This window comes from Cupriavidus sp. 96C5-1 (assembly GCF_057798855.1).
The window spans coordinates 53266-102625 of the sequence record NZ_JBYOJU010000037.1 but is presented as its reverse complement, the minus strand read 5'-3'; the positions used below and the strand labels follow the sequence as shown (position 1 = coordinate 102625).

38 protein-coding genes (1 of these 38 cut by a window edge) are annotated in these 49360 nt (G+C 68.4%); 26 read left to right on the top strand and 12 right to left on the bottom strand.

Features of this window, described 5'->3' with window-relative positions; translation table 11 throughout:
• A partial coding sequence (locus AC3FOF_RS31995) for an amino acid adenylation domain-containing protein (RefSeq protein WP_488728865.1) occupies positions 1-10769 on the bottom strand: 10769 nt, incomplete at its 3' end.
• 132 nt (positions 10770-10901) lie between these two features.
• Here AC3FOF_RS31995 and AC3FOF_RS31990 point away from each other — a divergent pair.
• Both AC3FOF_RS31990 and AC3FOF_RS31985 read left to right on the top strand, forming a co-directional pair.
• A complete protein-coding gene (locus AC3FOF_RS31990) occupies positions 10902-11783 on the top strand; it encodes an AraC family transcriptional regulator (protein WP_488728864.1) in 882 nt (293 codons plus the stop codon).
• A 3-nt stretch (positions 11784-11786) separates the two neighbouring features.
• Positions 11787-12500, top strand: coding sequence for a 4'-phosphopantetheinyl transferase family protein (locus AC3FOF_RS31985; RefSeq protein WP_488728863.1), 714 nt, complete (start codon positions 11787-11789; stop codon positions 12498-12500).
• Here the strand turns inward: AC3FOF_RS31985 and AC3FOF_RS31980 are convergent.
• Genes AC3FOF_RS31980 through AC3FOF_RS31965 form a run of 4 tightly spaced genes read right to left on the bottom strand, consistent with a single transcriptional unit; the run spans position 12485 to position 19194 of the window.
• A complete protein-coding gene (locus AC3FOF_RS31980) occupies positions 12485-13681 on the bottom strand; it encodes an MFS transporter (protein WP_276268965.1) in 1197 nt (398 codons plus the stop codon). The two genes, AC3FOF_RS31985 and AC3FOF_RS31980, sit on opposite strands and share 16 nt — an antisense overlap.
• Positions 13681-15402 carry an ABC transporter ATP-binding protein gene (locus AC3FOF_RS31975; RefSeq protein WP_488728862.1) on the bottom strand — a complete coding sequence of 574 codons (1722 nt, stop codon included), beginning with the start codon at positions 15400-15402 and terminating at the stop codon, positions 13681-13683. Before AC3FOF_RS31975 ends, AC3FOF_RS31980 begins: the two co-directional genes overlap by 1 nt.
• Positions 15399-17192, bottom strand: a complete 1794-nt coding sequence (locus AC3FOF_RS31970) for an ABC transporter ATP-binding protein (RefSeq protein WP_488728861.1) — start codon at positions 17190-17192, stop codon at positions 15399-15401. Before AC3FOF_RS31970 ends, AC3FOF_RS31975 begins: the two co-directional genes overlap by 4 nt.
• On the bottom strand, positions 17182-19194 hold the full coding sequence (locus tag AC3FOF_RS31965) for a TonB-dependent receptor (RefSeq protein WP_488728860.1): 2013 nt from the start codon (positions 19192-19194) through the stop codon (positions 17182-17184). Before AC3FOF_RS31965 ends, AC3FOF_RS31970 begins: the two co-directional genes overlap by 11 nt.
• A gap of 308 nt (positions 19195-19502) precedes the next feature.
• Here AC3FOF_RS31965 and AC3FOF_RS31960 point away from each other — a divergent pair, with 308 nt between their 5' ends.
• The 19 genes from AC3FOF_RS31960 to AC3FOF_RS31870 all read left to right on the top strand — a co-directional run bounded on the left by AC3FOF_RS31960 (position 19503) and on the right by AC3FOF_RS31870 (position 39748).
• The gene (locus AC3FOF_RS31960) at positions 19503-19847 is read left to right on the top strand and encodes a DUF1173 family protein (protein WP_488728859.1); all 345 of its coding nucleotides are present in this window, start codon (positions 19503-19505) and stop codon (positions 19845-19847) included.
• A gap of 189 nt (positions 19848-20036) precedes the next feature.
• Entirely contained in the window at positions 20037-20933 is an 897-nt protein-coding gene (locus AC3FOF_RS31955; RefSeq protein ID WP_488728858.1) for a VOC family protein, read from the top strand.
• Positions 20934-20937: 4 nt separating this feature from the next.
• Positions 20938-21828 (top strand): CoA transferase subunit A, encoded by an 891-nt coding sequence (locus AC3FOF_RS31950; RefSeq protein ID WP_488728857.1) that lies wholly within the window; start codon positions 20938-20940, stop codon positions 21826-21828.
• A 26-nt stretch (positions 21829-21854) separates the two neighbouring features.
• A complete protein-coding gene (locus AC3FOF_RS31945; RefSeq protein WP_488728856.1) occupies positions 21855-22658 on the top strand; it encodes a CoA-transferase subunit beta in 804 nt (267 codons plus the stop codon).
• An 8-nt stretch (positions 22659-22666) separates the two neighbouring features.
• Entirely contained in the window at positions 22667-23557 is an 891-nt protein-coding gene (locus AC3FOF_RS31940) for an enoyl-CoA hydratase (protein ID WP_488728855.1), read from the top strand.
• Positions 23554-24690: an NAD(P)H-dependent flavin oxidoreductase gene (locus AC3FOF_RS31935; RefSeq protein ID WP_488728854.1), complete on the top strand. Its 1137-nt coding sequence runs from the start codon at positions 23554-23556 to the stop codon at positions 24688-24690. The genes AC3FOF_RS31940 and AC3FOF_RS31935 overlap by 4 nt, the downstream gene beginning before the upstream one ends.
• Before the next feature lie 12 nt (positions 24691-24702).
• A complete protein-coding gene (locus AC3FOF_RS31930; RefSeq protein ID WP_276269291.1) occupies positions 24703-25521 on the top strand; it encodes an enoyl-CoA hydratase family protein in 819 nt (272 codons plus the stop codon).
• Positions 25522-25530: 9 nt separating this feature from the next.
• A complete protein-coding gene (locus AC3FOF_RS31925) occupies positions 25531-26700 on the top strand; it encodes an acyl-CoA dehydrogenase family protein (RefSeq protein ID WP_488728853.1) in 1170 nt (389 codons plus the stop codon).
• Positions 26701-26752: 52 nt separating this feature from the next.
• Complete coding sequence (locus tag AC3FOF_RS31920; protein ID WP_488728852.1) at positions 26753-27853, top strand: acyl-CoA dehydrogenase family protein; 1101 nt, start codon at positions 26753-26755, stop codon at positions 27851-27853.
• Positions 27854-27867: 14 nt separating this feature from the next.
• Positions 27868-29019, top strand: coding sequence for an acetyl-CoA C-acetyltransferase (locus tag AC3FOF_RS31915; RefSeq protein WP_488728851.1), 1152 nt, complete (start codon positions 27868-27870; stop codon positions 29017-29019).
• A gap of 50 nt (positions 29020-29069) precedes the next feature.
• Entirely contained in the window at positions 29070-29945 is an 876-nt protein-coding gene (locus AC3FOF_RS31910; RefSeq protein WP_488728850.1) for an SDR family oxidoreductase, read from the top strand.
• A 14-nt stretch (positions 29946-29959) separates the two neighbouring features.
• Positions 29960-31156: an acyl-CoA dehydrogenase family protein gene (locus AC3FOF_RS31905; RefSeq protein ID WP_488728849.1), complete on the top strand. Its 1197-nt coding sequence runs from the start codon at positions 29960-29962 to the stop codon at positions 31154-31156.
• Between the two features lie 26 nt (positions 31157-31182).
• Entirely contained in the window at positions 31183-32409 is a 1227-nt protein-coding gene (locus AC3FOF_RS31900) for an acyl-CoA dehydrogenase family protein (protein ID WP_488728848.1), read from the top strand.
• A gap of 5 nt (positions 32410-32414) precedes the next feature.
• Positions 32415-33230: an SDR family oxidoreductase gene (locus tag AC3FOF_RS31895; protein WP_488728868.1), complete on the top strand. Its 816-nt coding sequence runs from the start codon at positions 32415-32417 to the stop codon at positions 33228-33230.
• 40 nt (positions 33231-33270) lie between these two features.
• Positions 33271-33726, top strand: coding sequence for a MaoC family dehydratase (locus AC3FOF_RS31890; RefSeq protein WP_276264264.1), 456 nt, complete (start codon positions 33271-33273; stop codon positions 33724-33726).
• 19 nt (positions 33727-33745) lie between these two features.
• The gene (locus AC3FOF_RS31885; RefSeq protein WP_488728847.1) at positions 33746-34948 is read left to right on the top strand and encodes an acetyl-CoA C-acyltransferase; all 1203 of its coding nucleotides are present in this window, start codon (positions 33746-33748) and stop codon (positions 34946-34948) included.
• 71 nt (positions 34949-35019) lie between these two features.
• Entirely contained in the window at positions 35020-36000 is a 981-nt protein-coding gene (locus tag AC3FOF_RS31880; protein ID WP_488728846.1) for a WD40/YVTN/BNR-like repeat-containing protein, read from the top strand.
• 55 nt (positions 36001-36055) lie between these two features.
• Positions 36056-38527, top strand: a complete 2472-nt coding sequence (locus AC3FOF_RS31875) for an efflux RND transporter permease subunit (protein ID WP_488728845.1) — start codon at positions 36056-36058, stop codon at positions 38525-38527.
• A gap of 144 nt (positions 38528-38671) precedes the next feature.
• Positions 38672-39748 carry a 3-ketosteroid-9-alpha-monooxygenase, oxygenase component gene (locus tag AC3FOF_RS31870; RefSeq protein ID WP_488728844.1) on the top strand — a complete coding sequence of 359 codons (1077 nt, stop codon included), beginning with the start codon at positions 38672-38674 and terminating at the stop codon, positions 39746-39748.
• Between the two features lie 93 nt (positions 39749-39841).
• Here AC3FOF_RS31870 and AC3FOF_RS31865 read toward each other — a convergent pair whose 3' ends face one another.
• The 6 genes from AC3FOF_RS31865 to AC3FOF_RS31840 all read right to left on the bottom strand — a co-directional run bounded on the left by AC3FOF_RS31865 (position 39842) and on the right by AC3FOF_RS31840 (position 44621).
• Positions 39842-40237 (bottom strand): type II toxin-antitoxin system VapC family toxin, encoded by a 396-nt coding sequence (locus AC3FOF_RS31865; protein ID WP_488728843.1) that lies wholly within the window; start codon positions 40235-40237, stop codon positions 39842-39844.
• Positions 40234-40467, bottom strand: a complete 234-nt coding sequence (locus AC3FOF_RS31860; RefSeq protein WP_276266389.1) for a type II toxin-antitoxin system Phd/YefM family antitoxin — start codon at positions 40465-40467, stop codon at positions 40234-40236. Before AC3FOF_RS31860 ends, AC3FOF_RS31865 begins: the two co-directional genes overlap by 4 nt.
• Positions 40468-40617: 150 nt before the next feature.
• On the bottom strand, positions 40618-40764 hold the full coding sequence (locus AC3FOF_RS31855; protein WP_488728869.1) for a hypothetical protein: 147 nt from the start codon (positions 40762-40764) through the stop codon (positions 40618-40620).
• The gene (gene dmpE / locus AC3FOF_RS31850; protein ID WP_488728842.1) at positions 40743-41525 is read right to left on the bottom strand and encodes a 2-oxopent-4-enoate hydratase; all 783 of its coding nucleotides are present in this window, start codon (positions 41523-41525) and stop codon (positions 40743-40745) included. The genes AC3FOF_RS31855 and dmpE overlap by 22 nt, the downstream gene beginning before the upstream one ends.
• Positions 41526-41609: 84 nt before the next feature.
• Complete coding sequence (locus AC3FOF_RS31845; protein ID WP_488728841.1) at positions 41610-42989, bottom strand: DUF1329 domain-containing protein; 1380 nt, start codon at positions 42987-42989, stop codon at positions 41610-41612.
• A 54-nt stretch (positions 42990-43043) separates the two neighbouring features.
• A complete protein-coding gene (locus tag AC3FOF_RS31840) occupies positions 43044-44621 on the bottom strand; it encodes a DUF1302 domain-containing protein (protein WP_488728840.1) in 1578 nt (525 codons plus the stop codon).
• 272 nt (positions 44622-44893) lie between these two features.
• Between AC3FOF_RS31840 and AC3FOF_RS31835 the strand changes: the two genes are divergently transcribed.
• The gene (locus tag AC3FOF_RS31835) at positions 44894-45760 is read left to right on the top strand and encodes an SDR family NAD(P)-dependent oxidoreductase (RefSeq protein WP_488728839.1); all 867 of its coding nucleotides are present in this window, start codon (positions 44894-44896) and stop codon (positions 45758-45760) included.
• 14 nt (positions 45761-45774) lie between these two features.
• Here the strand turns inward: AC3FOF_RS31835 and AC3FOF_RS31830 are convergent, their stop codons facing one another.
• Positions 45775-46551 (bottom strand): SDR family oxidoreductase, encoded by a 777-nt coding sequence (locus tag AC3FOF_RS31830; RefSeq protein WP_488728838.1) that lies wholly within the window; start codon positions 46549-46551, stop codon positions 45775-45777.
• 150 nt (positions 46552-46701) lie between these two features.
• Between AC3FOF_RS31830 and AC3FOF_RS31825 the strand changes: the two genes are divergently transcribed.
• The 4 genes in view from AC3FOF_RS31825 to AC3FOF_RS31810 are tightly spaced (at most 57 nt apart) and all read left to right on the top strand, a layout consistent with a single transcriptional unit that may run on beyond the window.
• Complete coding sequence (locus AC3FOF_RS31825) at positions 46702-47550, top strand: alpha/beta fold hydrolase (protein ID WP_276263880.1); 849 nt, start codon at positions 46702-46704, stop codon at positions 47548-47550.
• Positions 47551-47607: 57 nt separating this feature from the next.
• Positions 47608-48393 carry an SDR family NAD(P)-dependent oxidoreductase gene (locus AC3FOF_RS31820; RefSeq protein ID WP_276263881.1) on the top strand — a complete coding sequence of 262 codons (786 nt, stop codon included), beginning with the start codon at positions 47608-47610 and terminating at the stop codon, positions 48391-48393.
• Positions 48394-48420: 27 nt separating this feature from the next.
• Entirely contained in the window at positions 48421-48822 is a 402-nt protein-coding gene (locus AC3FOF_RS31815; protein WP_276263882.1) for a nuclear transport factor 2 family protein, read from the top strand.
• Positions 48823-48852: 30 nt separating this feature from the next.
• A protein-coding gene (locus tag AC3FOF_RS31810) for a TetR/AcrR family transcriptional regulator (RefSeq protein WP_488728837.1) crosses the window boundary here: on the top strand, positions 48853-49360 show its 5' portion. Its footprint extends 56 nt past the window's final position; 508 of the gene's 564 nt are visible here — the first part of the coding sequence; the start codon lies at positions 48853-48855; the stop codon falls past the right edge of the window.

Below are 49360 nucleotides of genomic sequence, written 5' to 3'. Positions count from 1 at the left end.
CGCTTGAGCGCGGCGTCGATCTCACCCAACTCGATGCGGTGGCCGCCGATCTTGACCTGCAGGTCGTCGCGGCCGAGGAATTCAAGCGTGCCGTCTGGCCAGTAGCGACCCAGGTCGCCGGTGCGGTACCAGCGCTGGCCTTCGGCGTCGAGCGGGAAGCGCAGGGCGGAGCGCTCGGGTTCGTTGCGGTAGCCGCGCGCGACGCCGGCGCCGCCGATCCACAGTTCGCCGGCGACAAAGTCGGGGCAGTCGTGGCCCCAGGCGTCGACTACCCGGAAGCGCTGGTTGGCCAGCGGCCGGCCGTAGGGGATCGACTTCCAGTGCGCCGGCACTTCGGTGACGACATGGGTATTGGACCAGATCGCCGCTTCGGTGGCGCCGCCCAGGGAGATGAGCTGGGCGGCGCCGCAGACGGCAGCCAGCCGTGCTGGCAGGTCCAGGCCGATCCAGTCGCCGGACAGCAGCACCAGGCGCAAGGCGGGGGCTTCGACGGCGCAGGCCTCGAGATGGGTGAGCAGCATGTCGAGCAGGGCCGGCACGCTGTTCCACAGCGTGACCTGATGGGTCATCGCGGCCTGCAGCCACTGCTGCGGTTCGCGGGTGTGGCCCTCGTCGATCAGCACCAGCGAGCCGCCGGCGGCGAGCAGGCCGAAGATGTCGTAGACGGACAGGTCGAAGTGCAGCGCCGACAGCGCCAGGCCACGGTCATTGGGGGTGACCGCAAAGCGCGCATTGATGTCGAGCACGGTGTTGAGGGCGGCGCGGTGGCTGATCTCGACGCCCTTGGGCTCGCCGGTGGAGCCGGAGGTGAAGATGAGGTAGGCGAGGTCGTCGGGCTGGCGCGATGCGAGGGTCTCCAGCGGCGGCGCTGCGGCGAGCGCTTCGGGCGTGAGCCGGCCTATCGATGCCGGCCAATCGTCCAGCGTGGAGACTATCCGTTGAATGCCGGCGTTGCGCGCGATGGCGTGACGGCGCGGCGGCGGGTGGTCGCAGGCGATGGGCACGTAGACGGCGCCAGCGGCCAGGCAGGCCAGCACGGCGGTGATCTGGGCGAAGCCGCGCGGCAGGCAGACGCCGACCGGGTCGCCGGCCTGCACGCCAGTGGCCAGCAGGGCCTGGGCGCCCCGGCGCGCGTGCAGCGCCAGCGCGCCGTAGCTGAGCTGGCCGTCGGGGCCGAGCAGGGCGATGGCGTCGGGTTGCCGGTGCGCCTGCGCAAAGAACGGCGCATGCAGCAGGCCGTCGGGCAGCGGCTTGGCGGTGGCGTTGACGCGTTCGCGCACGGCGCGCTGCGTGTCCGGCAGCAGCGGCGGCAGCGGCGCGTGCCAGGCCGCGTCGTCGCGGGCCAGGCGCAGCAGCAGCGCATGGTAGGCGGCGAACATGGCGTCGAGCACGCCGGGCGGGAACAGCGCCTCGACCGCGTCCCAGTTCCAGACCAGCGCGCCGTCTTGCTCGTGCACCTGATGGTCCAGCCACACCTGCGGCGTCTGCGACAAGCCCCATATCGGTTGGCCCAAGACGTCCAGATCGGCCTGTTGCAGTTCGGCATCCACGCCGAGCGCGCCGGTGAAGACCACCGGCATGGCGACGGTTTCGCCGTGCTGGGTTGCCAGCTCGCGCAGCATCGAGATGGCTGATACGGCGCGATGATCCAGGTCTTCCCACAGCCGTTGCTGCAGTGCCTGAGTATTGGCAAGCCAGGATAAGCCGGGTTCGGGGCAGCAAGCGACCAGCAGCAGCGAAGTGAAGTCGCCTAGCACGCGATGGATGTGCGGATGCACGGCGGCGCGATCGAATAAGGTCAGATGCAAGGTCAGCGCGCGCTGCCGGCTCCAGGCGCCGAGCACGGCGCCATAGGCGGACAGCAGCACGGTCGATGGCGTCAGGTTGTGGCTGCGAGCCTTCTCTTGCAAGTCGTGCCAAGCACTGGCGTCAAGACGCTCGCTGCGTCGGGCAAAGCGCGGTGCGACGGTATGCGGATCGGCGGCCAATGGCAATTGCGGCGCCGGCGGCAACGCCTGCAGGCGCGCACGCCAGTGCTGGCGAGCGCGCTCCAGCACGGCTGCATCAGGTACCCTCGCGGCGAGCAGATAGTCACGGAAGCTGATGCCGATCTCCGGCAGCTTGGTGTCGGGGTCGCGATACAACTGCGCCAATTCGGCGACGAAGATCTGCATCGACAAGCCGTCCAGCGTCAGGTTGTCCAGACTGACGCCAAGGCGGCTGCGGCCATGCTCACGGGCAAGGCGCAGGTCGAACAAGGGCCAGCGATCGGCCGGGCGCACCTGCTGCGCCATGCCGGCGCGCAGCCGGGCAAAGGCGCCCGGCGCCGCATCGCAAGGGATAGCCAGCCGCGGCACCTCGGGCAGCACGCGCTGGGTCTCGCCATCAAATACCGCGCGCAGCATGTCGTGGCGCGATATCAGTCGAGTGAGCGCGGCTTCCAGCCGAGGGCCGTCAATCGTCTCGCACTCGAATTCGGTGTAGTAGTGCGTGGCGACGCCGCCCAGCGCGAAATCCTGGTGTCGACCAAGCAGGTAGGCTTGTTGTACTTCTGTCAACGGAAAGGCGTCGTGGCGGCTGCGCGTGTCTGAGATCAGCGGGACCAGCGCTTCGATTCGGTTGGCTTGCGCGCCGCGCTGCGGCAACGCCGCGACGAATCCGGCCAACGTTGGTTGCGCGAACAAGGTCGCCAAGGCTAGCTCGGCATAGCCTTCGCCGCGTAGCCGAGCGATCAGGCGCGTTGCCAGCAGACTGTCGCCGCCCAACTGGAAGAAGTTGGCCTGGCGGCCTATCGACGATGACTTCAGCAAGCTGGCCCAGTGCGCCGCCATCTCGGCTTCCGCGCCGGGATGTGGCATTTGGAAGGCGGTGTCGTCTGCCTGATAGCCCTGCTCGAGCAGGGCCTGGATGGCATTGCGGTCGACCTTGCCATTGGGCGACAACGGGATGCGCGTTACGGCCGGCAACAGCGTCGGCACCATATAGGCGGGCAACTGCCCGGGTAGCCGGGCACGGCAGGCATGCGCGTCCCAGGATGCCAAGGCGCCCGGTTGGCAGGCGGTGAGCAGGAGTGTGTCCCCATCATGCTGATGACGGACGCGAGACAGGCCGACGGCAGTTAGCCGGTGCGACCAGTCCGCGGCTGCCAGTAGCGGTGCGTCGCGGCCATCGGCCGGCGCGGCGACGGCATTCAAGATCGCTACCGTCAGCCATCCCAGCGGGGAATAGCGTTCCGTTTCAAGCGCCCACAGCGCGCCGCCGGGGGCCAGCAGCCAGCGCACCTGGGCCAACCCGTCGTCGACCCATGCTTCGCGGTGCAGGCTGTTGTTGGCGATCACCAGGTCGGTCTGATGCGGCGCCAGATCGGCGAGCAGCGGGTGGCGGATGGGGTGAGTGGCGATGTGGTGGCCGAGCGCCGCGGCGCGGTGCCGCGCCTGTTCGAGCAGGGCGGGCGAGGTGTCGAGCAGGGTGTAGTGCACGTCGCCGGGCGACAGCAGGGTCAGCAGGCGCTGCGCGCTGAGTCCGCTGCGGCCGCCGAAGTCGACGATGCGCAAGGGGCGCTCCAGCGTTTGGCGCAGCGTCGCGAGTTCGGCTGCCATCGCGGCCAGGGCCGTATTGACCGTGGGCTTGGCGTCGACGAGTTGTTCCGGCGCCAGCATTGGGTCGTCCAGCCAGGCCAGCGGCGATTCGCGCCCGGCAAGGATGTCCAGCCATTCGGGTTGGCGCGCAAGGAGATCGCGGGCCAGAGGCAGATACACCGAGTCTTCCTGCACCCCTTCGTTCAGCGCGGCGGCGATAGCCTGTTGCCAGCGCAGACCGGGACGGCCGTCGGCATCGACTACCTTGCGGGCGGCAAGCCAGCGCAACCACTGTTGCAGCAGGGCGCCATAGCGCGCATCGACGCCTTGCCTGCCTGACGCATCCAGGGCCTGCCACAGGCGGCTTAGCAAGCGTTCGGCCAGCACGGCTTCGTCGTCGCTGCGCTGCGCGCTGGCATCGCGATCCTGGTTTGCCAGGCGCTCGCATGCCGCGCTGATGGCAGTGGCGCGCTTGTGGTCGGCTGGCGCGGTTGCGACGGCTAGCTGAGGCTTAGGCACAACCAAGGCCGCCAACTGGCGCCGTTGTCGGTCACCGATGGCGACGGTGATCGCATCGGCGACGGTGGCATCACGCTTGAGCGCGGCGTCGATCTCACCCAACTCGATGCGGTGGCCGCCGATCTTGACCTGCAGGTCGTCGCGGCCGAGGAATTCAAGCGTGCCGTCTGGCCAGTAGCGACCCAGGTCGCCGGTGCGGTACCAGCGCTGGCCTTCGGCGTCGAGCGGGAAGCGCAGGGCGGAGCGCTCGGGTTCGTTGCGGTAGCCGCGCGCGACGCCGGCGCCGCCGATCCACAGTTCGCCGGCGACAAAGTCGGGGCAGTCGTGGCCCCAGGCGTCGACTACCCGGAAGCGCTGGTTGGCCAGCGGCCGGCCGTAGGGGATCGACTTCCAGTGCGCCGGCACTTCGGTGACGACATGGGTATTGGACCAGATCGCCGCTTCGGTGGCGCCGCCCAGGGAGATGAGCTGGGCGGCGCCGCAGACGGCAGCCAGCCGTGCTGGCAGGTCCAGGCCGATCCAGTCGCCGGACAGCAGCACCAGGCGCAAGGCGGGGGCTTCGACGGCGCAGGCCTCGAGATGGGTGAGCAGCATGTCGAGCAGGGCCGGCACGCTGTTCCACAGCGTGACCTGATGGGTCATCGCGGCCTGCAGCCACTGCTGCGGTTCGCGGGTGTGGCCCTCGTCGATCAGCACCAGCGAGCCGCCGGCGGCGAGCAGGCCGAAGATGTCGTAGACGGACAGGTCGAAGTGCAGCGCCGACAGCGCCAGGCCACGGTCATTGGGGGTGACCGCAAAGCGCGCATTGATGTCGAGCACGGTGTTGAGGGCGGCGCGGTGGCTGATCTCGACGCCCTTGGGCTCGCCGGTGGAGCCGGAGGTGAAGATGAGGTAGGCGAGGTCGTCGGGCTGGCGCGATGCGAGGGTCTCCAGCGGCGGCGCTGCGGCGAGCGCTTCGGGCGTGAGCCGGCCTATCGATGCCGGCCAATCGTCCAGCGTGGAGACTATCCGTTGAATGCCGGCGTTGCGCGCGATGGCGTGACGGCGCGGCGGCGGGTGGTCGCAGGCGATGGGCACGTAGACGGCGCCAGCGGCCAGGCAGGCCAGCACGGCGGTGATCTGGGCGAAGCCGCGCGGCAGGCAGACGCCGACCGGGTCGCCGGCCTGCACGCCAGTGGCCAGCAGGGCCTGGGCGCCCCGGCGCGCGTGCAGCGCCAGCGCGCCGTAGCTGAGCTGGCCGTCGGGGCCGAGCAGGGCGATGGCGTCGGGTTGCCGGTGCGCCTGCGCAAAGAACGGCGCATGCAGCAGGCCGTCGGGCAGCGGCTTGGCGGTGGCGTTGACGCGTTCGCGCACGGCGCGCTGCGTGTCCGGCAGCAGCGGCGGCAGCGGCGCGTGCCAGGCCGCGTCGTCGCGTGCCAGGCGCAGCAGCAGCGCATGGTAGGCGGCGAACATGGCGTCGAGCACGCCGGGCGGGAACAGCGCCTCGACCGCGTCCCAGTTCCAGACCAGTTCGCCGTCTTGCTCGTGCACCTGATGGTCCAGCCACACCTGCGGCGTTTGCGACAAGCCCCAGTCATGCTGGCCGAGCGTGGTGCGCACCTCGCTGCCGAGGAAGTCGCGCCCCAAGTTGCCGGTAAAGACCACCGGCGCCAGGAAGCCGGGCTCGCGCCGGGCCTTCTCACGGATAACTTCGATGCCGGAGAAGGCGCGGTGTTCGCTATCCTCCAGAAAGCGTTGCTGGACGGCGCGGATCTGCTCGCCGTGATTACGCCCGGGAGACAGTTCGACGGCCAGCGCCAGCAGCGTGGTGAAGTCCGCGATCAGGCCAGGCGTGTCGGCGTGGCCGCGTTGGCGGTTGAAAAGCGGCACATTGACCAATAACCTGGGCTGGTTGGACCATGCCGCCAGTATGCTGGCAAAGCTGGTCAGCAGCGTCATGGTTGGCGTGACGCCGGCGCGCCGCGCCGCCTCGCGTAGAGCCGCCCAATCGGCTTGCTTCAGACGCGCCGTGCGGCGCGTGAAGCGCGGCTGGGAGAGACTGGCGGGGTCGGCCGCCAACGGCAGGCTGGGCGGGGCGGGCAAGTCGTCGAGACATGCCATCCAGTAGTCGCGCGCGGTGGACCTGGCGGCCAGTGCGATCGGGAGCTGGTCGGCCAGGTAGCGGCGGAAGCTGTAGCGCGGCGCCGGTGCGAGTGCGTGGGGATCGCGGTAGGCGAGAGCCAGCTCGCGCAGCAGTATCTCGATGCTGAGCGCGTCGGCGATCAACATGTCGATGTTGACGAACAGGCGGTGGCCGCCACTGGCCAATTGGGCCAACTGGAAGTCGAAGCCCGGTTCCCGCGCCAGATCGAACAGGCGATGCGATAGCGCCGCGCGCAAGGTGTGCAGGGCCTCGCTCTGGGCCTGGTCGTCATGTTGACGCCAGTCGTGCACGGTGAGTCCCGGCCAGCGGTCGTAGTGGTCGATCCGCTGCGTGCCGTCGTCGCCGAAGCGCGCGCGCAGCATGCCGTGGCGCGCGATCAGCAAGCGCACGGCGGTTTCCAGGCGCTGCGGGTCCAGTCCGTCACCGGCAATTTCGGCATAGACGTGGCAGGACACGCCTGACAACGGCAGCGTCGAAGCGCGCCCTACCAGATAGGCGTGCTGCACCGCGGTGAGCGGGAAGGCGGCGGTCTCATCCTGATTGTCTCCGGCCGCCACGTGCGCTATCGGCGCGGCGGGCTGCAGCGTCTCGGCGGTGCTGGCAGCCGCCTGCAGCAAGGCATGCCAGCCGGCGAGTGTGGCATTGTGCATCAGGTCGGGCAGGCTGACGTGACGTCCTTGACTGCGCCACAGATCGACCCAGTCCATCAGTTGCAGCGATTCGAGGCCAAGCGAGAACAGATCGACGTTGTCATCGATGGCGTCGGCCGCCACGCCCAAGCAACGGGCCACGGTTTGGCGCAGGCCATTGAGCGAGAAGTCGCTCGTGCCGCCGCCGACCGCCACCGATTCCGCTTGGGCTTGGACGGGATACCAATGCCGTCGACGCTGGAATGGATGCGCGGGGAGATCGCGGTGCGGCGCGGGAAGCGCATCTGCTGCAGCCCAATCGACGGCCTCGCCGGCGAGGAAGCGGCGTATGCGGTCCGATTCGCCTTCGGCGGCGCTTCCGGCGGATGGGCGAGGCGGACAACGCTGGGCAACGATGGCGCGCAGTGCCTGCGCCATCGCCTGCGGTGTATCGGCGGTGGCCACGGCACGCCACGGCCAATGGTGATTGCCGCGGCTGCGCCAGGCGTTCAGCAAGGCCGCTGCATCCGCGTAGTTCGCCTCCAACCGCTCGGTCAGTTGCCGGGCGATGGCCTGCAGGGCATCGGCGCTGGCCGCAGCCAGTGGCAGGTTGCCGTGCCATCGCGTTGCTGACGGCGTCGGCTGCTCAGGGGCGGAGGCGAGTACCAGATGGGCGATGGTGCCATTGAAGCCGAAGGAGCTGACGCCGATGACATGCGGGCGCTGCGCCGAGGGCAAAGCGTGTGAGGCCCGGTCGAAGATGTAGGGCAGTCGTCCATCCGCCAACGCTGCAGGCTGTTCGCTCAAAGTCGGACTACCGGGCCAGCGGCCGCTGCGCAGCGCCACCAGGGCGCGCAGCACGCCAGCGGCGCCGGCCGCCGCTTCCAGATGACCCACCTGGCTCTTGATTGAGCCGAGCAAGAGCGGCGCGGCGCGTGGCGCCGGGCAGGCATCGGCTAAGGCATGGTATTCGAGCAGGTCGCCAATCGGCGTGCCGGTGCCATGTAATTCGATCGCATCCAGCGCGCTGCCATCGGCGGGCAGGCCGGCCGCGTGCCAGGCGCGGCGCAACAGCGCGCCTTGCGCGGCCGGATTCGGTACGGTCAGACCGCTGCTGGCGCCATCCTGCATCACCGCGCTGCTGCGGATCAATGCCAATATCCGGTCGCCATCGCGCTGCGCGGCAGACTGCGGCTTGAGCAGCAGCATGATGGCGCCCTCTCCACGGACATAACCGTCGGCGTCGGCGCTGAAGGTGGCGCAGCGGCCATGCGGTGACAGCATGCCGGCCGCCTGCAATGAGGCTTGGACCAGTGGCGACAAGGCCAGGTTGACGCCACCCGCCAGCGCCATTTCGCAACTGCCGTCGCGCAGGTGGCGGCAGGCGGCATCGATGGCCACCAGCGACGATGAGCAGGCCGTATCGATGACCATCGCCGGGCCCTGGGTGCCGAGGAACCACGCAGCGCGCCCGGCGCTGGAACTCATGCTGTTGCCCAGGGCGTACCAGGCGCGCGCCCAGTCCGGCCTGCCGCAGCGCAGTGGCAGGGTGCTGTAGTCGTTGCTCCCCTGGCCGACGAAGATGCCGACGGCGCGTCCGCCGATGCGGGACAGGGGAATGCCGCCATGCTCCAGCGCTCGCCATGCGGTTTCCAGGACTAGCCGCTGCTGCGGATCGGTCGCCTCGGCCTCGGCCACGCGCATCGCGAAGAATTCAGCGTCGAAGCCGTCGACATCGTCCAGATAAGCCGCCACCGCATCGAGTCCGACACCGTCCACGTGGCGCTGCGGCGGGGCGGCGCGAACTGCGCTGCGCGACTGCAACAGCCAGTCGGCAAAGCCATCGAAGTCCTGGTGGTCGGGTGGCATGCGCAGACCGACGCCGATGATCGCGATCGGTTCGGCGTGCATTGGCAGGCTGACTGCGGTGGTGGCCTCCGGGGGCGTGTCGTTGCTGGCGGCGGTCAGCGCCTGGCTGAGGCGCATCAGCGAACTGTGACGATAGAGCAGCGCCAGCGGCACTGGCCGGTCTAACGTGGCCTGCAGGATTTGCTGCCATTGCACTGCCCGTAGCGAATCGAGGCCGAGGGCGGCAAAGCCGCTGTCGGCCGGAAGCGGGCCGCGGCCGAGCAACGCCGCCAGACTGTCGTGCAGTTTGGAAAACAGCGTGTGCATGCCATCGTCAGTCAGGGCTGCGGCGTGAGCGGGGGTGGCGTGTGGCGGATCAAGGCTGCGCATTTCGCCGCGCTCAAGGGCCTGGCCGCACGCCTGGCGCCGCAGCTTGCCGCTGCTGGTGCGCAGCAGCGCGCCACGCGGCACCAGGGCGACATCGGCCAGCGCCAGTCCCGTCTGCTCGAACACGGTGTCAGCTACTGCGGCGGCGAGTGCGCGTCGCCTTGCGCTCGCGAGGCGCCGTTCGACCTCGATGATGGCGACCACGTCGCCTGACGCCAGCTGAGTAGCGCATGCGCTGCCGATGGCAACGTCGCTGAGCTCGCGCTCGAGCAGGTGTTCGATATCGTTGGGCGCGTGGTTGGCGCCGTGCACGATGATCAGATCTTTCAGGCGACCGACGACGTACAGTTGCCCCTCGTGCAGGAAGCCCAGGTCGCCGGTGCGCAGATAGGCCATTTCCGAAGCGGCGCCGGGCGTGGCAAGTCGCGCATTGAAGCTGGCCCCGCTTTCCTCGGGGCGATGCCAGTAGCCGGCGGCGGCGCTGGGGCCATGCACCCAGATTTCGCCGACCCGATTCGGCGCCAGCGCTTCGCAGCGCTCGGGATCGACGATGACAAGTTGCCAACTGGCAAGCTGATCGCCGCTGGATACCAGAGTCGTGCCACCGGCGGTCGGGTTCGGGAGCGCCACGCCGCTCGCCAGGGCCGCGCTGTCGAAGCGCCGGCTGACCCAGCCTTGCCGGCTGCTGGTAATGCACAGGCCGGCCTCGGCCATGCCATAGGCGGGCGTCAGGGCTTGGGCATCGAAGCCGGCCGCTGCGAAGTGGGCGGCAAAGCGCTCCATGGTGGCGGCGCGAATGGGCTCGGCGCCGTTGACGGCGCGCCGCAGGCAGGACAGATCGAGCGCTGCGGGGTTGGCAAAGGCATCGATCGAGCGGACAAAAGCGAAGTCGGGACCGGAGATCCAGTTGGCACGGTAGTCCGAGACCGCCTGCAACCAACAGGCCGGATCGGCGGCGAAGGTTTGCGGCAGCATATAGGTGCAGCACCCGCCTGTGCTTAGCGGCAGCAGGGTGGCGGCGACCATGCCCATATCGTGATAGAGGGGCAGCCAACTGGCGTAGTGGATGGCGCTGTCGTCGGCGCGCATGGCGCGCAGAATCTCGAACTGCGCCGCCAGGCTGGCGAAGGTGTTGATCACGCCTTTGGGCTGCCCCGTCGAACCGGAGGAATATTGCAGATAGCAGATGTCGCCGCTGGCGCCGACGGGCGCGATCTCCCTGTGCGTATCCGTGGGCGCGCTCGCATCGGCGACCAGCGTTGGCACGGCGATGCCGCCGTGGGCGGCAATGACGGCGGCGACGGCGTTGCTCACCAGCGCCAGCGCGGGCTGGCAGTCGGCGACCAGCGGCGTCAGGCGGTCGCGCACTCGATTGAACTGGGCGGCTGCAGGCAGATTGACCGGCACGGGGATCGCGCCCAGCCATAGTGTGGCGAAAAAACCGATGATGAAGGCCGGCTCGCCGGGCATCAGCAGCAAGACCCGGTCGCCGGGCTGCAAGCGCTCGGTCATGCGCGCTGCCAGCGCCCGGATCTCATGATCGAGTTCGCCATAGCGCCAGATCCTGGGTTCGGCGGCGCGACCCAGATAGCGCAACGCAATGCGGTCTGGGGCGTGCTGGGCCATGGCGGCAAGGGCCAGGTGTGGTGGAGCCGATGGATTCATGGCGTTTCCTTTTGGCGCTACGTTTGGATTAGAATGCGAATCATTCGTATTTATAAAGTGGCTCGTGCGTGAGGAATGCCCGAATCGGTACGGCGCGTACTCGGATCGGGATTTTTTTCGGGAGGAAATGGCATGCGCAATATGAAAGCGTCGGAATTGTTCGACCGCGGCGCGAATCCGCCCGGCGATGACTGCGGGCCGCGTGCCCAATACGCGGACGGGGGCGGCGGCATTGCCCTGTACCTGGTGCAAGGAGGCGCTCAGGCTTGCCGTACTGCGGTCGATAACGATAGCGATCGGGTGCACTTCAGCTATTGGCTGCGCGGCACCGCGACAGGAACGGCCGCCGGACGTCGGTTCGATGTCGGCAGCGGGCAAGCGGTGGTGGCCTACGCACCTGGCCAGCATTTCGAGATGCAGTTGTCGGCGGGGTTCTGCAATGTCGAGATCATGGTGACGCCCGAGCGTCTGGCCAGCCTGGCGGGCGATGTGCGTCTCAACGACGAGATCTGCCACGGCGGTTGCCTGCACGCGGCGCCGGCTTGCCTGGCCGCGCGCGAAGCGGCTGCGCGACTGGCGCGGCTGATGGCGACAGGTCGGCGTGGCGGCTTGCTGTTAGAGGCGGTTGCCCTGGAAGCCTTGGCCTGGCAACTGGATGCAGGTTGCTGCGACAGCACGGCTTGCCCCTTGCCACGGCGTGAACGCGAAGCACTGCTGTGCGCACGCGAATGCTTGTTGGCCGATCTGGCGCAAGCGCCGACCATCGCCGAACTGGCGCGCACGGTCGGCCTCAATGCCATGAAGCTGAAGCGGGGCTTTCGCCTGCTGTTCGGCACCAGCGTCTACGCGCTGTATCAGCAGGCCCGCATGGCCGAGGCGCGCAAGCTGCTCAATTGCAGCAATGTCTCGGATACCGCGGCGGCGTTGGGTTACAGCAATGTCAGCCATTTCAGCGCGGCGTTCCGCAAGGCGTTTGGCGTGCTGCCCAGCGAAGTCCGGCGGCGCACCGATTGATCCATGCAGACTTGTCTGGTGCGATTGCTCGGCTGCGATGTCGCTTACGGGTTCTGGCGTTTGCGGCCCGACGATGCCAGCCACGATGCGGCGGACTGGCTGCTGCTCGATGCCCGCGAGCGCGAGCGGCAACGCGGCTTCCTGCATCCCGCGGATCGGCGTCGCTTCCTGCAGAGCCATGCTGGCTTGCGCCGGCGCTTGGCCGCCGCGCTGGACGCGGATGCCGCGAGCCTGCTGATCCGTTCCGGTCAGGAGGGCAAGCCGTATCTGCCAGCGCACGACGCGGTCGATTTTAGTCTCAGCCATAGTGGCGACTGGGCCGCATTCGCCTTGTCAATCTCAGGCGGCCTCGCACTCGGGATTGATATCGAGGTCGCGCGCACGCTGGCCTCGCCGCTCGCGTTTGCCCGCCATCAGTTGCCGTGCGAGGCGGCGCAACTTGCCGCGCTGCCACGAACCCGGCGGCAGCTGGCCTTGTTGCGCTGCTGGACGGGCAAAGAGGCCGTGCTCAAGGCACTGGGTCATGGTTTGCTGGCCCCCTTGGACAGCTTTACCCTGCAGCTTGACGACGGTGGTCATCCCATTGCCGTGCGTCGCACGCCGCAGGGAGCGTCATCCGAACTGCTGAGCGGGCGCGCCGTCGACGTGAAAGCCTTGCTGGCGCCGGAGGGCGTAGCGGCGGCGAGCATCGCCGCCGTGACTCAGCCCGGATCCTGAGCCGCCGGCCCGCTGGCCGCCGCTGGGGCGCGATGACGCGCGCTAGCGAGGCTCAGCCCGACCAGCAGCAGTGCACTACAGACAAAGGGCAGCGCGGGGCCGATGCGGTAGATCAGCGTTGCCACCAACGGCGCGCACACCATGGCCAGGCCTTGCGCGGCTGAGACCGAGCCGGCCGCGATGCCCTGTTCGGCGTGGTCGACCGCATTGGACGCCGCAGCTTGAAAGGCCGGGAACAAGAGGCCCATGCCGGCGCCCGCGAGGGCGCAGGTGAGGATGACGGCGAGCATCGAGGTGGCCGTTGCGGCGGCGGCAAAACCGGCGGCGCCGAGCAAGGCGCCGACGCTCATCCAGCGTTTGGCGCTGACGTGTTTGCGCCAGGAAACCAGGCCTTGCGCGGCGATCAGCGCCAATCCCACCGCCGCCAGCGCCCAGCCGGCGGCGCGCGCGCCCTGCGCCGGATTCAGGTCGAGCCGATCCAGCACGAAGAAGCCGAGCACGAGTTGCGCGCTGACCACGCAATAGGTGCCGAGAAACGCGGCCAGCAAAGGCAGGCGTATGCGCGGGTCCGACAGCGCCAGGGTGCTTGTCTCCCGCGCGGAATGGCCGCGCGCCGGCGGCAGCGCGGGTACGAGCAAGGCGAGCGCCAGCCATGGCAGCAGGGCGGCCGCGTACAGAGGCGCGGACAGCCCCAGCGTGGCGAGGGCGCCGGCGGCGGCCGGGCCAACCACCATGCCGATGGCATTGCCGGCGCCAAGCATCGCCATTTGGCCGACGCGCTGCGCAGGCGCGGCGTGGTCTGCGACCAGCGCGTTCAAGGCCGGGGCGATCGCGGCGAAGAAGGCGCCAAGCAGGCCGCGCAACAGCACCAGCGCCAGGATGCTGACGAGCACGGCGGGCGGCTGCGTCAGCGCATGGTCGACGAAGAGGGCCAGCCCCAGATAGGCCAGGCCGACCCCGATCAGCCCCGCGATCAGCACCGGCTTGCGGCCGCGCCGGTCACTGGCGCGCCCCCAGGCGCGCGCGGCCAGCATCCAGACCAGTCCCGCCGCGGTGACCGTAAGTCCAGCGTGCCATTCTGCCAGGCCGAGCACGCGCACGATGGGACCGATGACGGCGACGAAGGCCATCATCGCGGCCATGCATAACGCGTTGCTGAGTATCATCGGGGTCAGGCGCATCAGTCTTCTCCGGCATTCAATGGATGGGCGTAATCCGTGGGGTTCTGTGCCCGCCACAGACTCGCGTACAGGCCATTGGCGGCAAGCAGTTCGTCATGCCGTCCACGCTCGGCCAGGCGGCCGTTGGCCAGCACCAGTATCTGGTCGGCATGGCGGATGGTATGCAGCCGGTGGGCGACGGCAATCACGGTTTTGCCGGCCGTCAGTTGCGCCACGCCGTGCTGGACCACGCCTTGCGTCAGCGCGTCGACTGCGGCCGTCGCTTCGTCCAGCAGCAGGATGGGCGCGTCCTTGAGCAGCGCCCGGGCCAGCGCCAGGCGCTGGCGCTCGCCGCCGGAGAGCAGTTGCCCGTCCTCGCCGATCGGGGTGGCATAGCCTTGCGGCAGGTGGGCGGCGAAATCGTCGCAGCCGGCCGCGCGGCACGCCGCCATCACTTGGTCATCGTCGGCGTTCGGGCGACCGATGCGGACGTTGTCGAGCAGGTTGCCGTGAATCAGTTGCACCTGCTGGAACATGACGCTGATCTGGCGATAGAGCGCATCGGTGCCGATCTCGCGCAATGGCAGTCCGCCGAGCAGGATGCGTCCGCGATCGGGATCGTGAAAACGTGCCAGCAGTTCCAGTATCGTGGTCTTACCCGCGCCTGAGGGGCCGACGATGGCGGTCAGTTCGCCGGCGCGGGCGGTGAAGCTCAATTCGATCAGTGTGGGGGTGTCGACCTGATGGCTGAAGCTGACCTGTTCGAAGGCGATGTGTGCGGCTCCGGTCGGGACGATGCCGGTGTCGGCGGCAAAGGCCGGTTGATGCAACAGCGCCTGGATGCGCCGCATCCCGCTCGCAAGGTAGCGCAGCTCGGCGACATGGGCGGCGGCGTCGAGCAAGGGGTCGAGGATGCGATAGGCCACCAGCAGGAAGAGCAGGCCCGCCGCGGGATCGTCGTGCACAGGGGCGGCGGCGAACAGGAGCAGGCCGAGCGGCACGCCGAGTTCAAGCAGGATGCGATAGAGCTGGACCGGGCCGCCGGCCCAGGCCTCCAGTCCCAGGCTTTGCCGGCGTAGCTGCAGGAACAGCGCGTCGAGCCGCCTCAGCCAGTCTGCGCTGCGGGCGAACAGGCGCAAGGTCGCCAGCCCGCCCAGGAATTCGAGTATCTGCGAGCTGGCATCGCGCAGGCTGTCTTGCAGGCCGCGGGCGCGGCGCATGAACCAGCGGCTGCTTGCCAGCGGCGCCAGGCAGGCCAGCGGCAACACCGCTAGCAAGGCCAGCGCCGGGGCGGGCAGGATCAGGGCCAGCGCGGCGACGGCGAGCAACGGCAGAATCAGCGCCGCGGCCAGTTCGGCGAACAGATGCACGAAGATGGACTCGGTGCGCTGCATGTCTTCGCCCAGCAGCGCGCCGAGATCGCCGAGGCGACGCTGGCGCAGCAGGCCGAGCGGGAGGGCGCGCAGATGGTCGGTGGCGCGTTCGCGCAAGCGCAACGTCAGGTCATAGCCACCGAGAAATCCTAGCAACTGTCCTTGCCAGGCGCACAGATATTGCAGGCCCAGCAGAGCCAACAGGGCGGCGCACAGGGCCGGCAAGGTCAGTTGACCGTGCAGCAAGGCATAGAGCAGGAATAGCGGGGCGAGTGCGGCGCCGCGTTCGGCCACGCGCAGGACGACGCTGAGAGTCAGGCGTCGGGGAATACCTTGCGCGGCGCGCAGCAAGACAGCGAGGCGTCTCATGCGCGCAGCCTCCGTGCCGCGCCGGCGGCATCCTGCGGGGTGGAGTTCGACAGCCATTGGCGTTCCCAGAGTGCTTGATAGAGCGGCACAGTAGCCAGCAAGGCGTCGTGTGGCCCACTGGCGACGACGCGGCCGCCATCGAGCACCACGATCTGGTTCGCCCACGGCAGCGCGTGCAGGCGATGGGTGATCGCCACGATGGTCCGGTGCGGCGCCTGCGCGCGCAGTGCCGCGAGAAACGCGCGCTCGATCAGCGCGTCGGCGAAGGCGGTCGCCTCGTCCAGGATCAGCAAGGGGGTGTCGGCCAGGATGGCGCGGGCAATGGCGAGACGCTGCGCCTCGCCGCCGGATAGCCGCAGGCCGCCTTCGCCCAGCAGCGTGTCGTAGCGCTCGGGTAGGGCCATGATGAAATCGTCTGCCTGCGCCACGCTGGCGGCGCGCCGCAGGGCGGTGTCGCTGGCGACGGGGCTGGCAAGGCGCAGATTGTCGGCGATACTGCCGCGAAACAGAAAGCTGTGTTGGGTGACAACCGCAATCCGTGCTGCCCTGGTGGCATCGGACAAGCCGGCCAGCGCTTGGCCGCCCACCTGGATGTATCCGCGATCGGGCGCGAGCAGGCCGCCCAGCGCCATGGCCAGCGAAGACTTGCCTGCGCCCGAGCGGCCGACGACGGCGACCATGCTGCCGGCCGCCACGTCGAGGTTGATGTCGTCCAGCACGCGCCGCGCGCCGCGTGTCAGGCTCAGTCCGCGGATGCGCAGTGCGGGTGGCGGCTTGGCGGCCTGCGCATCGTCCGGCAGAGCGGGGGCATCCACATTCGACGCTTCCGTTGCCGGACGCAGCAGTGCCGAGATCTTGTCGACGGTCAGGCGGGTTTCCTGCAGCTTGGACGTCAGCGTCACCGCCCGCTGCAGCGGACGCAGCCCGCCGCTGGCCAAGGCCAGCGCCAGCACCAGGCCCGGGATATCGAGTTCGCCGCGCGCATGCAGCCACCAGGCCAGCGGCAAGGTGAACAGCAGGTTGGCGCTGAGCAGGCTGGAAAAGGCGCTCCAGCCCGGCACGATGCGTCTGGCGAAGTCGCTCACGCTGTGGTGGTAGGTGGCGAGCGCCGCGCGCATTTGCGCGAACGAGCGGCTGTCCAGCAGGAAAACCTTCATTACCGGCACGGCGCGTACGTAATCAATGACGGCCGCATGCAGCGTGGCCGTGGCGTGCTGGTAGCGCGCAATCTGCTGCGAGAGATCGCGAAACAGCCAGGCTTGCGCGCCGGTTGCCGGCAGCAGCGTCAGCAGCGCTGCCAGCGCCAGCCGCCAGTCGAGCCAGGCCAACAGCGCGCCGGCCGCCAGCGGCCCGATCACGGCGGCACTCAGGTCGACGCTGTGGTGGGCGATATAGCCTTCAATCTGCTCAACCTCCTGCAGCACCGTGCGCACCAACTCACCGCTGCGGTAGCCCGCTAGTTTGGGCAAGGGCTGCTGCGCCAGCTTGTGGACGATGGCCTGGCGCAGCGCGCACAGCAAGCGAAACGCGGCCTGGTGCGACAGCGCGCCGGCACCGGTGAGCAAGACGTAGCGCGCTGTGCTGGCGAGGGCCAGCCCACCGGCGAGACGGAACCACGCCGACGGTTCGGCAACGCCGGCGACGATCCACTGCGCCGCCTGGTAAAACAGCAGGTAGGGGGCCAGTTCGGCCAGCACGGCGAGCATGACCAATCCCAGCGCCGGCAACAGATAGCGCCACTGGCCCAGCAGCAGGCGCAGCAAGGGGGCAGCGCCGGCATCAGAACGCATAGCGCGCCTCGACGCCGAAGGTCCTTGGCCGATCGAGTACGCGCACGAATCGTTCTGGCTGCCCGCTCGGATCCGGCCGGTAGGCGCCCAAGGGGGTTTTGCGGTCGGTGAGGTTCAGCACATAGGCGGCCACCTCCCAGGCGCGAGTCCGATAGCCTCCGCGCAGATTCCAGCGCGTGTTGGCGGCCAGTTGGGCATCGCCCTCCGCCGAGGTAGGGCGGGTGCCGAGATAGTGCATCTCGGCGCGGCCGAACCAGGGTCCCCGGTTGGTTTGCAGGCCAAGCAGGGCGGTCGCCGTCGGCGTTTTCTCGACACGGCGGCCACCGAGGTCGATGGCGGTCGTTGCCCCGCTGGGACGGAATAGCGATCCACTGCGGTAGTGCGCGCTGATCAGCCCGATATTGGCGTCCGCCTGCCAGCGGGCGTTGGGTTGCCAAACCAATTCGAATTCGATGCCCTTACTGGCCGCGCCGGCGAGGTTGAGCGCGCGATAGCCGGTGGGCAGCCGTTCCGTGGCTTGGATGTCATCGATGCGAGCATAGAACAGCGTGCTGCTGGCCTGCAGGCCAGGCCAGGGCCGGCCCTTGTAGCCGAGTTCGATCTGGCGCGAGCGTTGTGGCTGATACTCGGCCTGGCGCGGGTCGGAGACCGGGTAGATCACGTTGAATCCGCCTGGCAGATAGCCTTCGCTGTAGCCGGCAAACACGGTCTGCTGCGGCCGAAAGGCCCAGGACAGTCCCAGCTTCGGCAGAAAAACCGTCATCGTTTTTCTTGCTTGCAGCGGCGCGGCGAAAGGACGGAAGCTCGCGTCGAGCGAATGGATGGTAACGTCGACCTTGCGCTCGACACGCTGCCAGCGGCCGCCCACGGTCGCCTGCCAATCGGTCCACAGGGGGATGGTCGCTTGGCCGAAGATGGCGCCGGTGCGTTCGCCCAGCGTGCCCTGGGTCTGCAGCAGATCCAGCGGCGGCGAGATCAGGCTAAAGCTATTGTCTCCCCAGTGCTGGGTTTCGCGATTGGCATAGGCGCCGACGATCCATTTCAGCGGAGTGTGATCGACCACCCAGCGCAATTCGGTGGCGGTATTGCGGGTATTGCGGTCGGCGCCGCAGCGGTAGAGCGGCGCCGGACCATAGTCGCAGTCGAAGACGCCGCGATGGCGATTGTCGGTCAGGCTGGCGAGCCATTCGAGCCGGCCCGGCCCCGCCTCATAGCTGCCTTTGAGCAGATGGCGGGTGTTGTGGTTGCGCTGGGCGCTGGGGAGGTCAAAGTCATTGCGGTTGCTGTTGCTGTTGTCGTTCAAGCCGGCGCGATCGACCACGTCCAGGCGGCCGTAGCCATAGCGGCGATTGTCGTCGCTGAACACGTAGTCGATCAGGCCACGCTCGCCAACGGCGAGCTTCAACGCAGCGTTGACATACTGCTCGTCCTCGCGGTCTTCATTGCCGCCACCCGGAAAAGCGCGGGTCAAGACCCCATCGTAGCGCTGTTTGGCCGCATTCAGCTTGAACGAGCCGATGCCGGCTAGCGGCACTTGCACGCTCGCGCCAAGCTGCGCGGTGCCGTGCGAGCCGACGCGGCTGCGCACACTGCCGGAGACCGCATTGGCCGGGCCTGAGCGGGTGGTGATATAGATGACCCCGCCCATGGCGTTGCTGCCGTGCAGGGTACCGGACGGGCCGCGCAGCACTTCAACCCGCTCGATGTCGTCGATATCCACCGCCAGGCTGAAGCGGTCGCTTTGCGGCACGCCGTCGATATAGACCAGGAGCGGTGACGCTTTCTCGAACAGGGAGACATTCAAGCCCCGGTAGTTCCAGTCCGCGACTGCGCTGCCGTATTCGACGTTGGCCATGGAGGCGTTGGGAATCAAGCGCAGCAGATCATCCAGGCGCCGCACATTGCGCTCTCGCAATTCGTCGCCGGAAAACACCGATACCGTTTGCGGGGTGTCCTGCAGGCTCTCAGAAAGCTTATTGGCCGTGACGGCAATGGCCGGCAAGATGGTAGCCGCCGTCTCGGCTGCTGCGGCTGCCGGCCACGATGCGCTCTTGACAGCGAGGACTAACCCCAGACGAAAGCCGTAATGGCTGCGATAAGAAAAATACGCCATTGGCGCGTCCTTTATATTCAGAGTCAATGCCTTCGATTCTGTTGGGCGGAGTGATAGGGCGCTACCCGAAGCGGTATTGACGCTACCCGAAACGGCATCAAATTATTTTTGAAAACCATGAGAACGAGCTCGAGTGAGCTGGCAGCCAGCGATGTGGGTAGCATCGCCGATGCCGAAGTGTGGCCAGATATCCCAGCATGCTGCGTCGCGCCTTATCGCGATCGCCGCACTGTATGTGCCAGCCTGGCGGCATCGCCATGTATCTGGCGCGCCACGCCCAGCTATTCTTGGTCAAGCGGATGCATGGCACCGGACACCGCCATCATCCGGCTTGTCCGTCTTGCGAACCGGAAGGGCATTCGTCCGGCTTGGGCGAACTGATTGACGAGGCGGTGCTGGAGCCGACGCCCGGGCCGGTGGTCATGACCGAGAAGGAGACGGCGGCGAAGTCCAGTGTCGCTGGCGAGACGGAGCAGGGGAAGTGGCTGTGGGCAACTGATCAGTGCATACCAGCCTTGCTGGCAATGGAGACCCGCCTGTAGGCAGAAGACGGATTTGCTTCCAGCAGCTACAGGCCCCCAAATTACCCCACGAAAGCCCGAAACTCCAAATACCACCTCACTAGTCCCAACAGACGATGCCCACATCCCGCTTCCCCTGAACAATAGCTTCACCAACCTGCCGCAACCAACGCGGCAGCGAATGAAGTCCAGGAACAGCGAGGAGGCAGCATGATGGACATCCGCGCGCTCGGCTATATCGTGGTCGAGTCCACCGACACCGAACGCTGGCGCCACTATGGCGAGCAAGTGCTCGGCATGGCGTGCACCAACGCCCCTCATGGCGCGCTCTACCTCAAGATGGACGAGCGCGACTACCGCTACCTGATCGTGCCCGGCAAGCAGGACCGCTACCTGGCATCGGGCTGGGAGCTGGCCGGCGAGGCGGCCTTCAACCACGCGCTCGCAACGTTGCGGGCAGCAAACGTGGAAGTCACGCATGCCAGCGAGACCGGGCGCATCCAGCGGCGCGCCCAGGCCGTGGCCTGGTTCACCGATCCTTCCGGCAACCGGCACGAGATATTCTGGGGCATGCGCTCGGATTTCCTGCGCTTTGTCTCGCCCATCGGCGTGTCGCGCTTCGTCACCGATCCGATGGGCGCGGGGCACTCGGTGCTGCCCGCGCCGGCCTTCGACGAAACCTACGCCTTCCTGTGCGATGTGATGGGTTTCGGCCTGTCAGATATCTTCCGCGCGCGCTTCACCCCGGATCCGGCCGAGCCGGAGAAGCGCATCCACTTCCTGCATTGCGGCAACGGGCGGCACCACAGCCTGGCCATCTTCGAGGCGCCCGCGCCCAGCGGCTGCGTCCATGTGATGGCCGAGGTGCAGGACATGACGGAGGTGGGCCGCGCGCTGGACCGTGCGCAGCAGCACGGCGTGGCGCTCTCGGCCACGCTCGGCCAGCACTGCAACGACCGCGTCGTTTCCTTCTACATGAAGACGCCAGGCGGCTTCGACCTCGAGTACGGCTACGGCGGGCTGGTGGTCGACTGGAGCCAGCACGCCGCCTACGAGGCCACCCGGGTCAGCCTGTGGGGCCACGATTTCAGCATTGGATACCGCTAAGACTATGCTTAAGACTCTGGACAAGACCATGACCGCGGCCGATGTGGTCGGCCGCCTTGCCGATGGCATGACCATCGGCATCGGTGGCTGGGGCCCGCGCCGCAAGCCGATGTCTTTGGTGCGGGAAATCCTGCGCTCGCCGCTGAAGGACCTCACGGTAGTGGCCTACGGCGGCCCGGAAGTCGGCATGCTGTGCGCTGCCGGCAAGGTGCGCAAGGTGGTGTTCGGCTTCGTCTCGCTCGACGTGATCCCGCTGGAGCCGCATTTCCGCGCGGCTCGCGAGCGTGGGGAAATCGGCGTGTGGGAGCTCGACGAGGGCATGCTGCAGCTCGGGCTGCGCGCCGCCGCGGCGCGCCTGCCGTTCCTGCCGACGCGGGCCGGGCTCGGGACCGATGTACTGGCTCACGGCCCCCAACTCAAGACCGTGCGCTCGCCCTACGCCGATGCCGAGGTGCTGCTGGCGATGCCGGCCATCCCGCTGGACGCTGCGCTGCTGCACGTCAACGAGAGCGATGTGCTTGGCAATACCCGCATCGATGGCCCGGATCCCTTCTTCGACGAATGGTTCGCGCGCGCGGCGGGCCATTGCTATGTGAGCTGCGAGGTCCTGCATGACCGGCTGGAGGACGAAGACCTGGCGCGGGCCCGCAACAACCCCTTCGAGCGTGCGCTGGTCAGCGGCGTGGTGCACGTGCCGGGCGGAGCGCATCCCACTTCCTGCGGGCCTGCCTATGGCTTTGATCTGCCGCAGTTGAAGGCCTACTGCGCCAGCGCCGAGCAAGAGGCAGGCTTCTCCATCTATCGCAAGGACGTGATCGGCGATACCGAAGCCAGCTACCTGGACAAGGTCGGCGGCATGGGCCACGTGCTGGACCTGCCGTTGCCGGTCCTTTGAACCCGTCACAAGGAGAAGGAGCCATCGTGAGCGCCACTCGACAATTCACTCTCGCCGAACTGATGATCGCCGCCGCGGCCCGGGCCTGGCGCGACGACGGCGAGGTCATGGCCACCGGCATCGGCACCGGCCCGCGCATCGCGGCCGGGCTGGCCCGGCTGCTGCACAACCCCGGCCTGATGCTGACCGACGGCGAGGCCTACCTGGTGGAAGAGCCGGTGCCGCTCGGGCGCCGCGAGCCGGGCTTCAAGCTGCGCGCCAGCGGCTGGATGGGTTATGCGCGCGTGTTCGACTGCCTGTGGGGCGGACGCCGGCATGCACTGGTGATGCCCACCCAGGTCGACCGCTTCGGCCAGGCCAATATCTCCATGCTCGGCGGTACCCATGCGCAGCCGAAGAAACAGCTGCTCGGCGCGCGCGGCTTTCCCGGCAACAGCATCAACCACGCCAATTCCTTCTTTGTCCCGGCGCATAGCCCGCGTGCCTTTGTCGCCGGCGAGGTCGACATGGTGTGCAGCGTGGGCTATAACCCGGCACGCCAGATCGAAGGCATGCGCAGCTTTGTCGACCTGCGGGTGATCGTGACCGACCTGTGCGTGATGGACTTCACCGGACCGGACCACGCCATCCGCGTGCGCTCGCTGCATCCGGGCGTGAGCCTGGAACAGGTGCGGGCGGCCACAGGCTTCGCACTGGCCAACGCATCCGGGGAAACACTGCCGGAGACCGCCGCGCCCACCGCGGAGGAACTGGCCGTCATCGTCCGGCTCGATCCGCACAACCTGCGTGCCACCATCGTGCGCGACAACCCGGCCGTCCGCGTCGCGTGAGGAACACCATGTCATCGCAAGCCACCGCACCCCTTGGGCTGGGCCCCAACGCCGAGGTGCTCTTCGAGGCGGCCGACGGCGTGGCCACCGTCACCATGAACCGGCCGCAGTACCACAACGCGCAGAATTCCAGGATGACCTACGCGCTGGACGAGGCGTTCCGGCGCGCGGCGGGGGACGACGCGGTCAAGGTCGTGATCCTGCGCGGCGCCGGCAAGCACTTCTCGGCGGGGCACGATATCGGCACCCCGGGGCGCGATATCGGCGAGTCGTTCGAGCGCGCCTCGCTCTGGTACGACCATGTGGGCAAGCCGGGCGGCGAGATGCTCTACGCCCGCGAGCAGGAGGTCTACCTCGGCATGTGCCGCCGCTGGCGCGACCTGCCCAAGCCGACCATCGCCGCGGTGCATGGGGCCTGCATTGCCGGCGGCCTGATGCTGGCCTGGGTGTGCGACCTGATCGTGGCGTCGGACGATGCGTTTTTCGCCGATCCGGTGGTGCGCATGGGGATTCCGGGCGTCGAGTACTTCGCGCATGCCTATGAACTCAACCCGCGCATCGCCAAGGAATTCCTCTTCATGGGCGAGCGCATGGAGGCCCAGCGCGCGTACCAGATGGGCATGGTCAACCGCGTGGTGCCGCGCGCGGCGCTGGATGCCACTGCGCAGGGCATGGCGGCCAAGATCGCGCAGATGCCGCGGCTGGGCCTGACCCTCACCAAGCAGGCCATCAACCACGTGGAAGAGCTGCAGGGCAAGCGCGCGGCCATGGATGCCGCCTTTGCCTGGCATCACTTCGCCCATGCCCACAACGAGCTGGTCAGCGGCGACAAGCTGGGCGGCTTCGACGCGCGTGCCATGGCGGCGTCGCAACGCACCGGCGAGGAGAAGGCGGCATGAGCGCGGCGTCCCTGCACACCGCGCTGTGCGACTTGCTGGGCTGCCGTTACCCGATCGTGCAGACCGCCATGGGCTGGGTGGCCGATGCCCGGCTGGTGGCCGCCACCGGCAATGCCGGGGCCTTCGGCTTCCTGGCCGGCGCCACCATCGAGCCGGGCGCTGTCGAGCAAGAGATCCTGCGGGTCAAGGCGCTCACCGCCCAGCCGTTCGGCATCAACTTCCATATGTTCCAGCCCAACGCCGACGAGGTGGTCGAGATGGCCATCCGCCACCGGCTGCGCGCGGTCAGCTACGGCCGCGGGCCGGACGCCGCCATGATCGGCCGGCTCAAGGCCGCGGGCGTGGTGTGCATGCCCACCGTGGGCGCGGCCAGGCACGCCGCCAGGGCCGTCGAGCTGGGCGCCGACGTGGTGACCGTGCAGGGCGGGGAGGGCGGTGGGCATACGGGCGGCACGCCCACCACGCTGCTGCTACCGCAGGTGTTGGACCAGGTGGCGGTGCCGGTGGTGGCCGCAGGCGGCTTCTTCGATGGCCGCGGGCTGGCGGCGGCGCTCGCCTACGGCGCGGCGGGGATCGCCATGGGCACGCGCTTCCTGATGTCCAGCGAATCGCCGGTGCCGGCGCAGACGCTGGCGCGCTACCTGGCGGTCAGGGACGCGGCGCAGATCCGCGTCTCGCTCGCCATCGACGGCTTGCCCCAGCGCATGATCGACAACCGCTTGCTGCTGGCGCTGGAGCAGGCCGGGCCACTGCGCCGCACGCTGATGGCGCTGGCCACCGCCCGCCAGTGGCGCCGGCACAGCGGCATGGGCCTCGCGCAGATGCTGGGCATTGCCTGGCAGGCGCTGCGCCGGCACGACTACACCGCGGCGCAGACGCTGATGGCGGCCAACGCGCCCGTGCTGATCCAGCGCGCCATGGTCGAAGGCCATCCCGACGAAGGCGTGCTGCCGAGCGGACAGGCCGCAGCGGCCATTGGCGCCATCGAATCCTGCGAACAGATCGTGGCCCGCATGGTTGCGCAGGCGCAGGCACGCCTGGCCACCCTGGCCGGGCAGGCGCCGGAAGGCAACCTGGCGGGTCCGGCCAGCGCAAGGCCGGACCGCCGTAATCCCATCCAAGCCATCCATTGAAGGCAGACGTTCATGACAACGACGAGATCAAGCGAGCCCGTAGCACAGGACGGTGCCGGGCCCTTCCACATCGAAGTGCGGGACGGCGTGGCGGAGCTGGTTATCACCCACCCCCCGGTCAACGCGCTGGACAGCGCGGGCTGGCATGCGCTGGCAGCGGCCATCGAGCAGCTCGGGCAGGATGACGCCGTGCGCGTGATCGTGCTGCGCGGCGAGGGGCGCGGCTTCTGCGCCGGGGTCGACATCAAGGAGCTGGCGGCTCACCCGCAGCGCATCGTGGAGGTCAACGCCGGCAACCACGCCACCTTCCGCGCGGTCCACCGCAATCCCAAGCCCGTTATCGCGGCGGTGCACGGCTTCGTGCTCGGCGGGGGTATCGGCATCTGCGGCGCGGCCGATATCCTGATCGCCGCCGAGTGCGCGCGCTTCGGGGTGCCGGAGATCGACCGTGGCGCCATGGGCGGCGGTGCCCACCTGCAGCGCATGTTCGGCGTGCAGAAAGTGCGGGCGATGTATTTCACCGGCGACATGATCGACGCCGCCGAAGCCTATCGCCTGGGCGCGGTTGAGCGGGTGGTGCCGCGCGCGGCACTGCGCGATACCGCGCTGGCGATGGCGCAGCGCATCGCGCAGAAAAGCCCGGCCATGGTGCGCTTGGCCAAGGAGGCGCTCAACGGCGTCGAGGACGGCAACCTCGAGGACAAGTACCGCTGGGAGCAGGGCTTCACGCTGCAAGCCTATATGAGCGCGGATTCCGACGAGGCGCGTGCCGCTTTCGTGGAAGGGCGCGAGGCGCGCTTCGCGGCGCAGGCTCCCACCGTCAACGCCTGAGGTTGCCAGATGCATCTCGAATACACCGAACGCCAGCAGGCCTTCCGCGCCGAGATCCGCGCCTGGCTGGCCGAACGCGTGCCGCGCGCGCCGTTGGCCAGCTTCGACACCGCCGCAGGCTTCGCGCAGCATCGCGCCTGGGAGCGCACCCTGTACGAAGGCCGCTGGAGCATGGTCACCTGGCCCAAGGAGCTGGGCGGACGCGGCTGCGACCTGATCGAATGGCTGATCTTCGAGGAGGAGTACTGGCGGGCCGGCGCGCCGATGCGCGTCAACCAGAACGGCATCTTCCTGCTCGGGCCGACCTTGATGGAGTTCGGCACGCCGGAGCAGCAGGCGCGTTTCCTGCCGCGCATGGCCGCCGGCGAGCACGTGTGGGCGCAGGGCTGGTCGGAGCCGAACGCGGGCTCCGACATGGCCGCTATCCGCTGCACCGCCATCCGGCAGGGCGACGAGTACGTGCTCAATGGGCAGAAGACCTGGTCGACCCGCGCGGTCTGGGCCGACTGGCTGTTCGGCCTGTTCCGCACCGATCCCGGCTCGTCGCGCCACCATGGCCTGACCTTCCTGCTGATGCCGCTGGATACGCCCGGCATCACGGTGCGTCCCATCCGCCAGCTGAACGGCCTGACCGGCTTCGCCGAGATCTTTTTCGACGAGGTGCGGGTGCCGGTGGAGAACCGCCTGGCGGCGGAGGGTGCCGGCTGGCAGGTGGCGATGGCCACCGCCGGCTTCGAGCGCGGGCTGATGCTGCGCTCTCCGGCGCGCTTCCAGGAGACCGCGAAGGCGCTGGTCGAGCTCTATCTCGAACTTCGGGAACAGGCCGACCGCGACCCTGCATTGCGCGACGCGGTCACGCGGGCCTGGATGGACGCCGAGGCCTATGCGCTGTCCACCTACGCTACCGCCAGCCGCCTGCTCAAGGGTGGGCATATCGGCGCGGAGTCCAGCACCAACAAGGTGTTCTGGTCGGAGCTGGACATCCGCATGCACGAGACCGCGCTGGCGATTCTCGGCCAGCGGGGCGAGCTGGTGTCCGCGGCGGACGCCACGCAAGGCACGCTCGGTGCCTGGCTGGACGGCTTCCTGTTCGCGCAGGCCGGGCCGATCTATGCGGGCACCAACGAGATCCAGCGCAACATCGTCGCCGAACGCATGCTGGGAATGCCGCGCGCCTGAGCGCGCGGCGGCAGACCGTCCGGCTTCGTCCCCGACCCAACCGTGAACCACCATGGAATTCGCATTTAAGGAAGAGCAGCAACAGTTCGTCGATTCGATCAGGCGCTTCCTGATGACCGAAGCGACGCCGGAGCTGACGCGGGAACAATGGAGCAGCGCCAGCGGCCGCTCCGACGCCCTATGGCAGCGGCTGGCCGGGCAGGGCCTGACCGCCGTGCTGGTGCCGGAGGCTTGCGGCGGCCTGGGCCTGTCCGAAACCGAATGGGCGCCGCTGGCGCAGGAGTGCGGCTACTTCGCCCTGGCCGAGCCGCTGCTGGACACCGCGCTGGTGGCGGCCGGCATGCTGTCGGACTGCCACGCCGCCACGCGGGACGTCACCATCCGCGAACGCTGCGCAGGCTGGCTGAGCCGCATCGCCGACGGCAGCGCGCGCTTGGCCGTGGCGCATCCGGGCCAGGCCCTGGTGGCCGACGCCCATGTCGCCGCCGCCATCCTGTGCGAACACGGCGGCGCGCTGCACCTGGTCTTGCCGGCGCAGGCCACGCTCGCCGCGCACGCCAGCCTCGATCCTTCACGCCGGCTCTTCGCGCTCAGCTGGGAGCCGAACGACGGCAGCCTGCTGCTGCCTGCCACGGCCGCGAAGCCCGTGTGGGAAGCCGCGCTCAACCGCGGGGCGCTCGGCGTCGCCGCGCAGATGCTGGGCCTGACGCAACGCATGCTGGACATCGCCATCGACTACAGCATTCAGCGCAAGCAGTTTGGCAAGGCCATTGGCGCCAACCAGGCGCTCAAGCACCTGCTGGCGGATGTCGCCATCCAGCTCGAGTTCGCCAAGCCGGTGGTGTACCGCGCCGCCTGCGCGCTGGCGCACGGCCATCAAACCGCCGGGCTGCATGTGTCGCACGCGCTGTTGGCCGCCACGCGCGCCGCGCTGCTGACGGCACGCCACACCATGCAGGTGCACGGCGCGATGGGCTACACCTGGGAGCTGGACCTGCAGATATTCATGAAGCGCGCCTGGGCCCTGGCGGATAGCTGGGGCGACCGTGCCTTCCACAAGGCGCGCGTGGACGCGCACATCCTCGGGGCAGCCGTGCCGATCGGCGCGGGCACCACCTTTGCCACCACAGCCAACCTCGCATCAACACTTTGACAGGCGGAATGACCATGAGAGACGCATATATCGTCGACGCGCTGCGCACCCCGACCGGACGGCGCAAGGGCGGCCTGGCACACCTGCACGGCGCCGACCTGGGCGGCTTCGTGCTGGCCGAGCTGGTCGGCCGCAATACCATCCCGGCCGGGGAGTACGACGACGTGGTGTTCGGCTGCGTCGACACCATCGGGCCGCTGGCCGGCAATATCGCCCGCAGCGCCTGGCTGGCCGCTGGCCTGCCGCTCGCCGTGCCCGGCGTGACGGTGGATCGCCAGTGCGGCTCGTCCCAGCAGGCCGTGCACTTTGCCGCGCAGGCGGTGATGAGCGGCAACCAGGACGTGGTCGTCGCCGGCGGCGTGCAGACCATGACGCAGATCCCGATCTCGTCGGCCATGCTGGCCGGGCAGGCGCTCGGTTTTTCCGATCCGTTCTCCGGCAGCAAGGGCTGGCAGGCGCGTTTCGGCGGCCAGCCGGTGTCGCAGTTTCATGCGGCCCAGCGTATCGCCGAGCATTGGAACCTATCGCGCGAGGCAATGGAAGCCTATGCGCTGCAGAGCCACCAGCGCGCCGCCGCGGCCATCGAGAGCGGCCGCTTCCAGCGCGAGATCGTGCCTTTGGAAGGCGTGGTCCACGACGAGACGCCGCGGCCCGACACCACGCTCGCCAAGATGGCCTCGCTCGAACCGCTGATGCCCGGCAGCGCGCTGACCGCCGCGGTCTCCAGCCAGACCGCGGACGCGGCGGCGGCACTGCTGGTGGTGTCCGAAGACGCGCTCAAGCGCTACGGCCTCACGCCGCGCGCCCGCATCGCCCATATGAGCGTGATGGGCGACGACCCGCTGTGGATGCTGACCGCGCCCATTCCCGCCACCAAACGCGCGCTGGCGCGCAGCGGCCTGCGCTGGGAAGACATCGATGTGGTGGAGATCAACGAGGCGTTCGCCTCGGTGGCGATGGCCTGGCTCGCCGAGACCGGCTATCCGGCCGAGCGCACCAACCCGAACGGTGGCGCCATCGCGCTGGGGCATCCGCTCGGCGCCACCGGCGCGCGGCTGATGACCACGCTGCTGCACGAACTGGAGCGCACCGGCGGCCGCTACGGCCTGCAGACCATGTGCGAGGGCGGCGGCCTGGCCAACGTCACCATCATCGAGCGCCTGTGAGCCGGGTTCCCGGCGCGTCGGTGCAAGCAACAGGACAGGGGAGTAGCGACATGGGAATCTGCGACGGACGGACCGTCATCATCACCGGCGCCGGCAGCGGCCTGGGGCGCGCCTACGCGCTGGCCTTCGCCGCCGAAGGCGCCGGCGTGGTGGTCAACGATATTCGCCGCGAGGCGGCCGAAGCGGTATGCGCGCAGATCCGCGCGCAGGGCGGGCAGGCGCTCGCCAGCGGCGACGACATCACGCAACTGGCCACGGCCCAGCGCATCGTCGATGCCGCGCTGGCGGCGTTCGGCGAGGTGCACGTGCTGGTCAACAATGCCGGCATCTGCCGCGACCGCATGTTCGTCGGCCTGAGCGAGGCGGACTGGGACGAGGTGATGCGCGTGCACCTGCGCGGCCACTTCTGCCTGGCCAACCTGCTGGCCCGGCACTGGCGCGACGCGGCCAAGGCCGGGCGGCCCGTCGATGCGCGCATCGTCAACACCAGCTCCGGCGCGGGGCTGCGAGGCTCGGTGGGCCAGTCCAACTATGCCGCCGCCAAGGCCGGCATTGCCGCGCTGACGCTGGTGCAGGCGGCGGAACTGGAGCGCTATGGCATTACCGCCAACGCGCTCGCGCCAGCGGCCCGCACCGGCATGACCGAAGGCGTGTTCGCCGAGATGATGAAGGCACCGGCGGAAGGCTTCGACTACTACGATCCGGCCAATATCGCGCCGCTGGTGGTCTGGCTCGGCAGCCCGGCTTCGCGCCACGTCACTGGCCGCATGTTCGAGGCGGCGGGCGGCATGGTCGCGCTGGCGGACGGCTGGCGCACCGGCGCCAGCACCGACAAGGGCGCGCGCTGGCAAGCGGCCGAGCTGGGCGGCGCGATCGACGCACTGCTCGCCCGCGCCGAGCCCGCGCAACGCGTCTACGGCACCTGAGGCGGGGACGGACGATGCGCTTCACGCTCTCCCTGGAACAACAGATGATCCGCGACACCGCACGGGACTTCCTGGCCGTGCGCAGCGATTCGGCGGCGGTCCGGCGCGTGGTGGACGCGGTTGCGGGCACGGCGCATGAAGGCCACGACACCGCGCTCTGGCGGGAAATCGCCAGCGAGCTGGGCTGGTGCGGCATCGCCCTGCCGGAAACGGCTGGCGGCGCCGGGCTGGGCGCGGTCGAGCTGGCGCTGCTGATGGAGCAGATGGGCCAGCGGCTGGCTTGCGTGCCGTACTGGTCGGCCATCTGCCTGGCGGCACCGGCGCTGGCGGGGAGCCTCGCGCCCGAGGCCGCCGCGTCCTGGCTGGAACGGCTGGCGCAGGGCGAGGCACGCGCCGCGCTTTCCCTGCCTGCCTGGCTGGCGCCCGGCGCGGACGGCCTGCTCGATGCCGATGCGCTGACCGTCACCGCTACCGCGGCGGGGGACGGCTTCGTGCTGGAGGGGCGGGTTGCGCAGGTGTTCGACGCTGCCGGCGCGGACTGGCTGCTGGTGCCAGCGCGGCTGTCCGGGGACGGGGCCGGGCAACCGGGACTGTTCGTGCTGCAAACGGCGGCGCTGGCAGACCAGCCGGACTTCGCGCTGCGCCGGCTGGAGGTGCTGGACCGGACCCGGCCGCTGGCCGAGCTCGTGTTCGACGGGCTGCGGGTAAAGGCGCAAGTCTGCCTGGCGCAAGGTGCCGGGGTGGCTGTGGGTGTGGGCGCCGCCATGTGGCATGCCAGCCTGATGCTCGCCGCCGAGCAGCTCGGCGGAGCCCAGCAATGCCTCGACCTTACCGTGGCCTATGCCGCCGAGCGCGTCCAGTTTGGCCGGCCGATCGCCTCCTTCCAGGCGGTCAAGCACCGCTGCGCGCAGATGATGGTGGCGGTGGAAGCCGCGCGCTCGGCTGTGCATGGCGCCGCGCGGGCCTGGCAGGCGGGCGCGGAAGGTGGCGCCATGGACGCAGCCAGGCTCGATATTGCCGCGGCGCGCCTTGCCGCTGGCGATGCCTTCGGCTTCTGCGCGCAGGAGGCCATCCAGCTGCACGGCGGCGTCGGCTTTACCTGGGAATACGACCCCCAGCTCTATTTCAAGCGCGCGCAAGCCGCCAGCGGCTGGCTGGGGGGCGCCGCCGCCGCGCTCGCCCGCATCGCCGACGGCCTGCTGGCCGCATGAGCCAACTCAGCAGCGCAAGGATAAGCATGGATTCGAAGGAAAACCAAAGCGCCTCCGCCGGGGAGGCGCAACTGCGCGCGGAGGTGGCCGACTGGATGTCCGCCAACCTGCGCGGCGAGTTCGCCTGCCTGAAACATCGCGGCGGCCCCGGCGACGAAGAGGCGCATCCCGGGCTGCGCAAGGCCTGGGAGCGGCGCCTGGCCGAAGGCGGCTGGACCTGCGTGGGCTGGCCGCAGGCGCATGGCGGGCGCGGCCTGCCGGTGATGTCGCAGGTGATCTTCCAGGAGGAATACGCGCGTGCCGGCGGCCCGGGCCGCATGGGCCATATCGGCGAAGGGCTGATCGGTCCCACGCTGATCGCCTTCGGCAGCGAGGCGCAGCAGGCCCGCTTCCTGCCGGGCATCCGCAATGGCACCGAGTTCTGGTGCCAGGGCTACTCGGAGCCGGGCGCAGGCTCGGATCTGGCCAACGTGCGCACCCGCGCCGAGCGCGATGCCGCCACCGGCGACTGGCGCGTCAGCGGGCAGAAGGTGTGGACCTCGCTGGCCCACGAGTCGGACTGGATCTTCGTGCTGGCGCGCTGCGAGCCGGCTTCGCGCGGCAACAAGGGCCTGGTCTTCCTGCTGATGCCGCTGGCGCAGCCGGGCGTGGAGATCCGCCCGATCCGCCAGATGGGTGGCGGCGTGGAATTCAACGAGGTGTTCTTCGATGGCGCCCGCGCCGCCGCCGGCGACGTGCTGGGCGCGCCGGGCGACGGCTGGCGCATCGCCATGGCGCTGCTGGGCTTCGAGCGCGGCATCTCCACCCTGGGCCAGCAGATGCAGTTCACTCACGAGCTGGGCTGGATCGCCGAGGCCGCGCGCGCGAACGGCGCGTGGCAGGACGCGCCGCTGCGCCAGCGCCTGGCGCGCGCCTGGGCCGGCCTGCGGGTGATGCGCTACAACGCGCTGCGCATGCTGGATGGCGCGGAGCAGGGCGGTACGGCCGGTGCCGGTACGCCGCTGCGGCGCGAGGCCCTGATCTACAAGTACTACTGGTCCAACTGGCACCGCGACCTGGGCCAGCTCGCGCTCGACGTGCTCGGCCCGGACGCCAACCGCATCGACGAAGCCGACGCGCGCCGCACGCGCCTGCAGCAGATGGCGCTGTTCTCGCGCGCCGACACCATCTACGCGGGTACCAACGAAATCCAGCTCAACATCATCGCCGAGCGCGGGCTGGGCATGCCCCGCGAGGCCAGAGGACAGTCATGACTGAAATGGCAGACAAGCAGCCGGCCGCCGGCACCCCGCTACCCCCGCCGGCCTATGTGGCCGGACACCAGTTGCTGGCCGGCAAGAGCGTGCTGGTCACGGCCGCCGCCGGCGCCGGCATCGGCTTTGCCGCTGCTCGGCGCTGCGCGGAAGAAGGCTGTCGCGCGCTGATGATTTCCGACATCCACGAGAAGCGGCTCTTTGAGGCCGTGGCAACCCTGCGCGCCGAGACCGGCCTGCAGGCGATCCACGGCCAGCTCTGCGACGTCTCCGACCAGGCCCAGGTGCGCTCGCTGGTGGCGGCGGCAGAGGAGGCCCTGGGCGGCACCGACGTGCTGATCAACAACGCTGGGCTCGGCGGCTCGCGCCGCCTAGTCGAGATGGACGATGCCGAGTGGTCGCGGGTGCTCGACATTACGCTTACCGGCACCTTCCGCATGACACGGGCGATGCTGCCGCACATGCAGGCGCGCCGGCGCGGCGCCATCGTCAACAACGCCTCGGTGCTGGGCTGGCGGGCGCAGAAGGAGCAGGCCCACTACGCCGCGGCCAAGGCCGGTGTGATGGCGCTGACGCGGTGCAGCGCGGTGGAAGCGGCGGAGTATGGCGTGCGCATCAATGCGGTGGCGCCGAGTATCGCGCTGCACGATTTCCTGCGCAAGTCGGCGCCGGCGGCGCTGCTGCGTGAACTGGCCTCGCGCGAGGCCTTCGGGCGGGCGGCGGAAGTCTGGGAGGTGGCGAATGTGATGGTGTTTCTGGCTAGTGACTACGCCTCTTACATGACGGGCGAAGTGCTGCCGGTAAGCAGTCAGCGAGCATAGAGAAGTCAGGAGAGGTTTGGATCAAACAATGGAAATAACCATGCCGCGAGTGTTCGATTCCGCCGAGGCGCTGATGGGCGCCGTGGGCGAGCGCCTAGGCCAGAGCGACTGGACCGTCGTCACGCAGGAGCGTATCGACGGCTTTGCCGAGGCCACGGGAGACCACCAATGGCTGCATGTGGATCCCGAGCGCGCCGCGCAGGGCCCGTTCGGTGCCTGTATTGCGCACGGCTATCTCACCCTGTCGCTGGTCAATCAGTTCCTGCCGGAGATCCTGACGGTGGAGAACCTGCGCTGGGGCGTCAACTACGGTTGCGACAAGGTGCGCTTTCCGGCGCCGGTCCGGGTTGGCTCGCGCTTGCGCGGGGTCGGTGAACTGGTGCGTGCCGAGGCATTGCCCGGCGGCGTGCAGTCGGTGGTGCGCGTCAGCGTGGAAATCGAAGGCGAGGACAAGCCGGCCTGCGTGGCCGACACCATCAGCCGCTATTATTTTTGATCCTTCCAAGGAAAGCTGCATGAGAGAAGCAGTCATTGTCGCCGTGGCGCGTACGCCGATCGGCAAGGCGTTCCGTGGTGCCTTCAACGATACCGAGGCGCCGGCGCTGGGCGGGCACGTGGTGCGCGCCGTGGTGGAGCGGGCGGGGATCGACCCGGCCGAGGTCGACGACGTGCTGATCGGCGCCGCCGCGCAGCAGGGCACGCAGGGCTACAACCTGGGCCGGCTGTGCGCGGTGGCGGCGGGCCTGCCCGACAGCGTGCCAGGCATGACCATGGACCGCATGTGTTCGTCGGGGCTGATGACCATCGCCACGGCCGCGAAAAGCATCATCTGCGGCGAGACCGACATCGTCGTGGCCGGCGGCGCCGAGTCGATCTCGCTGACGCAGAACCGGCACAAGAACGCCTACCGCGCGCAATCCGAGGCGGTGCTGGCGCGGCAGCCCGACGCCTATATGGCAATGATCGAGACCGCCGAAGTGGTGGCGCAACGCTATGGCATCGCCCGGGCCGCGCAGGACGAGTACGCGCTGCGCAGCCAGCAGCGCACCGCCGAGGCGCAGCGCCAGGGTCTGTTCGACGACGAGATCGTGCCGCTGGAGACGCGCCGCGCGCTGTTCGACAAGGCGGGCGCGCTCACCGGGCACGAGACCGTGCGCCTCGCGCAGGACGAATGCAACCGGCCGGATACCAGCGCCGACAGCCTGGCCGCGCTCAAGCCCGTATGGAGCGGCGGGCGCGCGGTGCCGCAAGGACTCCACATCACCGCGGGCAATGCCTCGCAACTGTCGGATGGCGCCGCCGCAGTGCTGCTGATGAGCCGCGAGCAGGCCGAGCGCCGTGGCTTGCGCCCGCTGGGCCGCTATCGCGGCATGGCCGTGGCGGGCTGTGGGGCGGACGAGATGGGCATCGGCCCGGTATTCGCCGTGCCCAGGCTGCTGGCGCGCCACGGCCTGACGGTCAAGGACGTCGGCCTGTGGGAGCTGAACGAAGCTTTTGCCTGCCAGGTGCTGTATTGCCGGGACATGCTCGGCATTCCGGACGAGCGCCTGAATGTCAACGGCGGCGCCATTGCGATCGGCCATCCCTTCGGCATGTCGGGCGCGCGCATGACCGCGCATGCCTTGCTCGAAGCGCGCCGGCGCGGGGCGGCACATGCGGTGGTGACGATGTGCGTCGGCGGCGGCATGGGCGCCGCCGCGCTGTTCGACGTGCTATAGCGGCCATTGCCGGTAGCAGTGCGAACGGCCAGCACAAGGCCGGCCATGCCCCCGGCACGGAGGAGACGACAATGAAAAGAGTGATTGGCATCGCCATGTCGCTGACGGTGTTGGCTGCCGCGGCATGGTCCTTCTCGCCGCGGCCGTTGCCTGCCTTCGCCGCCACCGCGCTGCGGGCGGATCGCCTGCAGCTCAACGGCATCGCGCGCGCCGGTGATCGCCTGGTGGCGGTCGGCGAGCGCGGCACCATCCTGCTCAGCGACGACGAAGGCGCGCACTGGCGGCTCGCCAGCGTGACGCCGGAGCATGGCGCGGCGCTCACGCAGCTTGCCTTCGCCGGCGGCAAGGACGATAGGGTCGGCGTGGCGGTAGGCCATGGCGGCTGGATCCTGCGCACCACGGATGGCGGCGAGCATTGGCGGCAGGTGGCCTTCGATGCGGCGCAGTCGGACCCCTTGCTGGGCGTGTGGGGGCAGGCGGCGGGCCCGTGGTTCGCCATCGGCAGCTTCGGGCGCTTCCTGGTGTCGCGCGACCAGGGCGCGCACTGGCAGTCCGCCGCCACGCCACAGATGCAGGACAAGCACCTGAACGGCATCGCCGGCGACCGCCAGGGCCGCATGATGCTGGTGGGCGAGAACGGCCTGGTGCTACGCTCCGCCGATGGCGGCGCCACTTGGGAGACGCTAAGGGTGCCCTACGAGGGCTCGCTCTACGGCGTGCTGCCCTTGCGCGACGGCGCCTGGCTAGCCTACGGCATGCGCGGCAACGTGCTGCGCAGCGCCGACTTCGGCGCCAGCTGGGAGGCCGCCGAGGTGGGGCTCAAGACCTCGTTCTTCGGCGGCGTGCAACTGGCGGACGGCCGCATCGTGGTAGCCGGCCAGGGCGGCATGCTGGCCGTCTCGGCGGACGGCGGGCGTCACTTCAAGCCGGTGGCCGGCGGCAGCGCACAGACGCTGGCGGCGCTGATCCCGGCGACCGGCGCGGGGGCCCTGACGCTGGCCGGCAACGCAGGGATTTCCCGCTTCATGCTGGCCCCGGATGCCGCGCCCTGATCCTCTCCCAGCCGCAACTTCGCACCCCACAGCATTGCATAGAAGCGAGAACGCCATGACCCGCCCCGACACCTCCGGCCCTCGGGCCGACACGACCCGCTTGAGCCGCTTGAGCCGCTTCGTCGCGCGTTGCGCGGACCTGCTGATCCGCCACCGCCGCCTGTTGCTGGTGCTGTGCCTGGCGATGACCGTGGCGATGGGCCTGTCCGCCACGCGCCTGCGGCTCGATCCGGGCTTCAACAAGATGATCCCGCTGCAGCATCCCTACATGCAGGTGCTGGGCAAGTACGCCAGCACCTTCTCGGGTGCCAATACCGTGCTGGTCAGCCTGCGCTGGAAGGGCGAGGGCGATATCTACAACCAGGCCTTCATGGACAAGGTGCGCCGGGCCACCGACGAGGTCTTCTTCATCCCCGGCGTGGACCGCGCGCGGGTGTTTTCGCTGTTCACGCCGAACGTGCGCTACACCGAGGTGACCGAAGCAGGCTTCCGCGGCGACGTGGTGGTGCCGGGCCGCTTCTCCGGCTCGCCGGAGCAGCTCGACCAGGTGCGCCGCAACGTGGCGCGCTCCGGCCAGATCGGCCGCCTGGTGAGCAATGACCTTAAGTCCGCACTGATCCGCGCCGAACTGCGCGAAGTCGATCCCGTCACCGGCAAGGCGCTCGACTATGGCGAAGTGGCGCGCCAACTGGAGAAGATCCGCGCCGGTTTCGCCGGCCCCGACGTCGAGGTCAATGTCATCGGCTTTGCCAAGCTGGTGGGCGACGTGGAGGAAGGCATCGCCGGGGTGATGGTGTTCTTCGCGCTGGCCTTCGTGGTGACGGCGCTGATGCTGTACTTCTACACACGCTCGCTGCGCATCACCCTGCTGGCGCTGGTGGTGGCGCTGCTGCCGGTGGCCTGGCTGCTCGGCTTGCTGCCGCTGCTCGGCTATGGCATCGACCCGATGTCGATCCTGGTGCCGTTCCTGATCTTCTCCATCGGGGTCTCGCACGCGGTGCAGATGACCAATGCCTGGAAGCAGGAAGTGGTGCAGGGCCACGATCCGGTCGAGAGCGCCCGCGCGGCCTTCTGCAAGCTCTTTGTCCCGGGCACGGTGGCCTTGCTGACCAATGCGCTGGGCTTCATGGTCATCATGCGCATCGAGATCGAGATCGTGCGCGAGCTGGGCATTACCGCCTGCCTGGGCGTGCTGCTGATGATCGTGACCAACAAGGTGTTCCTGCCGCTGCTGCTGTCGTACACGCGCCTGGAACCCGGCGTGGTGGCGGCCGCCCGCGCGCGCGGGGGGCGGCACGGCGCCTCGTGGGACCGGTTCGGCCGTTTTGCCCGCCCGGGGCCGGCGCTGGCGGTGTTCGGCGTGTCGCTGGCGCTGCTGGCGGTGGGCGCGCTGCAGTCGCGCGGGCTCAAGGTTGGAGATATCGGCAACGGCGCGCCCGAGTTGCGCGCCGACTCGCGCTACAACCGCGACAGCGAGAAGATCGTCGGCCAGTACAACATCGGCGTGGACGTGCTCACGGTGGTGGTGGAGCCCAAGGGCTTCGACGACGCCTGCCTGCACTATCCGGTGATGAGCGCGGTGGAACGTTTCGAGATGAACCTGCGCGGCGTGGCCGGGGTGCAGTCGGTGGTGAGCGTGCCCTCGCTCGCCAAGGTGGTGATCGGGGCCTACAACGAAGGCAATCCGCGCTGGGAGGCGCTGCCACGCAATAGCGAAGGCCTGAGCCAGGGCGCCAAGGCCTTCGACCCGGACAATGGCATGAACACCTCGAACTGCCAGGCCATCCAGGTACTGATCTACACCGCCAACCATGAAGGGGCCACCATTGCCCATATCGTGAAGGAAATCCAGCGTTTCATCGCCGCCGACCATACGCCCAACGTGGCCTTCCGCCTCGGTGGCGGCAATATCGGCGTGATGGCGGCCACCAACGAAGCAGTGGAAGAGGCCGAAGTGACCATGCTGCTGGCGATCTTCGGCGCCATCACGCTGCTGTGCCTGCTGACTTTCCGCTCCTGGCGTGCGGTGCTTTGCATCATCGTGCCGCTGACGCTGGTGTCCATGCTGTGCAATGCGTTGATGGCATGGCTGGGGATCGGCCTGAAGGTCTCCACCTTGCCGGTGATCACGCTGGGCGTGGGGGTGGGGGTCGATTACGGCATCTATCTCTACGAGCGCATGCAGCACCAGTTGCGCGAGGAAGGCCAGGGCTTGCCGCAGGCGTTCGCCGAAGCCATGCGCCAGCGCGGCACGGCGGCCTTGTTCACCGCCATGACGATGTGCATCGGGGTGGGCACCTGGGCCTTCGCCGCGCTCAAGTTCCAGGCGGACATGGGCATCCTGCTGGCCTTCATGTTCATGGTCAACCTGTTCGGCGCGGTATTCCTGCTTCCGGCATTGGCCAGCTGGCTGGGCGTGGAGGAAGAGGAGCGCGCCCGTGCCGGCAGGAAGACCGCTGGCGCGCAGGCGCGCGCGGCCGATATGGCCGCTGCCGGCGAGCGCGTGCTCAAGTCGGACGCGGCATGAGCGGCCGCGCCGCAGGCCGGTTCTAGTCCGAAGGGACGATGATCCGCTCGCGCCCGCTCCGTATCGTGGTGCGTGACCCTCGGTCCGGCGCGGAGGCGTGCCGGATCAGGGGCCGCAGAGCGCATAGAACTATCAGGAGAAGACATGTCCACACAAGGCTACAAGATTGAATCCCGGCCACCCGAGGCCCGCTTCGCGCGCGGCTGGCACTGCCTCGGGCTGGCGGACGACTACAGGGATGGCCAGCCCCACCGGCTCGACATCTTCGGGCGGCGCCTTGCCGCCTTTGCCGATTCAGCCGGCAATATCAAGATCATCGACGGCTATTGCCCGCACATGGGCGCGGATCTCAGCACGGGCACCGTGCAGGGCGACACCATCGCCTGCCCGTTCCACGGCTGGCAATGGGGCGGCGACGGCGGTTGCAAATCGATCCCCTACTGCAAGCGCGTGCCGCCCAAGGCGCGCATCGGCAGCTGGACCACCTGCGAGCAGAACAAGCTGCTGTTCATCTGGCATGACCCGCAAGGCAATGCGCCGCTGCCGGAAGTGGCCATCCCGCGCATCGAGGCCTGCTTCTCCGGCGAGTGGTCGGACTGGGCGCTGGACAAGATGCTGATCCACACCAACTGCCGCGAGCTGGTCGACAACATCTCCGACATGGCGCACTTCGGCACCGTGCACGGCGCCCCGGTCGATTACTTCGCCAACCTGTTCGAAGGCCACAAGGGCTCGCAGCTGATGATCGGCCGCAGCGCCAGGCTCTCCGGCGAGGACCAGTTGACCGCGCTCTCCACCTACTTTGGCCCGGCGTACCACATCACTGAAATGAGCGGGCGCATGGGCGACCAGCCGATCCACTCCATCCTGCTCAATTGCCATGTGCCGGTGGACGTCAACAGCTTCGAGCTGCGCTACGGCGTGCTGGTAAAGCGCGTGCCGGGCCTGTCGGAAGCGCAGAACCGCGCCGTGGCGCAGGCCTACGTGGAGCAGGCGCGCGGCGCTTTCTACGAGGACGTGGTGATCTGGGACAGCAAGATCCGCATCGACAACCCGCTGCTGTGCGAGGGCGATGGCCCGATCTACCAGATGCGCGACTGGTACGGGCAGTTCTACACCGACATTGAAGACGTGCGGCCGGGCAGTGTGGCGCGGCGCAAGTTCGAGCTCAATATTGCCGGGATCGAGCCGCCGGCGTTGCATCACGTGTTCGAGGGGTAGGAGTGGAGGCTGCGACGGGCTAGCCAGTCGCAGCCTCCGGCTGCTCGGTCGGCGCTGTCTCGCATCACGGCGTCCGACCGGCTACGAAGGTTGTTACCAGACCGTCTTGACGTGCGGGTAGGCGCGGATCTTCTCGTCCTTCGTTACCAGCGGCACGGCAAACTTGCGCGCAGTGGCCACGATCATGCGGTCGGCCGGATCCTTGTGGAACACGCCCGGAAGTTCTACCGACTTGATGGCAATCTCAGCATCTACGGGTACTATGCGCACGGCCTCGAGTTGCCCCACGGTGGCGAACCAGCTTGTCGCATCCATCGAAAGCACAAGGCGCTCACGTGCCACCAGCGCTGCGATTTCCCACGCGGAAATGGATGAAATCAGGATCTGACCGCCGTCCAGTTCCTTCTCGATGCTTGCCTTTGCTTTCCTGCTCAGCAGCGGATCGCCGCTCACCCACCAAACGAGCGCATGCGTGTCCAGGACGATCACTGCGCTGCCTCCCAATCATCCGCGTCCACTGGCTCGGTTGGTGCGTTGTAGCGCACCACGGAATCGCGCAGGATTTCCAGCGGGCTACGCGAGGTACTCCGATACGGCCGGACTTCGAGGACCGGTTTGCCATGGTTGGTCACCACCAGCGGTTCACCGGAGTCCTCAACCTCGCGGAAGTACTCCAGCGCATGTGCCTTGAAGTCCGATTTCGAGACTTGCCTTTCCATCTCTGCTCCTGGTCATATGCCTATGGTCATATATTCTAAATGAGGATGACCGGGAGAGCCGGTCATTCTTTTGAGCGCGAGTGATGAAGTAGGCATCTGCCCTGGCCGCGGTGGGCGGCCAGGGTGAGTATGGGGGTCTATTGCGCCCCTTCAAGCCAGCAACCCACGCTCCCGCGCCAGTGTCATGGCGGTGGCCTCGATCATGTCCTCCTGACCGCCAACCAGCCGCTGGCGCCCCGGTTCGACCACGCAGAAGGGGCCGATGGCCGCCGGCGTCAGGTGAATTGGGTGCTGCAATTGCCGATGCCGTCGATGCGCAGGTGCAGGCGGTCTCCGGCCGTGACCGGAATCAGGGCCGCGAGCGAGCCGGACAGGATAGTCTCGCCGGCGAGCAGGCCGATGCCCAGCTCGCCCAGCGTATTGGCCAGCCAGGCCACCGCTTCGGCGGGATGGCCGAGGGCGGCGCTGCCTTGCCCCGTGGCGACCACGGCGCCGTTCTTTTCCAGCGTCATGGCGCAGGCGGCGAGGTCGAGGCCGGCCGGACTGACGCGCTCCTCGCCCAGCACGTAGAGGCCGCAGGAAGCGTTGTCGGCCACGGTGTCCTCGATGCGGATGCGCCAGTCGCGGATGCGCGAGTCGACGATCTCGAAGCAGGCGGAGACCGCCTCGGTGGCGTCCAGCACGTCGGCGCGGGTCACGCCGGGGCCGCGCAGGTCGCGCTTGAGGAAAAAGGCGATCTCGCCTTCCGCGCGCGGCTGGATCAGCGTGCCGGCGGGGATGGCGTGCCCATCCGGGTGCTGCATGCTGGCCAGCAGCATGCCGAAATCGGGCTGGTGCACATCCAGCATCTGCTGCACGGGCAGGCTGGTGACGCCGATCTTCTTGCCGGTGATGCGGTCGCCCCGCGCCAGCCGGCGCGCGACGAATTGCTGCTGGATGCGGTAGGCGTCGCGCACCGTGATCGGGTGGCCGCGTCCGCTCAGGGGAGCGACCGGCACGCGCGCGGTCAGCGCCTGGTGGAGTTCCTCGCCTAGCGAGGCGATCAGGTCAGGTTTCATGGGAGCAAGGGACTCGATGGCCGCGGCGGACCGATGCCGTTGGCATGGGTCCGCGCGAACCTGCGGTGGGGCCGGAGGGGGGTATCAGGTGCCCGAGCCGCGCACGGCGTCCGGCGAGAAGTAGGCCTCGTTGAATTCCGGGCTGTGGTTGAGCACCGGCATCGGCTCCTCGTTGGTCAGGCGGTCGGCAAAGTAGGCGCCTGAGACCAGGTCGTGATAAAACACCGTGGCCGTGTAGAAGCGCTGGGCGTCATAGGCATACACGGAGCTCGCCAGGTTGACCCGCCACAGTTGTCCGCGCGCGTCGTAGTTCTCGGCGGTCGCGGCGATCCAGGTGTCCTCGTCGAGGTACAGCACCCGCTTGGCGTACTGGTGACGGAAGCCCTCCTTCAGCGAGGCCTCCAGCACCCACACGCGATGCAGCTCGTAGCGCATGAGGTCCGGGTTGGCGTGGCCCTTGCCGAGCATGTCCTGGTACTTCACCGAGGTGCTCATCAGCTTGTAGTTGTTGTAGGGCACGTAGATTTCCTTCTTGCCCACCACCTTCCAGTTGTAGCGCTCGCCCGAGCCATTGAAGAGCCGGTCGTCGTCCACGGTACGGAATCCGCCCGGGCCGGAGGGCTGGTCGAAGCCGTACTCCGGCGTCTGCCGCACGCGCCGCGTACCGGGGTTGTATTGCCAGGTGCGGCGGGTGTTGGCGCCTTCCTGGTCCCACAGCTCATAGCCCACCAGCTGCGTGCCGCGATCGCGCAGTGGCAACACGGTTGCGCTGCGGAAGAAGGTCTTGCTGTTGAGCTCGCTCTTAGCGTCGAAGGTGGCCGCATTGCGGGGCGAGAAAATGTTGTAGCGCACGCGGCCCCAGGCGATATTGCCATCCGGATACACCACCGCCTGGCCGTAGGTGGACGATTCCGAGCCGATGGCGGCGGCGAAGCGCAGGTTCCACATCAGCTCCAGGCCGGTCTTGGGGATCGGGTAGGGCACTTGCGGTGGCGCGTTCTTCAGGCCATTGCCGTCCGCCGTCATGCTGACCTCGGGCGCGAGCAGGCGGATATTCCTGTAGGCCGCTTCGTCATAGCGGAAATCGCGGTGGCTCGGGTAGACCGGCATCTTGAAGGTGTCGGGGTACTTCTTGAACAGGGCCTTGGTGCCCTCGGTCAGGTGGTCGGCATATTGCGCCATGTTCTGCGCGGTGATGACGGCGAGCGGCTTTTCCGCGGCGTAGGGGTCCGGGAAGCGCTCGCCGCGCTTCCACTGGACACCCGCGGGCGCGCCGAGCCACTTCCCGCTCCAGGCGGGGATCTGGCCATCCTTGCTGCCAGCCCGTTCGGCGCCCATGGGCGTGAGCTTGTCATCGAGCTGCTTGAACTCTTCCGGCGTCACCTTGGCGTAGGCGGCGACGGCCAGCATCATGCTGGCGGCCAGCAGGGTGCCGCGGATCGTTCTCTTCGTATGCTGTTGCATGAGTGTGCTCCTGGGAATGAAGCCGGCCCTTGCGGACACGGGCCTCGCAAAACGTTAAAACGAGTACTTCGCGTTGAATGCCATGTAGCTGCGGTCGGCCAGCGGGCGGTTGACGGTGTTGGCGCCGCCCATGAACATGGCGTACGTCAGGTTCATTTCGAGGTTATTCAGGTACTTGAAGGTCACGCCCACGCTGGCGCGGCGGTCGCCGAAGCCGGTCAGCGAGCCGAAGGCGCCGGCGACGGCCGACTTGCCGCTGAGGGCCTGGGAATAGGTGAGCGGCACCGTCATGTCCCAGCCGTCGAAGACGTTGTTGTAGGTCAGCGACCAGCCGAGCTGAAGCGCCGCCGAATTGGTGGTGTTGGTCAGCGTGCTGAAGCCGTTGACCGGGCTCACGCCGATGACGTGCTGGTAGGCGATCTCGCCGAGCAGGTTCTGGGAGTTGGCCAGGAAGCTCGGCCCGATGGCGTAGATGGCCGAGAGCTGCCCCTGCAGCACCTTGCCGCGGGTGGCGGTGGGCGAGCCGGCGACGTTCACCAGGACCGGCACGCCGTCCTTGTAGCTGACTTCGCCGGCGATATTGGCGCCGAGCATCTGGGTGGAGAAGCTGGCACCGGTCAGGTTGATGTCGCCGAAGAACTTCTGCTGGTATTGCAGCGTCGGGAACAGCGAGGTCACCACGCTCGGGTTCTTGTCGTGGTAATGCAGCCGGTACAGGCCGATCTCGGTGTCGCCGAACACGCGCAAGCGCGTGCCCAGGCCCCACTGGCCGGAGTTGGACGGGTTGATGTCCGGCCCGCGCGGGATCTGGAAGCCGCCCGGGCCGATGATGAACTGCGCACCGGGGCCGACGATGTCGGTGGTGCTGAAGTAGCTGCCGGGCGCGCTCAGCTGGTTGGACTTGTAGGTGAACTGGTAGTAGCCGAGCAGGCTGAGGTCGGGATTGACCTGCCATTGCAGCGCGAGCTGCGGCACCGGCAGCAGGATGTCCTTGACCTCGGCGCCCGGCACGAATGACTTGGTGGCATCCGCGGGGCCCTGGGCGCCGGCGATGTTCGGGAAGAACAGGCTCTCGCCCCACGCCACCACCTGGTTGCCGACCTTGATGTTCAGGCGCGTGCTGTCGATGCCGAAGGTGCCGTAGGCGTAGGCGTCCAGCAGCTGCAGGCGCTGGCCATGGTAGTACCGCGCCGAGCCGGTGAACGCGTTGAAGGCGCCGCCGTGGTTGACGGTGGCGGGCGCATCGTTGGAGTTCGAGGTGCGGTAGGCGTGGTCGTAGAAGGCGCTGCCGCGCACGAACACGCCGAACTCGCCGCGCTGGAGGTTGGCTTCGCCAAGCAGCGTGGCACGGTTGGCGATCATGTCGCCGCGCTTGAAGTTGCGGTCGCCATCGTCGCCGTTGATGTTGGCCGGCGACAGCAGCGCGCCGCTCCGCCCGCCGGTGCGGACCGCGGCGCCGTAGGTGGCGGTGAAGGAGTAGTTGAGCGACGTATCGTTGCCAAGGTCGATGGTGTTGCCCGCCCAGGCGGCCGGCGTGATCGCCGCGGCGATGGCCGAGACGATGGCGGCTGGCCGCAGCCTGCATGTGCGATGTGATGCAGCCGTTGTTGAACCCGTTCGCGGCGATTGCATATGTCTCCCCTTATGGTGTTGGTGATGCGCGGTGATGCATTGACCTGGCACGTCTTGTGTTTTTTTCTTTGAGGGGAAGCGTAATGAGCGAGGGAGGGTGCGGAATCGTCAGAACGGACTAGACGGTTTCCCCTAGACGCCGTGCTTGCGGACGTATGCACGAGCCGCTAGTCCGAACGGAGGATGAAGCGCGCCGGCATGCGCGTTAGCGTCGGGCATCGTCCTGCGCGGCGAGATCGCGGCGCGGGAATCAATCACTGAGGAGGAATGCGATGCGCAGTGGAAAGGAATCCATCGTTGCGGTAGTCACGGGCGGCTCGCGCGGCGCGGGCAAGGGCATCGCGCTGGCGCTGGCGCAAGCCGGTGCGACGGTGTATGTCACGGGACGTACCGAGCGCAATGGCGAGGCGCCGCTGCCCGGCACCATCCACGAGACCGCGCGTGAGATCGATGCACGCGGCGGCAAGGGCATCGCGGTGGCGTGCGACCATCGCGACGATGCGCGGGTGCGCAGGCTGTTCGAACAGGTGGGCGACGAAGCGGGGCGGCTGGACATCCTGGTGAACAACGCCACCTTCCTGCATGACCAGTTGATCGAGCCGGGCGGCTTCTGGGAGAAGCCGCTGGCCCTGGTGGACATTCTCGACGTGGGCCTGCGCTCGGCCTACGTGGCGAGCTGGCATGCGGCGCCCATGATGGTGGCGGGCGGGCGCGGCCTGATGGTGTTCACTTCGTCCTTCGGGGCGAGCTGCTATATGCATGGGCCGGCCTACGGCGCGCAGAAGACCGGGCTGGACAAGTTCGCGAAGGACATGGCGGTCGACTTGCGGCCGCATGGCGTGGCCGCGGTATCGGTCTGGATGGGCCCGCTGCGCACCGAGCGCACCCTGCGGGTCTGGGAACGCGAGCCTGACAAGTATGCCGCCTTTGCGCCGAGCGCGGAAAGCCCGGAGTTCACCGGCAAGGTCATTCTCGCCTTGCACGGCGATCCCGCCCTCATGGAAAAGTCCGGCCAGGTGCTGATCAGCGCCGAGATTGCGCAGGATTACGGCATACGCGATATCGACGGCAAGGCGCCCGTTTCCTACCGCTCGGTGCTGGGCGGGCCGGTGCAGGCGCATCCGGCCAAGGTCGAGTAGGCGCGCCGGGCGGTTCAGCCCGCCTGGTGGGCCGCGGCGTCGAGGAAGGCCGGGCGCTCGCCGCCGCCGTCGATGACCAGGTTGGCGCCCGACACATAGGCCGCGTGCGGCGAGGCCAGGAAGAGGCAGGCGTCGGCGATGTCGCGCGGGTCAGCAAGCCGCCCGAGTGGCACCGTATCGGCCACCTGCCGGAGCGCGGCCGGATCTCCGTAGTGTTGCTGCTGCGCCGCCTCGGTCAGTACCAGCCCTGGGCTGACGGCCGTGACCCGCACGCGCGGCGCCCATTCCACCGCCAGCGAGCGGACCGCATTGAGGATGCCCGCCTTGGCCGCGCCATAGGCGGCGGTGCCAGGGGAGGGACGCAGCGCGCTCACGCTGCCGATGAAGATCTGGGTGCCGCCGCTGGCCTGGAGCTGCATGCGCGCGTTGGCGCGTTGCGCCAGTTGCAGCGGCGCCACCAGGTTCAGCCGGATGATCGATTCCATCAGGCGCGGCGAGGCGTCCGCGGCGAGCGCGAAGGGCGCGCCACCGGCGTTGTGGATCACGATATCGAGAGAGCCCATGCTGTCCACGATGCGGGCGAGCAGGGCCTCCACCTGTTCGGCGTCGCGGATGTCGGCGGTGATGAACTCCGCCTGACAGGGCTGCGCGCCTTCAACCTCAGGCGGCGTGCGCCCGCAGGCGAACACGCGGGCGCCCGCCGCCAGGAAACCCTCGGCAATGGCGCGGCCAATGCCGCGCGCGCCGCCTGTCACCAATACCGTCTTGCCGCTGAAGTCGAATTCCGTCATCGCTGTTCTTCCCTGGTTTCGTTGCCTTGCTGGTCAGTGCGATCTTAGGGAAATCCACGGGACGCTTCGTAGTCTGAAAAGACGATGCCGCCCCGGTTGTGCACGCGCATGATCTGCCGGGTTAGTCACGACAACAGGGGAGACACCAGCATGTCCAGTACCTTGCCCGCGGCTGTAGCAGCCGGCCAATACATCGCCACGCCAGACGGCCTGCGCCTGCACTACCTCGACGCCGGCACCGGCGAGCCTGTGGTATTCATCCACGGCAGCGGCCCAGGCGCCAGCGGCCACAGCAACTTCAAGCACAACGCGCCGGCTTTTGTGGAAGCCGGCTTCCGTACCGTGGTGGTGGATCTGCCGGGCTATGGCCAGTCGTCCAAGCCAGCGGATGCGGAATACACGCTGGACTTCTTTGTCGCCGCGCTGCGTGCGCAATTGGTGGCGCTGGAACTGCCGCGCTGCGTGCTGGTGGGCAATTCGCTGGGCGGCGCCATCGCGCTGAAGTACGCGCTGGACTACCCGGAGCACGTCAGCCGCCTGGTGATGATGGCGCCGGGCGGCGTCGAGGACCGCGAGACCTATTTCCGCATGGAAGGCATCGAGAAGATGGTGACGCTGTTCACCGGCGGGCATATGAACCATGACACCATGCGCCAGTTGCTGCAATTGCTGGTGCATGACGCCACGCTGGTCACCGATGCGCTGGTGGACGAACGCATGGCCGTTTGCAAGGAGCAGCCGCGCGAGGTGCTGGCCACCATGAAGGTGCCCAACCTGACCGGGCGCCTGGGCGAGATTGCCTGCCCGGTGCTGGGCTTCTGGGGCACGGAAGACCGCTTCAACCCGGCCGGCGGCGCGCTCAAGTTCCTGCAGGGGTGCCGCGATGCGCGCTTCGTGCTGATCAATCGTTGCGGCCACTGGGTGATGGTCGAGCATAGCGACTACTTCAACCGCGAGTGCCTGGGCTTCCTGGCGGATACGGCCGAAGCCGCGGTGTAGCGTGGCCGTACGGCCGGCGTGCCGGCAGTGCAACGATAAATAAATCTAGGAGACAACATGGCATACCCGTTCAACCTGTTCGACCTGCGTGGCAAGGTGGCCGCCATCACCGGCGCCGCGCGCGGCATCGGGGCGGAGACCGCGCGCGTGCTGGCCGCGGCCGGCGCCAAGGTCGCGGTGCTCGATTTGCTGGAAGCGGACGGCCAGGCCACCGCGCAGCGCATCGAGGCGGAAGGCGGCCAGGCCGCCTTCTGGAAGCTGGATGTGGCCAGCGAGGCCGAGGTGGGCAAAGTGTTCGGCGAGATCGCCGCGCGCTTCGGCCGCCTCGACATCCTCATCAACAATGCCGGCATCGACGGCGTCAACGCGCCCACCCACGAACTCGCCCTGGCGCAATGGCAGCGGGTGATGGACGTCAACGTCACCGGCACCTTCCTCTGCACCAAGCACGCCATCCCGCATCTCGAGCGCGCGGGTGGTGGCTCGATCGTCAATGTGTCGTCGATGTACGGCATCGTCGGCGGCCCCGATGTGCCGCCTTACCACGCCTCCAAGGCCGCGGTGCGGATGATGGCCAAGACCGATGCCATGCTCTACGCCGGGAAGAACATCCGTGCCAATTCCGTCCATCCGGGCTATATCCGCACGCCGATGCTGGAGGAAGTGGCGCATGCCTCGGGGCAGGGCGAGGGCCTGTTTGCCTATCTCGGCTCGCAAACGCCGATGGGCCGCCTTGGCGAGCCGCGCGATATCGCCGCGGGCATCCTCTACCTGGTATCCGACGCGGCCCGCTACGTCACGGGCTCGGAACTGGTGATCGACGGCGGCTACACGGCGCGCTGAGCGTCTTCATCTTCGACAAGGAAGGGAATGACCATCGACATGACCATGACCGCGAACAATAGCGCCGCCATGAAGGCCGCCTTGCTCGACTATGTGGCCGCCTTCAATGCGGCCGACGCCGAGCGGGTAGCGGCGCTGTTTGCCGACGACGCAACCATCGAGGATCCCGTTGGCAGCCCGGCAATCGCCGGGCGGGAGGCCATCCTCGGCTTCTACCGGCATGCGACTTCGCTCGGCGCGCGCCTGGAAGTGGTAGTGCCCCCGCGGGGTTCGCACGGCAATGCCGCGGCCTTGAGCTTCGCCGTGTATGCGCGGATGCAGGGGCATTCGGTTCGCATCGACGTGACCGACGTGATGACCTTCGGCGCCGACGGCCGCATTACCGGCATGCGCGCCTTCTGGGGGCCGGATGACGTGCATCCGCAGTAGGATGCGGCCGGGTCCGGCTGCGGTGCGGCCATGGTAAGGCGTCGTCCGCGTGATGCGGCCGTCACGCGTGAACGCATCCTTGCCAGCGCGGAGCTGCTGTTCGAGCGCCAGGGCGTGCAATCCGTCACGCTGGAGCAGGTGGCTGGCGCGATCGCCATGACTCGCGGAGCGATCTACGGACACTTCCGTAGCCGCGCCGACCTGCTGGCCGCCGTCATGGCGCGGGCGGAGGCGCATATTGCCGGCCGGCTCGCGGCCTTCGCCGGTAACGGCCGCGGCGCGGCCCGCCCGGACCTGGAGCACGCGCTGGCGGCGATGTTACGGGACGAGGCCGTGCTGCGCTATGCGGGCATTGTCCTCGGCTTGCTGCATCACGCTTGCACGCCTGCGTGCGAGCTTTGCCAGCTGACACTTCACATCCGCGCCCGCAGCAGGGCGCTATGCGATGGCCTTGGCCGGCTGCTGGGCGAGCAGGACAAGGCCGTGTTGCTGGCGGCGCACCTGTGGGGCTTGCTGTGCGCCCGCTCGCTGTGGCTGG

What these genes read in the sequence shown, in the direction of transcription:
- AC3FOF_RS31880 (WP_488728846.1), top strand. Translation starts at nt 35,020, where the DNA reads ATGAAAAGAGTGATTGGCATCGCCATGTCGCTGACGGTGTTGGCTGCC.
- AC3FOF_RS31845 (WP_488728841.1), bottom strand. Translation starts at nt 42,989, where the DNA reads ATGCAACAGCATACGAAGAGAACGATCCGCGGCACCCTGCTGGCCGCC.
- AC3FOF_RS31975 (WP_488728862.1), bottom strand. Translation starts at nt 15,402, where the DNA reads ATGAGACGCCTCGCTGTCTTGCTGCGCGCCGCGCAAGGTATTCCCCGA.
- AC3FOF_RS31890 (WP_276264264.1), top strand. Translation starts at nt 33,271, where the DNA reads ATGCCGCGAGTGTTCGATTCCGCCGAGGCGCTGATGGGCGCCGTGGGC.
- AC3FOF_RS31960 (WP_488728859.1), top strand. Translation starts at nt 19,503, where the DNA reads ATGCTGCGTCGCGCCTTATCGCGATCGCCGCACTGTATGTGCCAGCCT.
- AC3FOF_RS31935 (WP_488728854.1), top strand. Translation starts at nt 23,554, where the DNA reads ATGAGCGCGGCGTCCCTGCACACCGCGCTGTGCGACTTGCTGGGCTGC.
- AC3FOF_RS31985 (WP_488728863.1), top strand. Translation starts at nt 11,787, where the DNA reads ATGCAGACTTGTCTGGTGCGATTGCTCGGCTGCGATGTCGCTTACGGG.
- AC3FOF_RS31885 (WP_488728847.1), top strand. Translation starts at nt 33,746, where the DNA reads ATGAGAGAAGCAGTCATTGTCGCCGTGGCGCGTACGCCGATCGGCAAG.
- AC3FOF_RS31905 (WP_488728849.1), top strand. Translation starts at nt 29,960, where the DNA reads ATGCGCTTCACGCTCTCCCTGGAACAACAGATGATCCGCGACACCGCA.
- AC3FOF_RS31930 (WP_276269291.1), top strand. Translation starts at nt 24,703, where the DNA reads ATGACAACGACGAGATCAAGCGAGCCCGTAGCACAGGACGGTGCCGGG.
- AC3FOF_RS31825 (WP_276263880.1), top strand. Translation starts at nt 46,702, where the DNA reads ATGTCCAGTACCTTGCCCGCGGCTGTAGCAGCCGGCCAATACATCGCC.
- AC3FOF_RS31820 (WP_276263881.1), top strand. Translation starts at nt 47,608, where the DNA reads ATGGCATACCCGTTCAACCTGTTCGACCTGCGTGGCAAGGTGGCCGCC.
- AC3FOF_RS31860 (WP_276266389.1), bottom strand. Translation starts at nt 40,467, where the DNA reads ATGGAAAGGCAAGTCTCGAAATCGGACTTCAAGGCACATGCGCTGGAG.
- AC3FOF_RS31920 (WP_488728852.1), top strand. Translation starts at nt 26,753, where the DNA reads ATGGAATTCGCATTTAAGGAAGAGCAGCAACAGTTCGTCGATTCGATC.
- AC3FOF_RS31895 (WP_488728868.1), top strand. Translation starts at nt 32,415, where the DNA reads ATGGCAGACAAGCAGCCGGCCGCCGGCACCCCGCTACCCCCGCCGGCC.
- AC3FOF_RS31910 (WP_488728850.1), top strand. Translation starts at nt 29,070, where the DNA reads ATGGGAATCTGCGACGGACGGACCGTCATCATCACCGGCGCCGGCAGC.
- AC3FOF_RS31830 (WP_488728838.1), bottom strand. Translation starts at nt 46,551, where the DNA reads ATGACGGAATTCGACTTCAGCGGCAAGACGGTATTGGTGACAGGCGGC.
- AC3FOF_RS31815 (WP_276263882.1), top strand. Translation starts at nt 48,421, where the DNA reads ATGACCATCGACATGACCATGACCGCGAACAATAGCGCCGCCATGAAG.
- AC3FOF_RS31925 (WP_488728853.1), top strand. Translation starts at nt 25,531, where the DNA reads ATGCATCTCGAATACACCGAACGCCAGCAGGCCTTCCGCGCCGAGATC.
- AC3FOF_RS31900 (WP_488728848.1), top strand. Translation starts at nt 31,183, where the DNA reads ATGGATTCGAAGGAAAACCAAAGCGCCTCCGCCGGGGAGGCGCAACTG.
- AC3FOF_RS31875 (WP_488728845.1), top strand. Translation starts at nt 36,056, where the DNA reads ATGACCCGCCCCGACACCTCCGGCCCTCGGGCCGACACGACCCGCTTG.
- AC3FOF_RS31970 (WP_488728861.1), bottom strand. Translation starts at nt 17,192, where the DNA reads ATGCGTTCTGATGCCGGCGCTGCCCCCTTGCTGCGCCTGCTGCTGGGC.
- AC3FOF_RS31940 (WP_488728855.1), top strand. Translation starts at nt 22,667, where the DNA reads ATGTCATCGCAAGCCACCGCACCCCTTGGGCTGGGCCCCAACGCCGAG.
- AC3FOF_RS31955 (WP_488728858.1), top strand. Translation starts at nt 20,037, where the DNA reads ATGATGGACATCCGCGCGCTCGGCTATATCGTGGTCGAGTCCACCGAC.
- AC3FOF_RS31950 (WP_488728857.1), top strand. Translation starts at nt 20,938, where the DNA reads ATGCTTAAGACTCTGGACAAGACCATGACCGCGGCCGATGTGGTCGGC.
- AC3FOF_RS31835 (WP_488728839.1), top strand. Translation starts at nt 44,894, where the DNA reads ATGCGCAGTGGAAAGGAATCCATCGTTGCGGTAGTCACGGGCGGCTCG.
- AC3FOF_RS31870 (WP_488728844.1), top strand. Translation starts at nt 38,672, where the DNA reads ATGTCCACACAAGGCTACAAGATTGAATCCCGGCCACCCGAGGCCCGC.
- AC3FOF_RS31840 (WP_488728840.1), bottom strand. Translation starts at nt 44,621, where the DNA reads ATGCAATCGCCGCGAACGGGTTCAACAACGGCTGCATCACATCGCACA.
- AC3FOF_RS31990 (WP_488728864.1), top strand. Translation starts at nt 10,902, where the DNA reads ATGCGCAATATGAAAGCGTCGGAATTGTTCGACCGCGGCGCGAATCCG.
- AC3FOF_RS31980 (WP_276268965.1), bottom strand. Translation starts at nt 13,681, where the DNA reads ATGCGCCTGACCCCGATGATACTCAGCAACGCGTTATGCATGGCCGCG.
- AC3FOF_RS31915 (WP_488728851.1), top strand. Translation starts at nt 27,868, where the DNA reads ATGAGAGACGCATATATCGTCGACGCGCTGCGCACCCCGACCGGACGG.
- dmpE (WP_488728842.1), bottom strand. Translation starts at nt 41,525, where the DNA reads ATGAAACCTGACCTGATCGCCTCGCTAGGCGAGGAACTCCACCAGGCG.